Annotated in this window: 41 protein-coding genes; 20 read left to right on the top strand and 21 right to left on the bottom strand. The window is 69.4% G+C overall.

The window, feature by feature from the left end; translation table 11 throughout:
* Positions 1-296 precede the first annotated feature (296 nt).
* Positions 297-2,333, top strand: a complete 2,037-nt coding sequence (locus tag FJV41_RS16505) for an ATP-binding protein (protein WP_246137240.1) — start codon at positions 297-299, stop codon at positions 2,331-2,333.
* Positions 2,334-2,404: 71 nt separating this feature from the next.
* Here the strand turns inward: FJV41_RS16505 and FJV41_RS16500 are convergent, their stop codons facing one another.
* Both FJV41_RS16500 and FJV41_RS16495 read right to left on the bottom strand, forming a co-directional pair.
* The gene (locus tag FJV41_RS16500; RefSeq protein WP_141643449.1) at positions 2,405-3,559 is read right to left on the bottom strand and encodes a hypothetical protein; all 1,155 of its coding nucleotides are present in this window, start codon (positions 3,557-3,559) and stop codon (positions 2,405-2,407) included.
* A gap of 133 nt (positions 3,560-3,692) precedes the next feature.
* Entirely contained in the window at positions 3,693-5,669 is a 1,977-nt protein-coding gene (locus FJV41_RS16495) for a HEAT repeat domain-containing protein (protein ID WP_141643448.1), read from the bottom strand.
* 119 nt (positions 5,670-5,788) lie between these two features.
* Here FJV41_RS16495 and FJV41_RS16490 point away from each other — a divergent pair, with 119 nt between their 5' ends.
* From FJV41_RS16490 to FJV41_RS16475, 4 genes are all read left to right on the top strand, one after another.
* The gene (locus tag FJV41_RS16490; RefSeq protein ID WP_141643447.1) at positions 5,789-6,247 is read left to right on the top strand and encodes a hypothetical protein; all 459 of its coding nucleotides are present in this window, start codon (positions 5,789-5,791) and stop codon (positions 6,245-6,247) included.
* A gap of 8 nt (positions 6,248-6,255) precedes the next feature.
* Complete coding sequence (locus FJV41_RS16485) at positions 6,256-7,416, top strand: FG-GAP repeat domain-containing protein (protein WP_174476328.1); 1,161 nt, start codon at positions 6,256-6,258, stop codon at positions 7,414-7,416.
* A 69-nt stretch (positions 7,417-7,485) separates the two neighbouring features.
* Positions 7,486-7,917 (top strand): hypothetical protein, encoded by a 432-nt coding sequence (locus FJV41_RS16480; protein ID WP_141643445.1) that lies wholly within the window; start codon positions 7,486-7,488, stop codon positions 7,915-7,917.
* Positions 7,914-8,663 (top strand): hypothetical protein, encoded by a 750-nt coding sequence (locus tag FJV41_RS16475; RefSeq protein WP_141643444.1) that lies wholly within the window; start codon positions 7,914-7,916, stop codon positions 8,661-8,663. The genes FJV41_RS16480 and FJV41_RS16475 overlap by 4 nt, the downstream gene beginning before the upstream one ends.
* A 65-nt stretch (positions 8,664-8,728) precedes the next feature.
* Here FJV41_RS16475 and FJV41_RS16470 read toward each other — a convergent pair whose 3' ends face one another.
* From FJV41_RS16470 to FJV41_RS16450, 5 genes are all read right to left on the bottom strand, one after another.
* Complete coding sequence (locus FJV41_RS16470) at positions 8,729-9,565, bottom strand: Hint domain-containing protein (RefSeq protein WP_141643443.1); 837 nt, start codon at positions 9,563-9,565, stop codon at positions 8,729-8,731.
* A gap of 44 nt (positions 9,566-9,609) precedes the next feature.
* Complete coding sequence (locus tag FJV41_RS16465; protein WP_246137239.1) at positions 9,610-11,181, bottom strand: M4 family metallopeptidase; 1,572 nt, start codon at positions 11,179-11,181, stop codon at positions 9,610-9,612.
* Between the two features lie 165 nt (positions 11,182-11,346).
* Complete coding sequence (locus FJV41_RS16460) at positions 11,347-12,159, bottom strand: hypothetical protein (protein ID WP_141643442.1); 813 nt, start codon at positions 12,157-12,159, stop codon at positions 11,347-11,349.
* 46 nt (positions 12,160-12,205) lie between these two features.
* On the bottom strand, positions 12,206-13,951 hold the full coding sequence (locus FJV41_RS16455) for a M1 family aminopeptidase (protein ID WP_174487916.1): 1,746 nt from the start codon (positions 13,949-13,951) through the stop codon (positions 12,206-12,208).
* Between the two features lie 87 nt (positions 13,952-14,038).
* Entirely contained in the window at positions 14,039-14,875 is an 837-nt protein-coding gene (locus FJV41_RS16450; RefSeq protein ID WP_141643440.1) for a Hint domain-containing protein, read from the bottom strand.
* 476 nt (positions 14,876-15,351) lie between these two features.
* On the opposite strand from FJV41_RS16450, the gene FJV41_RS16445 reads away from it, so the two are divergent.
* The 3 genes from FJV41_RS16445 to FJV41_RS16435 all read left to right on the top strand — a co-directional run bounded on the left by FJV41_RS16445 (position 15,352) and on the right by FJV41_RS16435 (position 19,635).
* Positions 15,352-17,385 (top strand): neutral/alkaline ceramidase, encoded by a 2,034-nt coding sequence (locus FJV41_RS16445; RefSeq protein ID WP_141643439.1) that lies wholly within the window; start codon positions 15,352-15,354, stop codon positions 17,383-17,385.
* Between the two features lie 314 nt (positions 17,386-17,699).
* Positions 17,700-19,040, top strand: a complete 1,341-nt coding sequence (locus FJV41_RS16440) for an AHH domain-containing protein (RefSeq protein ID WP_141643438.1) — start codon at positions 17,700-17,702, stop codon at positions 19,038-19,040.
* A 19-nt stretch (positions 19,041-19,059) separates the two neighbouring features.
* Positions 19,060-19,635 (top strand): imm11 family protein, encoded by a 576-nt coding sequence (locus tag FJV41_RS16435; RefSeq protein WP_141643437.1) that lies wholly within the window; start codon positions 19,060-19,062, stop codon positions 19,633-19,635.
* On the opposite strand, the gene FJV41_RS16430 is transcribed toward FJV41_RS16435, so the two are convergent.
* Positions 19,632-20,060 (bottom strand): PilZ domain-containing protein, encoded by a 429-nt coding sequence (locus FJV41_RS16430; protein ID WP_141643436.1) that lies wholly within the window; start codon positions 20,058-20,060, stop codon positions 19,632-19,634. The two genes, FJV41_RS16435 and FJV41_RS16430, sit on opposite strands and share 4 nt — an antisense overlap.
* Positions 20,061-20,251: 191 nt before the next feature.
* Positions 20,252-21,322: a DNA ligase gene (locus tag FJV41_RS16425; RefSeq protein ID WP_174488635.1), complete on the bottom strand. Its 1,071-nt coding sequence runs from the start codon at positions 21,320-21,322 to the stop codon at positions 20,252-20,254.
* Between the two features lie 281 nt (positions 21,323-21,603).
* On the opposite strand from FJV41_RS16425, the gene FJV41_RS16420 reads away from it, so the two are divergent.
* The 3 genes from FJV41_RS16420 (at position 21,604) to FJV41_RS16410 (ending at position 26,051) form a co-directional block, all read left to right on the top strand.
* Positions 21,604-22,584 carry a hypothetical protein gene (locus tag FJV41_RS16420; protein WP_141643434.1) on the top strand — a complete coding sequence of 327 codons (981 nt, stop codon included), beginning with the start codon at positions 21,604-21,606 and terminating at the stop codon, positions 22,582-22,584.
* Between the two features lie 364 nt (positions 22,585-22,948).
* Positions 22,949-23,434, top strand: a complete 486-nt coding sequence (locus FJV41_RS16415; protein WP_141643433.1) for a gluconokinase — start codon at positions 22,949-22,951, stop codon at positions 23,432-23,434.
* Positions 23,435-23,708: 274 nt separating this feature from the next.
* On the top strand, positions 23,709-26,051 hold the full coding sequence (locus FJV41_RS16410; RefSeq protein ID WP_141643432.1) for a M12 family metallopeptidase: 2,343 nt from the start codon (positions 23,709-23,711) through the stop codon (positions 26,049-26,051).
* Here FJV41_RS16410 and FJV41_RS16405 read toward each other — a convergent pair.
* Complete coding sequence (locus FJV41_RS16405; RefSeq protein WP_141643431.1) at positions 26,048-27,004, bottom strand: LysR family transcriptional regulator; 957 nt, start codon at positions 27,002-27,004, stop codon at positions 26,048-26,050. The two genes, FJV41_RS16410 and FJV41_RS16405, sit on opposite strands and share 4 nt — an antisense overlap.
* Positions 27,005-27,136: 132 nt before the next feature.
* Here FJV41_RS16405 and FJV41_RS16400 point away from each other — a divergent pair, with 132 nt between their 5' ends.
* Positions 27,137-28,150, top strand: a complete 1,014-nt coding sequence (locus FJV41_RS16400) for a zinc-dependent alcohol dehydrogenase family protein (RefSeq protein ID WP_246137238.1) — start codon at positions 27,137-27,139, stop codon at positions 28,148-28,150.
* A gap of 27 nt (positions 28,151-28,177) precedes the next feature.
* On the opposite strand, the gene FJV41_RS16395 is transcribed toward FJV41_RS16400, so the two are convergent.
* Both FJV41_RS16395 and FJV41_RS16390 read right to left on the bottom strand, forming a co-directional pair.
* On the bottom strand, positions 28,178-29,212 hold the full coding sequence (locus FJV41_RS16395; RefSeq protein ID WP_181790690.1) for a phosphotransferase family protein: 1,035 nt from the start codon (positions 29,210-29,212) through the stop codon (positions 28,178-28,180).
* A gap of 68 nt (positions 29,213-29,280) precedes the next feature.
* Positions 29,281-29,907 (bottom strand): phenylalanine--tRNA ligase beta subunit-related protein, encoded by a 627-nt coding sequence (locus FJV41_RS16390; protein ID WP_141643428.1) that lies wholly within the window; start codon positions 29,905-29,907, stop codon positions 29,281-29,283.
* A gap of 352 nt (positions 29,908-30,259) precedes the next feature.
* On the opposite strand from FJV41_RS16390, the gene FJV41_RS16385 reads away from it, so the two are divergent.
* On the top strand, positions 30,260-31,315 hold the full coding sequence (locus FJV41_RS16385) for a zinc-binding dehydrogenase (RefSeq protein WP_141643427.1): 1,056 nt from the start codon (positions 30,260-30,262) through the stop codon (positions 31,313-31,315).
* Positions 31,316-31,576: 261 nt separating this feature from the next.
* Positions 31,577-33,199 (top strand): ABC-F family ATP-binding cassette domain-containing protein, encoded by a 1,623-nt coding sequence (locus FJV41_RS16380; protein WP_141643426.1) that lies wholly within the window; start codon positions 31,577-31,579, stop codon positions 33,197-33,199.
* A gap of 17 nt (positions 33,200-33,216) precedes the next feature.
* Here FJV41_RS16380 and FJV41_RS16375 read toward each other — a convergent pair whose 3' ends face one another.
* The 3 genes from FJV41_RS16375 to FJV41_RS16365 are packed head-to-tail and all read right to left on the bottom strand — an operon-like array spanning position 33,217 to position 36,846.
* A complete protein-coding gene (locus FJV41_RS16375) occupies positions 33,217-34,656 on the bottom strand; it encodes an aldehyde dehydrogenase family protein (protein WP_141643425.1) in 1,440 nt (479 codons plus the stop codon).
* A gap of 25 nt (positions 34,657-34,681) precedes the next feature.
* Positions 34,682-36,136 carry an aldehyde dehydrogenase family protein gene (locus FJV41_RS16370; RefSeq protein WP_141643424.1) on the bottom strand — a complete coding sequence of 485 codons (1,455 nt, stop codon included), beginning with the start codon at positions 36,134-36,136 and terminating at the stop codon, positions 34,682-34,684.
* Positions 36,137-36,165: 29 nt separating this feature from the next.
* Entirely contained in the window at positions 36,166-36,846 is a 681-nt protein-coding gene (locus tag FJV41_RS16365; protein WP_141643423.1) for a TetR/AcrR family transcriptional regulator, read from the bottom strand.
* A 114-nt stretch (positions 36,847-36,960) separates the two neighbouring features.
* Here FJV41_RS16365 and FJV41_RS16360 point away from each other — a divergent pair, with 114 nt between their 5' ends.
* Genes FJV41_RS16360 through FJV41_RS54595 form a run of 3 tightly spaced genes read left to right on the top strand, consistent with a single transcriptional unit; the run spans position 36,961 to position 39,554 of the window.
* Positions 36,961-37,593 (top strand): phospholipase D-like domain-containing protein, encoded by a 633-nt coding sequence (locus tag FJV41_RS16360; RefSeq protein WP_141643422.1) that lies wholly within the window; start codon positions 36,961-36,963, stop codon positions 37,591-37,593.
* Positions 37,590-38,195, top strand: a complete 606-nt coding sequence (locus FJV41_RS16355) for a glutathione S-transferase family protein (protein WP_141643421.1) — start codon at positions 37,590-37,592, stop codon at positions 38,193-38,195. Before FJV41_RS16360 ends, FJV41_RS16355 begins: the two co-directional genes overlap by 4 nt.
* Before the next feature lie 9 nt (positions 38,196-38,204).
* Positions 38,205-39,554, top strand: a complete 1,350-nt coding sequence (locus tag FJV41_RS54595) for a sensor histidine kinase (RefSeq protein WP_141643420.1) — start codon at positions 38,205-38,207, stop codon at positions 39,552-39,554.
* A 246-nt stretch (positions 39,555-39,800) separates the two neighbouring features.
* On the opposite strand, the gene FJV41_RS16345 is transcribed toward FJV41_RS54595, so the two are convergent.
* The 3 genes from FJV41_RS16345 to FJV41_RS16335 form a co-directional block, all read right to left on the bottom strand.
* Complete coding sequence (locus FJV41_RS16345; protein ID WP_141643451.1) at positions 39,801-40,553, bottom strand: helix-turn-helix transcriptional regulator; 753 nt, start codon at positions 40,551-40,553, stop codon at positions 39,801-39,803.
* 80 nt (positions 40,554-40,633) lie between these two features.
* Positions 40,634-41,530, bottom strand: coding sequence for a fatty acid desaturase family protein (locus tag FJV41_RS16340; RefSeq protein ID WP_141643419.1), 897 nt, complete (start codon positions 41,528-41,530; stop codon positions 40,634-40,636).
* 201 nt (positions 41,531-41,731) lie between these two features.
* The gene (locus FJV41_RS16335; RefSeq protein WP_141643418.1) at positions 41,732-42,091 is read right to left on the bottom strand and encodes a helix-turn-helix transcriptional regulator; all 360 of its coding nucleotides are present in this window, start codon (positions 42,089-42,091) and stop codon (positions 41,732-41,734) included.
* A gap of 697 nt (positions 42,092-42,788) precedes the next feature.
* Between FJV41_RS16335 and FJV41_RS16330 the strand changes: the two genes are divergently transcribed.
* The 3 genes from FJV41_RS16330 to FJV41_RS16320 are packed head-to-tail and all read left to right on the top strand — an operon-like array spanning position 42,789 to position 47,120.
* The gene (locus FJV41_RS16330) at positions 42,789-44,894 is read left to right on the top strand and encodes a HEAT repeat domain-containing protein (RefSeq protein ID WP_141643417.1); all 2,106 of its coding nucleotides are present in this window, start codon (positions 42,789-42,791) and stop codon (positions 44,892-44,894) included.
* A gap of 40 nt (positions 44,895-44,934) precedes the next feature.
* Positions 44,935-45,894 (top strand): ParA family protein, encoded by a 960-nt coding sequence (locus FJV41_RS16325; protein ID WP_141643416.1) that lies wholly within the window; start codon positions 44,935-44,937, stop codon positions 45,892-45,894.
* An 8-nt stretch (positions 45,895-45,902) separates the two neighbouring features.
* On the top strand, positions 45,903-47,120 hold the full coding sequence (locus FJV41_RS16320) for an extensin-like protein (RefSeq protein WP_141643415.1): 1,218 nt from the start codon (positions 45,903-45,905) through the stop codon (positions 47,118-47,120).
* A 47-nt stretch (positions 47,121-47,167) separates the two neighbouring features.
* On the opposite strand, the gene FJV41_RS16315 is transcribed toward FJV41_RS16320, so the two are convergent.
* From FJV41_RS16315 to FJV41_RS16305, 3 genes are all read right to left on the bottom strand, one after another.
* On the bottom strand, positions 47,168-48,163 hold the full coding sequence (locus FJV41_RS16315) for a M48 family metalloprotease (RefSeq protein ID WP_141643414.1): 996 nt from the start codon (positions 48,161-48,163) through the stop codon (positions 47,168-47,170).
* Entirely contained in the window at positions 48,163-48,753 is a 591-nt protein-coding gene (locus tag FJV41_RS16310; RefSeq protein WP_174459976.1) for an SH3 domain-containing protein, read from the bottom strand. Before FJV41_RS16310 ends, FJV41_RS16315 begins: the two co-directional genes overlap by 1 nt.
* A 20-nt stretch (positions 48,754-48,773) precedes the next feature.
* A partial coding sequence (locus tag FJV41_RS16305; protein ID WP_141643412.1) for an adenylate/guanylate cyclase domain-containing protein occupies positions 48,774-50,721 on the bottom strand: 1,948 nt, incomplete at its 5' end.

The following is a 50,721-nucleotide window of genomic DNA, read 5'->3' as shown; positions in this document are numbered from 1 at the left end:
GGTGGGAACCGGGCGACCAGGAGTGAACCTTCTCCGCCTTCATTGACTTCCCGACATTCGCCGGCTCTATGCTGGAGAAGACGTCGCCACCGGGAGGGGCACAGGGTGTTGGACAGGCTTCTGGCAGCCATGTGCGCTGCCTGGACGCTGGACCCCCGCCGAGGGCGCAGGAGGCCGAAGTGGCAGACGAGCGGCGGGACGTGGGGCGTGTCGAGGCCCCGGTACCGGTTCCCGAGGCGAGCGCGGGTGGCCATTCCTCCCGAGCACCCTCGTCATCCCCAGACAGCGGGGCCGCGATGGCGCGGCGTCTCCAGGTGCTGGAGGGGCTGCTCAGCGAGGTGGTGTTCCAGCTCGACGCCCACGGCCGCGTCGCCTACCTGGGCCCCGGCTGGGAGAAGCTGACCGGGACGCTCGGCGCGGTGTTCCAGGGACACCCGCTGCTGGAGGCCGTACACCCCCCGGACCGCGAGGCGGCGAGGACCCTGCTGGAGGCCGTGGCCACGCAGCGACTCCCGGACGCGCGCCAGGAGCTGCGCCTGTCCGTGGGCGATGAGGCGCGGTGGGTGGTGCTGGCCGCCCGGAGCGTGCCGGGCCTGCCTGGCGAGGTGGTGGGCACGCTGCTGGACATCGACTCCCGCCGTCGGGCCGAGGAGGCCGTCGCCACGCGCGAGCGCTACCTGGAGACGATGGTGGAGGTGCAGCGGCGGATGATGCCGCACCAGCTCCCCGTGGACCTGTACGCCTCCGTGGTGGAGCCGCTGGGCCGCGTGTCCGCCGCCAGCCGCGTCTACGTCTTCGAGATGCACCGCAGCGCGGAAGGCGCGCCGCTCGCCTCGCAGCGCGCGGAGTGGTGCGAGCCGGGGATTCCTCCCAACCTGGAGGACCCGAACATGCACGGCCTGCCGCTCCTGGAGGCGCTGCTGCCCGAGCAGGCCTCCGCGCTGATTCGCGGCGAGCCGGTGCAGGGCCTTCCCTGGAGCTTCACGCCCGTGCTGAAGCCGATGCTGGAGGCGCAGGGTGTGCGCTCGGTGCTGCTCCTGCCGCTGCACGTGCATGGGCAGCTCTTCGGCGTCATCGGCTTCGACAACTGTCGCGAGGCGCGGCCCTGGGGGCCCATCGAGGTCAACCTCCTGTCGGGCGCGGCGGGCACGCTGTCGCTCGCGCTGGAGCAGCGCACGGACAAGGCGCTGCGCGTGCGCACGGAGACGACGCTGCGGCGCACCGAGGCCGGCGTCCACCTGCTCATCGAGGCCTTCCCGGACCCCGTCATGGTGCACGTGGGGGACGGCGTGCTGCTGTCGGTGAACCCGGCGCTGGTGCAGTACCTGGGTTACCGGGACGCGTCGGAGCTGGTGGGCCGGCACGTATTGGAGCTGGTGCGCGAGGAGGACCGGAGCGCGGCGCAGCTCTACCTGGGCCAGGCGCTGGAGGGAAAACGGGCGGCGCGCGCGGTGGAGGTGCCGCTGGTGCGCCGCGACGGCGAGACGGTGGTGGCGGACCTGGTGACGCTGGCCGTCGTCTTCGACGGGGCTCCCGCGTGGGTGACGATGGCGCGCGACTTCACGGAGCGAAAGCGCTCCCAGGCGCAGCTCATCCTCGCCGACCGCATGGCCTCCATGGGCCTGCTCGCCGCCGGCATCGCGCACGAGCTGAACAACCCGCTGGCCTACGTGCTCTCCAACCTGGACTTCCTGCACGCCACGGTGGGCCCGCGCGCGCGTCCGCTGACGCCCGATGACCTGGTGGAGTGCCGCCAGGTGCTGGACGACGCACGCGAGGGCGCCGAGCGGATGCGGCAGATTGTCCGCCAGCTGCGCGTCTTCTCCCGCGTGGAGGACAACCGCGAGGAGCCGGTGGACGTGCACCGGGTGCTCGACTCGGTGGCGCAGATGGCGGCCAGCGAGGTGCGTCCCCGGGCGCGGCTGGTGAAGAGCTACGGCGTGGTGCCTCCGGTGCGTGGCAACGAGGGCAAGCTGTTCCAGGTGTTCCTCAACCTGGTCATCAACGCCGCGCACGCGATTGAAGAAGGCCAGTCGGAGACGAACGAGATTCGCATCACCACGCGGCCGGAAGACGGCGAGCGCGTCCTGGTGGAGGTGCGCGACACAGGGGGCGGCATCCCTCCGGAGCACCTGCGCCGCATCTTCGACCCGTTCTTCACCACCAAGTCCGCGGGCCTGGGCACGGGCCTGGGCCTGTCCATCTGCGACACCATCGTCACCGCGCTGGGCGGCCACATCTCCGTGGAGTCGTCCGTGGGCGTGGGCACCACCTTCCGCGTGGCCCTGCACGCCTCGTCCCCGCTGGACACCGTCGCCCGTCACGGCCTGTGAGCCCGGGCGGCGACTGACTCCACCTCGCGCGCGTGACTGGCCCGCGAGGTGGAGCGTCTTCTTTCAGCGCGTCAGCTACAGATGCCCAGGGGCTGTGAGCCCTCGATTCCCAGCAGCGTCCGTTTGTGGGTGATGCCGGCCCACTGGGCAATCGTCACCCACCAGGTCTTCTTGAAGAAGAGGATGCGGACGCGGGCGAAGGCCTTCAGGGTTCCCGAGAGCGTGTTCAGGTCCAGGTCCGTCTTCAGCTTCCAGTCGAGCGTGCAGACGGGCCAGAACACCTCGCCCGAGGCGGGCAGGGTGGCGTTGATGAGCGCCAGGCTGCCCTCCACGCCGAAGGCGACGATGATGACGTCCACCGACGCGGACGCGGCGACGTTGGACCAGCCGCCCGGTATCGCCGACAGCCGCGCCACCGTGGGACCGATGAGCCCCTGGACCGCCAGCTTCACGCCGCCGGAGAGCGACGCCTTCACGGTGATGGGCACCGGCCCCACCATGAACGTCTTGGAGGCGGAGAAGAACGTCCGGCTCCAGTTGATGGGAGGCGGGGAGTACGTGGCGTAGAGGCTGGTGGACCAGACCTCCTGGCCCAGCACGTAGAGCGCCGCCGTGCCGCTGTTGTCGCCGCCGTTCTGCCCCACTACCTGGGCGCGCCCGCGCACCACGTCGTGCTCCGAGGAGAACACGGCGGCGAAGAGCCTGCCGTCCGCCACCGCGACCACTTTCTTGTCCGCGTTGATGGTCGCCGTCTCGGCCGTGAGCAGCGCGTTGAGGTGGTAGCCCGCGCCGAAGAGGCTGTTGCCGAACTTCTCCGTGCGCACATAGGACTTGTTGAACGTCTGCGACGGGTTGGTCCACGGCATGATTTCCGTCGGCGGAGGGACCTGGTGCTGGAACGCCTCCGGGATGACCGCCTGCTGGACGTCGATGTTGTGCGTGAAATCCGACGCGTCGTACTGGAGCTGGCCTCCCGTCCGGTTCGTCTCGTCCTGGAGGATGGCGTACTCCTGGGTCGTCGTGTAGCTGGCACCCGGGACGAATGGCGCGACCTGCGACTCCCACGCCACCTTGTTGTTGAGCGTGTAGCCCGGGGCGTAGACGGCGAAGGGATACTTCGAGGGCTGGACGACGTAGGGGTTCGGGTCGACGTAGCTCTGCGCTGCGCCGAGTCCTGGAACCACGGCCAGCATCATCGCGACGAAGCGCGACAGTGCCCTGTTCATGTGGGCCTCCGGGGGGGATGGGTGGAAGGCCGATTATTTACTCCGAGTGAAGTCGTTGGATGTGATTGATTCGTGAAAACACGGTGCGAGCCGGGTCGGTATGTCTGACTTTCCACGGTCCGCCGCGTCAACTTCAGGGCGCTGACTGAGAGGGAACAGGCGTGGTGGGGGTTTCCACGTACGTGGTGGCCATGCGACGGATGTCGGGATTGCGCTCATGCTGGCTTGCCCAGCGCAGCAGGGCCAGGGCGCCAGGTGTGTTGCCCCGGTGCTGGCCCAGAAGCTGGATGATATCGGAGCGCACGCCGTCGGACACGTCCTCGCGCAGCGCCTGTCCCAGCACGGGCAGCAGCAGGGGCTCCAGGGGACGGAAGCCGCAGGCGAAGACCGCGCCCCGGCGCACCTCCGAGACAGGGTCGTTCACCAGACGCTCCAGCAGCAGGCGGTCCGCCTCCGGGCCGGGAATCCCGCGCAGAGCCACCATGGCCGCCTCGCGGACCTTCACGGAGTCGGAGCGCAGCGCGTCCGCGATGGACTCGAGCGCGCCCGGAGCCCGCGTGTTGCCCAGCGAGCGCAGCAGCAGGGCCCGCTGCTCCGCGTCCCTCGCGGCGCGGTAGTCGTTCTTCAACTCCTGCACCAGCGCCTCGGAGCCGCGCGCGTCGGTGTCGTTCAGCTGGAGCGCGGAGTTGCCCAGGGCCAGCGTCGCCGTGCCCCGCAGCCTCGGGTCCTCGCTCCGCGACAACTGGCGCAGTGTGTCCACGCCTTCGCGGATGGGGTTGTCCGCCATGCCCAGCGCGGAGACCGCGTCCATGCGCACGTCCGTCGTCAGCGCGCTGTCGACGGTGGCCGACGCCAGGGCGCGCAGGGACTCAGGCGTGCTCGCCGCGGAGAGCGCGCCCAGCATGGCGCTCGCGGCCAATGGGGACAGGTCCTTCGAGCGCAGCAGCGCGGGGATTCGCGCGGCCTCCTCGGGGTGGAGCAGCAGCAGGGCGCGCAGTTGCTCCAGGGCCCGCGTCCGCGCGTCGTCGCGGGCCTTCTCGTCGGTGGGCAGCGCGAGCAGGTCCGCGAGGATGTCCTCGAAGCGACGCGAGCCGAGCACCTGTCGATGATGGGCGAGCGGGTCAGTCGCCTGCCCCTGGAAGGTGGCCAGCGCGGCGGTGTTCAAGAAGCCCGCGCGCGCGGCGAAGGCGTCGCGCAGCGAGGGCTCCTGTCGACGCTCCAGCAGGCGCAACGTCAGCTCCGTCGCGTTCGTCACCGTGGGCAGGCCCTCGCCCGGCTCCACCGTGAGCTGCTCGCGCGTCTGGAGGCTCTGGAGCCACGCGCCCTCGCCCAGCTCGAACGTGGAGCCGCCGCTGACGCTCATGCGCAGCTCCGTGCCTGGCGGCTGGAGTCCTTGTGGCGTGGCCACGGAGATATAGGCCCGCTTGCGCTTGTCGAAGTGGGTCGTCCCCTGGCGCTGGTACTCCGCGACGTACTGGCCGGAGGTGTCCTGCTCTTCTGTTCGCCACGTCGTCCCGGGGACGCCGTTCACCACGAACTGGGAGGACGCCAACACCGAGCGCAGCAGCCCGCGCGCCAGCTCGTCCACGCCCTGCTCGAAATGCGTCAGCGACACCGCGCCCGTCCTGTCCAGCGTCGCGAAGAAGGGCAGCGACAGCGCCGCCACCATCGCCTGCCGCGTCTCGGGCGACAGCGCCCCTTGTCCCTCCACCTCCAGCCCGAAGCTCGCCGGTCGCAGGTGGAGGCGGACGAGGACGGTGTCTCCCTCGGCGGAGACGATGCCCACGTCCCACTCACCCTGGAGGGCGAAGCGCATGCCCTGCGCCGTGGCTGTGGCGGGGTCCTTCTGTTGGCCAAAGGACACTGTCAGCCCCAGGCTCAACGCGTGACGGTGGAGCGTGCCCGGCACCCAGGCGCGTCTTCCGGCCTCGTCGCGCGCGTCCGGGATGGCCTCGGCGGGTGGTGGGCTCGTGGAAGCCCGCACCATCGGCGCCGCGTTTCCCACCGGGGCGGAAGATGCTTCCCCCGCTTGCTTCCACCACACGGCGCCCAGCCCCAACAGGAGCAGGAACGCCGCCAACCCGACAACGTGCAGCCGCTTGCGGCGCATGGAGTCTCCCGAGGACGCTTCCTTGACAGGGGTGTGTGTCCCAAACCACGCTTGTCATTGAATGACTGGGAACGCCAGCGTTCCGAGAATATAGCGAAACCCCTTATCGTGGGGCTGACATGCTGAATCGACTCCGCTTTCGTCATCTCATACCCGGAGTGTGCGAGGCTCGACGTGCTTCGCATCCGGGGCCGTGGCGCTGGCTGGTGGGGTTCTCGCTGGCGTTGCTCGCGGCCTGTGGCGCTCGGGAAGACCTCCCACCGCCTGGCGCGCTCGGCACGCAAGGCCAGTCCGTCCGCACGTGCCCTGTCGCCCAGGTCTCCTCGCTGTCCGACTCCTGCATGGGCTCCTGCCATCTGGGGTGCGGGGACGGCTTCTGTCAGGCGGGCGCGGAGACGGAGGCCACCTGTCCGGGCGACTGCTGGTGCGGTGACGGAATCTGCACCGCGGAGACGGTGAACACCTGCCCCGTGGACTGTGGGTGTCCCGGTGGGCTCACCGCGGCCTGTCCATCGTCGGACCCCTCATGTTCCCGCGCCCTTGGGGACCCCTTCGCGGTTCCCATCCTCCAGCCCTAGGACGCACCATGTTCCGCTTCCACCACCTCCTGCTGGGCTGCTGCGCGGGGCTGGCGTGTACGTCCTCCACCATCTCCCCGCGAGTCCTCTCGGACGCCCAATGGCTCGGCTTCCCGGAGGCCCGCGTGACGCTGTCGGCGGGAGGCTCCAAGGCGAGAGGGCTGCACGTCGCGGACGTGGACGGCGACGGCGTGAAGGACCTGGTCCTCGTGGCCTCGCAGGAGGAGCAGGTCTGCATCCACCAGGGTGTAGGGAGGGGAGGCTTCGCGGCGCCCCGGTGCCTCGCGGCGGGGACCACGCCCATGGACGTGGCCGTCAGCGACGTGAATGGTGACGGCCGCCAGGACCTGCTCATCGTCGGCCACTTCTCCAACGCCCTCACGGTGCGCCTGGGTGCGGCGGATGGCGCGTTCCTGGCGGGAATCCCCTACTCGCTGGGCAATCACTCGCAGCAGGTGCGGGTGGCGGACCTGGATGGGGACGGGCACCTCGACGCGATAACGAAGAACGCGGGCTCGGCGGGCTTCTGGAACATCACCTCCCTCAAGGGCCGGGGAGACGGCTCCTTCGGTGAGGCCGTGCCGCATTCCGTCACCGGACTGCCTCGGGATTTGGTGGTCGCGGACGTGAACGACGACGCGCTGCCCGACGTCCTGGTGCTCAACACCAACAGCTTCACCGTGGACATCCTGCTCGCCAGGAAGGACGAGAAGCTGACCGCCGTCCCTCCGCTCAAGCTCAGCGGGTCCGCAGACGACGAGCCCTTCCGGCTCGCTCCCGTGGAGGTGAATGGCGACGGCAAGCTGGACCTCGTCATCACCCATGGCCTGTCGGACAGCGGCTACCTCTCCCTGCACCTGGGCGACGGCAAGGGCGGCTTCACCTCCACCCAATCCATCCTCGCCAACGAGCCAGGAGAGGTGGTGGTCGCGGACTTCAACCAGGACGGGCGCAGCGACATCGCCCACGCCGGGATGTCCGGAGGCGTCTACCTGCTGCTCGGAGCGGCGGACGGCCAACTGGGGGCTCCGATGCGCGTGGCGTCCAGTGTGACGCCCACGTCCCTGGTCGCCGAGGACCTGGACGCGGATGGCTTCCCCGACCTGGCGTGGACGACGCCGGATTCCGTGGAGGTCCTCCTGGGCTCCACGACTCGTGGTGAGCCCTAGCCGCGCTCGGCTCGGCAGCGACGTCGGTTTTTCGCGGCACCTTGAGATGCACCCCTCGTGGAGGTTGGCATGAAGCAGCTCTGGCTCGTCGTTGGTCTGGTCTTCGTCGGCTTCGCGAGCCCCTCCTGGGCGCAGCTCAGTGGCCGGTGCGGTGGGGATGACAACCTCACGCCGCAGCAAGTCCCGGGGCGCAACGCGTGGGCGCGCAAGTGCGGCTACATCTCCGCCGCGAAGGAGGCCATCCTCAACGCGGACAGCGAGTACCAGGTCTTCGCCAACGGCTGTTTCCAGTACCCGTGCTCCACGAACAGCTGTCAGTTCTTCGTGCCCGTCTCCGCCAGCGCGCCCTGTGTGGCGGGGCTCGTCATGCTCGGCTCGTGCGTGGCGGCGAGCACCGTGTCGCTCCCGAGGGGCTCCGTGCTGGCGTACCTGGACGACTCAGAGCCCGCGTGGCCCATGTGGCTCCAGCACGCCCCGCGTCACTCGGCGGGCCCTACATGAGCGCGGCGGCCCCTGGCCGCTTCGTCCAGCGTCTCGCGGTGGTCGTGGCCTGCCTGACGTGGGTGGCCTGCAATCCCGTGGACCCCACGGGTTCGAGTGAAGCGCTCGGTGAGTCCTCCCAGGCACTCCCCAACTGCCAGTGCCCGCTGCAGTACCTCCGGCCGGGCGAGGTGGTGGATCCGCTGCAGCCCCAGTGCCCCTATTACGAGTGCGAGAACTCCTGCGGCGACGGGTACTGCGGCCCGCTCGAGGACTCGTGGAGCTGCTCCTGGGACTGCGGCGCGCCCACCGTGTGCGGAAACGGAACGTGTGACTTCGGCGAGAGCGAGGGGACGTGTCCCTCCGATTGCTACTGCGGAGACGGCTGGTGCAATGGCGAGTCGGTGTACTCGTGCACCGTCGACTGCGGCTGCCCCAATCCCTGCGGCAACGGGACGTGCGGCGCGGGCGAGTCCACCGCCAACTGTCCCGGGGATTGCGGCTCGGCGTGTGGAGACGGCGCCTGCAATGGGACGGAGGACGTGTTCAGTTGCGCCGCGGACTGTGGCTACTGCGGGGACAATTTCTGCACGGGCTCGGAGACGTGGAGCAGCTGTCTGAATGACTGCGGCTTCTGTGGGGATGGCCTCTGCACCGGCATCGAGAACCGCTTCCTCTGCGCCCAGGACTGCGGCTTCTCGGCCCCGTGCTTCCTGCCTGTCGAGCAGTGCCCCCTTCAGCCGCTCACCCCCGACGCGCCCCGCTGAGGGGAGGCTGGGACTCCGGCGATTCACACAGCCGGAGTCCCCACCCGAGGGGTCAACGCGCGGGCCTACAGGCCGCTGACGTCCACGTCGTCACGCAGGGACAGGCGGTAGTCGTCCTGGGCCCACTCGTTCTGGAAGCGCACGGAGCCGGTGAGGAAGCCCTCCGCGTTCATCACGTTCTCGAGCTTCACCTGGCTCTCCGGCCGGACGTTCCAGACCTGGCCCTTGAAGTTGAAGACGGTGACGCGGCTCAGGTGCAGCTTCACGCCGTCGGCGCCCAGCAGCGTGTCGCCGGCCTGCAGCGTGCGGGCCTTCACCATCGTCCCGTCCTCCAGGACCATCGGGTGCTCCGCCGTCACTTCCAGGCGGCGACCCTCCTGGGTCTCCAGGGTGAAGATGTCCTCCTGCGTGTCGCCCGCGACGAAGCTGCGGATGGTCTGCTCGCCATAACGCAGGAAGCCCGCCTCCGAGTCAGGGCTCAGGGCCGTCACGGTGGTGAGCCCGGACGCGTACGCCTCCGGCACCGGCAGCATCCGCCCACCGAAGGCGACTTTCTGGCTGGGCGTGGTGCAGCCGGCGACGCAGGTGCCCAGCTTGTTCAGGCCGGTGATGCACTCCGCGGACTCGACGGCGGGGACGAAGAACGTACAGGACGAGCCCGCGGGCACGGCCGGGTACGCGAAGCAACCGTTGGTGAAGACCTGGTACTCGTTCTCCGTGTTCAGGTACGCCTCGCGCGTGGCGGTGATGAGGCCGCACCTGCGGGCCCAGGCGTTGCGGCCCCGCGCGAGGTCAATCGTGGTGAGCTGGTCATCCTGGAAGCAGCGCGTGGACAGCTGCGCCAGGGCGGTGCTCGAAAGACAGACAGAGAAGACTGCGACGGCGATGAAGACATTCTTCATGGGTTCTCCTTGAGGTGATGGGAATGGACTGCGCTTGGAGTCGCCTACGGCACGCCCGCCGCGCCCCAGGCGTCGCGCACCGCGTTCACGACGGAGGCGTCGTAGCGGTCCTGGGCGGCCTGGACGGTGTAGGCCTTGGCCTGGGACATCGTCGTGGTGGACGTGTAGTAGTTCGTCGCGGCGAAGTAGAAGGTCTGCGCCGCGCGGTTCATGCCCACGCCCGCCACGTTGATGGGGGTCTTGCCGCGCGGGTGCGTGCCGCCCGTCACGAGCAGCTTGAAGACCAGGTTCTGGATGCCCGAGTTCCAGTGCACACCGCCGTTGTCCGCGGTGCCCGTGTAGCGCTCGGGGTAGTAGTCCTTGGACGAGCCGTCCCGCGTGGGGTTGTCCATGTAGCGGAGCGCATCCCCGCCGATGTTCGGCGTCCAGATGTCCTCGCCAATCTTCCAGACGTCCGCGTCGATGGCGCCGCCGCGAGCCCAGCTCTCGCAGATGGCGGCGGCGATGTCCGACAGGCTCTCGTTGAGCGCGCCGGACTCGTTGCGGTACACGAGCCCCGACTCGTACTGCGTCACGGCGTGGGTGATTTCGTGGGACACCACGTCCAAATCCAGGCCGAGCTGACCGGAGTTCACCCCGTCGCCATCGCCGAACACGATTTGAATGCCGTCCCAGTACGCATTCACGTACGAGGCGCCGTAGTGCACGGTGCTGGTGATGGTGGCGCCCCGGTCATCGAACGAGTCGCGACCGAAAATCGTCTCGTAGCAGGCGTACGTCGTGCCGACGTGGTCGTAGTTCACGTCGACATGGTTGTCGCCCGTGGCCGCGCCGAGCTCGATGCGGCGCAGGGTGCCGGGCGTGGTCCACTGGTTGTTGGCCGAGTGGATTCGACGATTCTGGGCGGAGTGGATGAGCGGCTGCACGTCGAGCACCCGGCCCGACGCCGCGTCCACGTAGACGCGGTCCCTGGCGGGCGCATCCTCGCGAGTGCCCGCGCGCGTCACCTCCCAGGCGGAGGCCAGCGAGCCCTCGGCGCTCAGGAAGTAGACGAAGCGGGGCTCGCCCTCGACGACGAGCGTGTCGAGCCCCTCCAGCGCCGCGCGCTTCACGTCGTCGATGGGGAACCGCGCGAGCGTCGCGGGCTCACCAGCGCCTCGGGCCGAGCCATTGGCCGCGTACACCAGGCCCGCCGTGTTGACGTGCAGCACCAGCTCGCCCCCCACGACGCGGATGCCCTGGCGCGTCTGGTCATAGCGGATGTGCGTGAAGCCCAGGTCATCCACGCGGCTGGAGCGCACCGTCAGCTCCTCCGCGCGCAGCCCGAACACCGGGGCGATGGCGCGCAGCGCGGGCGCGAGCGCGTCACCGGCCTTGAGCGCCGCGAGCGCGGTGTCCGCCGTGCCCAACCGTCCCCGGATGAAGCTGGGGGTGCCGTCCTTCCCCACGTCGACCACTTCCACGCGGCCCAGCGCGGCGAGGGCGTCCTGCCGAGTCTGCCGAGCTTGCCGGGTGCTGTCCCGCGCCTCGGCCGGGTCCGCCGGGACGTCGCCGCACGCGACGCCCACGACGGCACAGCACGCTCCAATCAATCCCTGTTTCCAAGTCCGAGTCACGACGCGCTCCTGTCTTCTGGTGGGTGTTGCTTCACGGCTCCAGCGCGGGCGCGACCACCCGGCTCCGGATGGGTGGGCGAGCCCTCCTCGCTGGCACTTCGGGACACACGAGGCCCCCTCCGCCCTCGGCGGACAGGGTGCTCCTGGGCCCATCACGGCCGCGGATTAGAGGTGTGCTGTCATCCGCTGGACTTCGTCGGGGCTGGCCCCCGACTCCGCCAGTCCGGCGACGAGCGCCTCGCGCAGCAGGTTCTTGAGCCGGGGGTTCTCCAGCTTCGAGTACGTGTCGACGGCCAGCTGCCGGTCCACCTGCGCGAGCCGGAACAGCAGGTCGTACTTCTCTCCGACGAGCCCCTTCTTCACCGAGTCCGGCAGCGCGCTGTCGATGGGCGTCAGCGCCAGCGACGTCATCGCCTCGCGGGCGGTGGGCTCCTGCGGCGCCAGCTCGAAGAGCAGGTCAATCATCGCCATGCGCTCCAGCACCGGCTCGGGCTTGGTCTCCAGGAACTGGGCGCCGGCCGGCAGCTGCTGGAGCGCCGTGGGGTCCGCCAGCTCGTTCCTCAAGCCGATGATGCGCGCGCCGCCTTCCCGCGTGAGCTCCTCGACGAAGACCTCCTTGCGGAAGAACGCGTTGAAGCGTCCGGCCCGGTACTCCCTCGCGGACACCCGCGCGGCCTCTCGCTGCTCCTTCGCCACCCGGGCCTCGTCGGTGGCTGGCGCGGCCTCGGATGGCGTGGGAGCGGGAGCGCCCGGGCGTCGCGGGAGCGCCGCGGTGGGCTGTGGAGAACTCGTGGGCTTGTGCGCCTGGGACGCCGTGTCGGCGGGAGGCGGCGGGGTGGAGGGCGTGTCGGCGCCCTTCAGGGTGACGAGTCCGTAGAGCCCCGTGCCTCCGAGGACGAGCAACGCGAGCCCGGGTCCCATCATCCGCCAGCGTCTGGGAGGCTTTGGCTTGGCGCTCTCGGGGGGATGTCCGTTCATGGGGCCTGCGCTCCTTGTCGATGACGACGCGATTCGATGAGAGGGGTTAGAACAGCCAGCGCGGCGGAGGCGGCTCGTCGGAGACTCCGAGGAACCTGCGGTTGACCACCCGGTTCTCCGGGTCCACCGTCACCTGCAGCACGGGCTCGGGGAAGGGCACCGTCACGTGGAGGGTGTCCGACTCGGGCTCCAGGCCGTAGTCGAGCGTGACGAGCTTGGATTGCGTGGCGCCTTCGAGCAGCACGTCCACCGCGACGGGGTAGTGCGTTCCGGAGACCGAGCGTTGGAGGGCGGTGAGGGTGACGTCGCCGTCGTCCTCCTCGGTGCTCACCTCGAAGTAGGGCCAGTCCGGGTCACCCGCGCCGTGGACCCAGGCGTCGAAGTACGGGCCCAGGTTCTTGCCTGATGCCTGCTCCAGCGCGGCGCGCAGGTCGTCGACGCTCCGGTCCCCGGGCTGGGACAGGAAGCCCTTGATGCCCCGGAGGACGGCGTCCTGGCCGAGCAGCGGCTCCAGTTGGAGGAAGAGAATCATGGGCCCGGTGCCGTAGACGTCCGACGCGAGCGAGAGGAAGACGGGCGGCGGGTCATCCTGCGGCTGCGGGTAGTACGCCGCGGTGCGCGCCAGCCGGTCCCAGTACGCGCGCGTCTGCTCCGCCTCGCCCGAGGGGCGCGCGCGCAGCTCGTACAGGTACGTGAGGTATTCGGCGATGGCTTCCTTCCACACGAAGTCGAAGGGCCGCGACAGCGTGGTGCGATTGCCCGCCCACTGGTGCACGACCTCGTGCATCAGCGTGTGCATCGTCATGTTCGCGTAGTCGCGCCGCAGGTCCGGCAGGTCCTCGCGGAGGATGAGGTTGGCGGGGTGCTCCACGCCCAGCCACTCCGTGGGCGCGCCCGCGACGCGCAACTCCGTGCCGTAGGGCAGCGGCCCCAGCTCACCGATAATCCAGTGCAGGTACGCCTTCACGTCGTTGGCGTTGAGCGAGGCCGCCAGCTTCCCGCCGGGCACCTCGTAGAACACCAGCTTGAACTTGTTGGACACCTCCGTGAACGTGCTGGGGACCCAGGCGGGGTTGGAGGCCACGGCGAAGGACGAGTACGTGGGCGCCTTGGTGAGCCCGGTCAGCGTGCACTTCGTCGTGGTGTTGTCCGGACGGGTGCGCTGGCCCGGGCACACCACGCGCTCGTTCTGCGCGTGCTTGATGGTGAAGACATACTGCGCGAGCTGGTCCGTGCGGTCGTCACAGGGGCCGAACCTGTCGCAGCCCTCCACCCAGTTGAGCAGGTAGGAGAACGTGTTGCCCGCCTTGTCCGTGCGGCGGGAGAAGCCGACCTGCGTGAAGTCATACGTCTGGAGGGGCACGGTGAAGCGCGCCTCCAGCTTCACCTGGCCCGCGAAGAGTCCCGGCCCACACACGCGGATGCCGTCCTCGACGGACTCGGACCGCAGCGGGGGGTTCCCATTCCAGTGGACCTCGGTGAGGCCCTGGGGGGCCTTCACCACGAAGCAGTCGCCGCCCGGGGGGTAGACGTCCATCAACAGCGTGGACTTCGCCGCGCCCGTCTGCGTCGCGAATTCGTATTCGTAGCGCGTCACCTGGGCGGTGAAGTCGCCCGAGGGCGCCATCGGCGTGAAGGAGTGCGCCCGGGTGTCGAGCGGCGCCTCCTGCTCGGAGGCGTCCTCCGTCGGGCCGCACCCGGTCCCCGTGAGCACCAGGGGACTCCAGGTCAGCGCCACCACCGCGAGACCGCGTGCCACCTTCTTCGCAAACCATCCTGGGATGCTTCGCATGGCGTCCTTGTCGTGAAGTGACGAGCGCGGTGGGACGCGAGAGCCCATGCCCCCTGCGGGCTCTCGCGTCGGTTCAAGCAGGCTGCTTTAGAGGCCGTCGACGCTGGCCTCGTCACGCAGCGACAGGCGGTAGTGGTCGTCCGCCCACTCGTTCTGGAAGCGCACCGAGCCCGTCAACAGGCCCTCCACGTCGAGCACGTTCTCAATCTTCTCGTGGCTGACCGGCTGCACGTTCCAGGTCTTCCCCTCGTACCGGAACACGGTGACGTCGCGCAGCTCCACCTTCTCGCCCGTGGTGCCGAGCAGCAGGTCGCCCTTCTGCAGCGTCTTGGCCTTCACCATCTCACCGGAGGCGGTGACCATGGGGTGCTCGGAGGTGACTTCGACGCGGCGGCCGTCCACCGTCTCGAGCGCGAACACGTCCTCCACGGTGTCTCCGGCCACGAAGGCGCGGATGGTCTGCTCTCCCGTCGTCGGAGCGACGAGCGACGCGTCCTGGGTGAGCGCCGTCACCGTGCGCACGCCCGCGGCGTAGGCGTCCGAGATGGGCCAGTACTCACCGCCGAAGGAGACCTTCTCCTTCGCCGTGTAGCAGCCCGTCACGCAGGTGCCGAGCTTGACCAGGTTGGGGATGCAGGGCGCGGCGGTGTCGGCGGGAATGTAGAAGGTGCAGGTGGCGGTGGGCCCCGTCGCGGTGAAGGAGAAACAGCCGCCGGAGAACACCTGGTACTCGCCTTCGGAGTTCAGGAAGTCGCGCTTCGCCGCGGTGATGTAGCCGCAGTTGTAGGCCCAGTTGTTGCGCCCCTGCGACAGCGTGTAGGTGGTGAGTTGATCATCCGTGAAGCAACGCGTGGACAACTGCGCCGACGCCGTCGTGGAAAGCACCGCGCACGCAAGGACAACCAGATACGACAGTCGCTTCATGGCTTGCTCCGGAAGGCTGATGGGAGTGCTTTGTTTTGCGAGGAAACTGGATATACCCGGGTTCACTCTGGGTAAAGCGTAAATCGACATCTAGTGGGAATCCCTGACTGAAATGTTGGGTGCAATTGATTTGCTGTGAACACGGGTAATCCAGACCGTGACGAAGGTGGCACTGGAGGCCCGTTCTGGTTCAAAAATCACAGCGAACTCCATGGGTTGGGTGGAGGACCTACCTTGGGTTCGCGGCCCGCGAGGACAGCTCACCGCGTCAGTCATTGGCGGTTTTGAGTGCGTCTGGTGGGGCCTTGTGATGTTCCAGGGAGGACGCACTCCTGGTGTGATTCGTGCGTGCCTGGGGCCTGGTGGGAGTGTGGGCCGGCTGACGAGCGATGACGGGACGGGTGCGGGGGCCCAGCAGAGTCTTTATGAGGGGCTCCACCCTGGAGCGGCGCGTCCCATGCGCCTTGGAGGAAGGCATGCGCGCACATCTGTTCCGGCTCGTCCTGGCGCTGAGCTTCGTCCTGGGGACGGTGGCCCAGGGGGCTGTCGCTCCGCTGCGCGGTGCGTCCGGCGACACCTGTGCGGGCAACACGCGCTTCCTCATCGGTGCGGGCATGGGGGACATCACCGGCCCCGCCGCCGAGGTGGGGATGATGGGTTACGGACAGCTCTCGCAGCAGACAGCGGGCATCCACCAGCGCCTGCGCTCGCGGGCCTTCGTCGTCGTCTCGCCGTGCAACGGGCGGCGTGTGGCCTTCGTGAGCGCGGACCTGGGCATGGTCTTCCAGGCGGTGAAGACGCAGGTGGTGGAGAAGCTGCGCGCCCGCTTCGGCGACGTCTACTCCGATGAGAACGTCCTCATCAGCGCCACGCACACGCACTCGGGGCCGGGCGGCTTCTCGCACCACACCTTCTACAACCTGAGCACCTTCGGCTTCGTGCCGCAGAGCTTCGACGCCATCGTCTCCGGCATCGTCACCTCCATTGCCCGCGCGCACTCCCGGCTGGGAGCGGGCACGCTGCGCCTGGCCACGGGAGAGTTGCTGGGCGCCAGTCGCAATCGCTCGCCGGAGGCCTACCGGTTCAACCCCTCCGCCGAGCGTGCCCGCTACGCCCACGACGTGGACACGCGGATGACGCTGGTGCGCCTGACGCGGACGGATGGACGCGACGTGGGGCTCATCAACTGGTTCGCCGTCCATGCCACGTCCATGGGCAACGACAACCACCTCATCAGCGGCGACAACAAGGGCCTTGCCTCCTATCTCTTCGAGAAGGCGCACGACGCGGGTGACACCTTCGTCGCCGCGTTCGCCCAGTCCAACGAAGGGGACGTCACGCCCAACGTGCTCGGCGGGACGAATGGCGGCGGCGCCAACGACTTCGAGGACACGGAGCTGTCCGCGCGGCGCCAGCACGACTTCGCCGCGCACCTGTGGACGCTCGCCACGACGCCGCTCACCGGGGGCGTGGACTCCCGACGCACCTTCGTGAAGATGGACGCGGTGGACGTGGCGCCCGCGTACACGGATGGACAGCCGCGCCGCACGTGTCCCGCCGCCATCGGTGTGTCGATGCTGGCGGGCGCGGAGGACGGGCCCGGGTACGGGGTGGAGGGGGCGTCGTGCTCCACCCTCCATGACCTCTGGAGCCAGTTCACCTGCGCGCTCACCACCACGCCCTGCCAGGGTGAGAAGCCCATCGTCCTGGAGATGGGAAGCATGCTGCCGCACCCGTGGACGCCCAACGTGCTGCCCCTCCAGCTCGTCACCGTGGGCTCGCTTGCGCTGGTGGCCGTGCCCTTCGAGGTGACGACGATGGCCGGGCGCCGCCTGCGTCAGACGGTGCTGGAGCGGCTGGGGCCCGTCGGCGTCACCGAGGTCGTCATCGCGGGGCTCGCCAACGACTACGCGGGCTATGTGGCCACGCGCGAGGAGTATGCCCGCCAGTCCTATGAAGGCGCGTCCACACACTTTGGGCCCTGGACGCTCGCCGCGCTCCAGCAGGGCTTCGACGGGCTCGCCGTGGCGCTGCGCGACGGGCAGCCCGTGTCACCCGGCCCCACGCCTCCGGACCTGCGCTACATCCAGGCCAGCCTCCAGCCCGGCGTGGTGTTCGACGACAAGCTGCTCTGGGTAGAGTTCGGTGAGGTGCTCACCGACGCTCGTCCGGCCTACGCGCGCGGCGACACGGTGCGCGTCACGTTCTGGGGCGCGCATCCGAAGAACGACCTGCGCCTGGAGGACTCGTACCTGCGCGTGCAGCGCAAGGGCTCCATTGGCGCCTGGGTGGACGTGGCGGATGACAGTGACTGGGAGACGCGTTACCGGTGGGAGCGGGAGAACTGTCTGCCCACGCTGGGGTGCTCGCACGTCCTCGTGGAGTGGCGCATTCCTCGCGATGCCTCGCCAGGCACCTATCGCATCCTGCATGAGGGCGAATGGAAGTCGGGCTGGGATGGGCGCGTGCGCCCTTACTACGGCGCGTCGCGCGCCTTCACCGTGCGGTGAGTGGCTCGGGGCCGTGCTCGTGACGCGAGGCGCGTGCGCGCGAGAGGCCATTCCCGTTGGCTGGTATTCGGAGGACCTTCATTGACAGGTTTTGGGTGGCCCCTGGGGCCTGGTTTCCAGCGGTGAGCGTAAGCCTTGCCGTGGATGTGGATATGGTGAGCAAGCCCCAACTCATGGACCCGAGTGCGACCGCAGCAGCATGAGGTAGGTCCGGCCCCAGATGGTGTGGGTTCGTCTCGGAGGGATGTCAGATTTTTCTGATATTGCGCGGGTGCGCCCGCTCTGTGGCGGGCCACTCGCTGGGGGGGCATTCCATGTTGCATCGTTGGGCGGCGCCGCTGCTTTTGCTCGTGGCCATCACCGGATGCACGACGAGTCGAGTCGTTTGGCTGGATACCGGAACGGACTCCTACGTTGTCACTCCTCGCGAGGAGCCGGGCGCGGAAGTGGGGGCGGCCGAACTTGGCGACGACGAATACCAGGAGGCCATCGCGGAACTGGCCCGGGACGTGCGCCCGTTTCGCAGCCCCATGCAGGAGGCCCGAGAACTCTTCGGCGTGCCGTCCCGCAGCGGGGTGTACCGATACGAGAGTCGCCCCCCGCGCCTCACCCCCCAGCGTCGAGAAGACGCGGACGGACCCCACTTGCTGGAGTCCTACGCGGATGACGAGCTGACGCGCGCCTATGGGCAGTGGTGCTCGCGGAAGGACCAACCCGGAGACTGCTTGCGGCTGTTGGAGGAAGGCCCCCTGCTCGCCAGCGACGGCAAGTACACGTGGGCCTTGGCCATCGCGATGGACTCCGTGTGGGAGGAGACAGCCGAGGCATTGGAGGGCATGACGGACCCCGGCGCGGTCATGGCCACAATCACCGCCGCGGCGACGATGTACCTGCTGCTCTGGTCGCTCCCCGAGCCCGTGAGCAAGGGCGTGGCCGCTACCCTGACAGCCATCGCGATCGCCTACCTGGGCGTGGACACGATGTGGCGTCTGCTGGACGGGTGGTTGACCCTGGTACGCGAGGTCGACCAGGCCACGACTTTCGCGCAGCTCAGTGCGTCGGGTGAGGCGTACGGCGAAATCCTCGGAGAGAATGCGGCACGCGTCTTCGTGATGCTCGCCACGGCCGCTATTGGCAGCACGGCGGGGTTGGTCGCGAAGGCCGTGAGACTGCCGGGCTCCGCTCAGGCTGCGCTCGCCGTGGAGTCTCAGGCAGGCTTCCAGTACGCCGCGGTGGGGAGTGTGCAGTCGGTCGCGGTGGCGGCGGAAGGCTTCACCGTCGCGCTCGCCCCCAACGCCCTGGCCATGGCGAGTCGGGGGATGCGCAGCCAAGGCGAGCGCCACCACATCGCCACGAACAAGAACGAAGTCTCAGCGGCGCGCGGCGGGCCCTGGACGCCGAGATTCCGGGACCTCTTCACGAGGGCTGGGATGGAGCTGAAGGACCCCGAGAACGTCGTGGAAGTCGTCGGTCACAAGGGGCCACATCCGCAGCGGTATCATGAACGCGTCCAGGAGCGACTACTCGAGGCTTTGGGGAGCTGTCGGAAGGTGGCAGATTGCCGCGAGGCCCTCACGGTTGAGCTTCGCAGGCTCGCCAAGGAGGCCGTGACCAAAGGAACGGAAATCCACAGGCTTTTGACTCAGGGCAAGTGACGCAGTGAGGGCGTCCACCATGTCGAATCACTCTCGATACTTCAGGCTCAAAGAGGACGTACAGGCCGGCAACTGGTACCTGGGAGAACCGTTGAACGGACAGGGCCGGGAGCCGGAAGACATCAGGGAGTTTAGTTCTGGGCGGCCCGTCCGAAGTGATGGTCGCCTGACGCTCTCTGTTCGTGAGCCTGGGCGTCAGCGCGATTTCAGCATGGCAGGCGTTGGCATGACTCCCGTTGTCCACATCCGGGTGGCCGCCATCTTCGCGGAGCTGGCACCCAATGATGTGCAACTCATCCCTTTGAAGCTCAAAGGCCACCCAGACGAATATCAAATCCTCGTTGCTACGAAGGTTGTCCGGTGCATCGATGACAATGCCTCAAATGAAGTGGAGTTCTGGCTGCCAGAGGACGCGCGACCGGACAAGCTCGGCCAATACCGGAACGTGGTTGATATGCGGATTGACCGCACGAAGGTGGGCAACACGAAGGTCTTCCGCACCTGGGGGTGGACAGTTGCCCTCATCGTCTCGGAGGACATCAAGGTAGCCCTGGAGCACGCGAAGGTCACAGGCGCAAAATTCGAGGAGGTCTAGCCTGTGCTTTGGAACTGCCTCGTCTGCGAGAGGAAGTCCCGCAGCCGGGGTGAGGGGGGCAGCAACTGCACGCCGATGCCCGCTGAGACGCCCCAGGTGCGGGCATGCGCGGAGTCGACGTGCCGCACCACTTCGCCCTCACAGGCGAACTCCTCGCCGGCCAGCCGCAGCGTCAGCTCCAGCCGGGTGAAGAGAGGAGGGAAGGGCTCCGAGCAGCTCAGGAAGAGGCCGCCCTTGCCCAGCTCCAGGCCGTGGACGTCCACGCCCTCGGGATGGCGAATCCACACGTCCCAGGACCAGGGCTCGGCGGCCTTGTCTCCATGGGGCAGGGATTCACCGAGCAGCGAGGCGCCGTGTCGTGCCCGGGGCTGGGGCGTGCACAGGGAGTCCGCGGAGTGTTCCGACAGGCAGAGCGCGCAGTGCATGGTCGCCTCGAGCAGACACCAGGAGGTACTGACTCCGCGGGGGCGGAGGGCTCTCCCGTTGCTCTATAAACCGTGCGGACGTCCACGTGCCGACGGCCCCCAGCGCGCCACGCGGGTCCAGGTGCTTGCGATGATGGCTGGCGCACAGACCCGGCGGGACGGCTGCCCCGCACGGGTGGGTGTGCCCGTCTTCAGCCCTTCGCCTTCCCCTTGAACGGCGCCGCGTCGATGCGCACGCCGATGTACGACGGGAAGCGCGGCACGCCGTCGTTGGACAGCTCCTGGTAGCGGAAGGTGATGAGCGTGCCGATGGCCGGAGGTGCTTCGCGCTCGGCGTCCGACAGGCCGGTGCCCACACTGAAGCGCTTGCCGTTGCGCAGCTCCACCTCCAGCGCGCCCAGCCGGCCCTTGTGGCGGCCCGCGCCCGCGACGTGGCCAATGACGACGGCCTCGTCGTCCTTGAAGCTCTTCACCTTCAGCAGCGTGTGCGAGCGACCGACTTCATAGCGGGAGCCCGGCTTGCGCAGCATCAGCCCCTCGCCGCCCAGGCCCTCCACGCGCTCCAGCTCCGAGCGCAGATGCGGAGTCCCCTGACAGCGCTCGTGCGAATGCCACTGCGCATACGCGGGCTTCGCGTCATCCAGCCACTTGCGACAGTGCTCCAGCCGCTGCTCGAACGCGGCGTCGAAGCTCGGCGCGTCGAACACGACGAAGAGCAGCTCCTTCCAGTCCTTGCTCTTGTCCTGCCGGCGCACCACGCTCACCGTGCGCTGGAAGCGCTTGCGCCCACCGAACAGCTCTCCGTCCAGCGGGAAGTCCGGCAGCCCCGCGGTGAACCAGTCCGGCGCGAAGAACTCGTTGCCCAGGCGCGACCAGAAGCGCTTGCCGTCCCAGTACGCGCGCACGCCGTCGAGCTTCTCGCTCATCCACCAGTCCGTGAGGTCCACGTCGTTCTCCCACGGGTGGGCGAGCAACAGCGGCGGGGCCTTCTCGTCGTCCGCCTCGCCCTCGGCATCGCCGGCGGGGGCCTTCGCGCGCGTGGCCTTGACGGGAGGCGTGGAGGTGCCACCGGTGCGGGCGTCCTCGGCGGCGTCACCGCGCACGCGGCGCAGGTGCTTGCAGGTGCGTCGCTCGATGGCGATGGACTGGTTGCGCCACGCGGGGCAGGAGCACGAGTAGACGCCTCCCGTGTTCTTGAGGATGTAGGGCTTGGAACCCGAGCCCTGGACTTCCACCTGCTCGCCGTCCGCGATTTCCGCCAAGTGCCGACCCCTCCGTGCCGCGTCCTTCGCGGCGATGAAGGGAAGAGTACCCCCAAGGTCTGACATCCCCAAGGCGTGCGGAGCCTCGGGGGGCGTGCTCGGACAACCTGTCTCGGCCCACGTCGTGTTCCTCCCAGACGCGCCCGCGTCCTCATGGGACGCGGAGTGGCGCGAACAGGGGGCATTCCCAGACAGTCGCCACTCCGCACCGAGCAATCCCAGTCATTGGTATGTGGTTTGCTGGTGGTTCCTCCAATCGCGCGTCATGGAGGACTGCCCGCATGTACAAACCCTCGCCGCCCACGGTGGTTAACTGCGGCTCGTCCAAATGCCCGTACATGGCACCGGTGAATCCGTCGGCCCAGTGTGTCTTCTGCACGCGCTACTACTGCATGACGCACAAGCCGAAGACGTGCCCCTCCTGCCATGTCTTCATCTGTACCGGTTGCTATAGCCGTTCTCCGCCCCCGTGTTGTGTCTGGGCGAAGAGCCAGTCCTCTCCCTTCTCCTTCCCGTCGTTCTCCGGAGGCTCCTCGTCGTTCTCCGGGGGCTACCCGTCGTTCTCCGGGGGCTACCCGTCGTTCTCCGGGGGCTACCCGTCGTTCTCCGGAGGCCCTCCGTCGTTCTCTGGAGGTCCCCCGTCGTTCTCTGGAGGTCCCCCGTCGTTCTCCGGAGGCTACCCGTCGTTCTCTGGAGGCCCCCCGTCGTTCTCCGGCTACTCCAGCCCGCCGAGCATCACCACCGACTCCATCGAGAATGACATCACGGGGCAGGACCAGTGGCCGACGTTCAGGGACTACAACGAAGGAGACCCCTTCGCCTTCTGGAGCAGCACCGGGTTCCCGGGGCTGAACGTGAAGTTCCTCATTGAAGTGTCGGGGATGCTCTTCGAGGCCCATGTGAAGTGGGAAAACCGTCCGTGGTATTCGGACGAGCCCAAGAGCATGAGCTTGAAGGTGGCGGTCCGGGGCTCGAGGTCGGACATGTGCCGGGAGTCGCTCGCCAACGTCACGAGCGGCTCGCACCGCTATCTCTGGGGTCATCTGCTCGCACGGGCCCGGAAGATGCTCGCCAATCATCGTGCAGGGGAGTTGATGACGGAGTTCGGCCTCACGAACAGAGTGACCACCGCCTTGGTCCGGACGCTCTTGCGCGCCGGGAGGATGAGCGACCTCTTCGCTCTGTACCTCTGCACCTCGCTGCCGTTGACGGCATGGGAGCAGGGGGCCTGGTCCCTGATGCTTGACGTGCTCACGCGCTGACGCTCTTCGCCAACGGTCCGCCAGCATCCCCTTTCGCGTCGCCACGAGAGCGTACGCCATCCGCGAGCGTCGCTCCGAGGCCTCACTTCGGGGCGCCTGTGTCGTGGGGCCTCCACCGGTGTCCCGTCCATGCTCGACGCCAGGACCGCGGCGGCTCGCCCAGCAAGCGGAGGACCGAGTCCCGGCGCATCACTCCCGGGGCTGTGCGTCCACGTCCTCAAGCGCGAGCACCAAGGCGGCTCATACGGTTGCGACTCTTCAAGCCATCGTGGTGCGGTGGGCACTTGCCGAGGATGGGAGTGGCGCTCTGTCGGGAGGCGTCGCAACCTGTCTGGAGGTCCACGATTCGAGGAGGCCGCACCGGATGGTCGTCATCATCATGGGAGTGTCGGGCGCGGGGAAGACGACGGTGGGGCAGGCCCTGGCGCGGAGCCTGGGCTGGCGCTTCCTGGACGCGGATGACCTGCACCCCCGGTCCAACGTGGCGAAGATGGCGGCCGGAGTCCCCCTGACGGACGAGGACCGCACGCCCTGGCTCGCCGTGGTGCGCGGCCAGCTCCAGGCGGCCATGGAGCGTGACGAGGACCTGGTGCTCGCCTCGTCCGCCCTCAAGCGCGCCTACCGGGACCAACTGGAAGTGGACCCCGCGCGTACGCGGTGGGTGTACCTGAATGCTCCGCGCGAGGTGCTGGCGGGCCGGCTCGCGAAGCGGCATGGGCACTTCATGCCGCCGTCGTTGCTGGACAGCCAGCTCGCCACGCTGGAGGTGCCCACGCAGGCGCTGGAGGTGGATGTCTCGCCGCCCCCTCCGGAGGTGGTGGCTCGCATCCGCGAGGCCCTGAAGCTCTGAGCTTGGAAGGGCCCCGTGCGGGCCGCGACTCGGGGTCCGTCTGTCTTTGCCATGTGACATCGGTCCAATAGATAAGTTCCCGGCTTCGCCCGTGCTCGGCCCGGGCTCTTGCGCCCGGAACCGAAGTCGGCGTGGAACGCGGCATGTCAGACCGCTCCTCTAAATAATCATCCGGATGCAGATGCATATCGGGTTGCAAGAGCGCCGTCCCGCATCTCGCGGGGCGCCGTGCCCGACTTCTGGGGGATACATTCCGATGTCGAGACTTCCGGGGATGAAACATGTTTCACGTGGCTGGGCGGGGGTGGTGCTGGGCGTGCTCGTCGGGAGCGCGAGTGGTTGTGGCGGCGAGGTCGACGCCGATGCTTCAAGCGAGGTCATCCGGCAGGAGCGAGCCTTCCCGGGTCGCACGGGTGAAGTGCGCCGAGCGAACTTCCAGGTCGCCGGAGGACCGCGAGCGCTCGCCTACGAGCGCATCGACGGCGAGCGTGTCTTCCAGGGGGACATCCTCCTGCCGCCCGAGGTCCCGGCCAGAGAGCTCTCCGCGCTATCGGTGGAGGCGCAGGGCGCGGTGTCCACGCGCGCGATGACGCGCTGGCCGGGCGGCGTGGTGCCCTACACGGTGGACGCGGCCTTGCCGAACATCGGGCGCGTCACGGCGGCCCTGGCGCAGTGGGAGGCCCTCACTCCCATCCGGTTCGTGCCACGCACGACCCAGTCGGACTACGTCACCTTCCGGCCGGGCACGGGCTGCTCGTCACACGTCGGCAGAATCGGTGGTCAGCAGTTCGTGACACTCGCGCCGGGCTGCACCACGGGGAGCACGCTCCACGAGGTGGGGCACACGCTGGGGCTGTGGCACGAACAGGCGCGCACGGACCGGGACAGGAACGTCGTCATCCACTTCGAGAACATCGAGGCAGGGTATGCCCACGCCTTCGAGACCTTCGCGCAGGAGGGCGCGGCCGGCCGCAACCTGGGGCCCTATGGGTTGGACTCCCTGATGCACTACGCGCCGGAGGCCTTCTCCGCGAATGACTCGCCGACCATCACCCGGTTGGACGGCTCGTTCTTCACCGCGAACCGCACCGCGCCGACTCTGGCCGACGCCTGCGCCGTGAAGCGCCTGCATGGCTACGGGCGCCACTCGGACGTGAATGGAGATGGCTACGCGGACCTCGTCATCGGCGCGCCGGACGAGGACGTGGGCATGGGGTTGGACCAGGGGGCGGTGAGCGTCGTGCTGGGCTCGGCGACGGGGCTGGGGACCGCGGGCCTGTGGCTGCATCGCGACGTGTCGGGTGTGGAGGACACGGCGGGTTTCGCCGACCACTTCGGCGCCGCGGTGGCGGTGGGTGATTTCAATGGCGACTGCTTCGCGGACGTGGCCGTCGGCGTGCCCGAGGACGACGTGAATGGGATTGTCGACGCGGGCTCGGTCCACGTCTTCCTGGGGTCGGCGCAGGGCGTGGACTTGTCCACGGACAAGGTGCTGCACCAGAACAGCGCGAGCGTGCCCGACAGCGCCGAGGCGTTCGACGGCTTCGGCGCCGTGCTGGCGGTGGGGGACTTCAATGGCGACGGGTATGACGACCTGGCCGTGGGTGTTCCCGCCGAGGACTATGGCTCATCGGCGCTCGACTCCGGACTGGTGACGGTGTTGTTCGGCTCCGTCTCCGGGCTCACCGGAACGGGCGCGCAGAGCTGGAGTCAGGCGGCGGCGCACGTGCTCGAAGTCACGGAGACGGGAGACCGCTTCGGCTCCGCGCTGGCCGCGGGTGACTTCAACGGAGACGGCTTCGACGAGCTGGCCGTGGGTGTGCCCTCCGAGGACGTGGGCACCGTCGCGAACGTGGGCGCGGTGAACGTGCTGTCCGGCTCCATCGATGGCCTGACGAGCACGGGCAACCAATTGTGGACTCCGGGAAGCGACGGGGTGCCCGGTGTCGCGAGCGAGGAGGTGCTCTTCGGTGCCGCGCTGGCGGCGGGGGACTTCAATGGCGATGGTCGGAGTGAGCTGGCCATCGCGGCTCCGGGTCAGACGGTGGGCTTCATGGCGGGGGCGGGCGCGGTGACGGTGCTGCGCGGCGGAAGCGCGGGGCTCCAGTCCACGGGGGCCCTCGCCTGGAGTCAGGATTCCGCCGGTATCTCGGACGTGGCCGAGCAAGGCGATGCCCTGGGCTCCGCGCTGGTGGCCGAGGACTTCGATGGAGATGGCCATGTGGACCTCGCCATCGGCGTGGCGTCCGAGAGCGTGGGGGCTGTCGTCGGCGCGGGCATCGTGCACGTGTTGCACGGCGCGCCGGGTGGGCTGTCCACTGCGCGTGAGCAGCGCTGGTCTCAAGTGGGCTCCACCGTGGAGGAGGGCGCGGAGCTCCAGGATGCGTTCGGCTCCCGGCTGTCCTCGGGGGACTACGACGGGGATGGCTTCGTGGACCTGGCGGTGGGCGTGCCGTACGAGGACGTGGGGAGCGCGACCGACTCGGGCGCGGTGCAGGTGCTGTACAGCGCGGGTGTCACGGGCCTGTCGCGCGCGGGCGAGCAGCTCTGGTCCCAGGCGCCGTCGGAGCAGACGGACTCGGTGGAGACGGGAGACCGCTTCGGCGAGGGACTCTAGGCCTTCCGGCGCACGGGCTTTCTCCGTGCCCCCTTGGACTGGTTCTCCCCGGAGGAAAGCCGCTCGGGGATGCGCGCGACCAGGATGTCGATGGCCGCGCGCACCTTCGACGGCAGGTGCTTGTTCTGGGGCCACACGGCGAAGATTTCATTGCCGTGGCGGCCCTCCGTCTCCAGCAGCGTCACGAGCTCGCCCTTGTGCACCCGCTCGGCGACGAGCCAGCACGGAAGCCACGCGAGCCCGGCGCCCTGGACGGCGGCATCGGCGATGGCCTCCAGGTCATCGAAGCGCAGGCTGCCCTGGACGGGGATGACCCGCTCTCCGCCCTGGCCGTCCGGAAAACGCCAGGGCTTGCTGATGCCCTGTCGCCCGTAATTGATGGCCTCGTGGTTCGCGAGGTCCGCGAGCGTCTTCGGTCGGCCATGCCGGGCGACGTAGCGAGGCGAGGCGCAGACCACCATCATCTGCGCGCCGAGTCTGCGCGCGGTGAGGCCCGCGTGGTCCGCGAGGGGCGCGACGCGGATGGCCAGGTCGAAGCCCTCCTCGATGAGGTCCACCACGCGGTCGCTGAAGCACAGCTCCAGCTCGAGGCCCGGATGCTGGCGCGTCAGCTCCCAGAGCAGGGGTGCGGCGCAGTGCCGACCGAACAGCACGGACGCGGCCACGCGCAGGCGGCCCGTGGGTGCGCGGCGGCCGGAGTCCAGCGCGGCCTCCGCCGCTTCCAGCTCCGCCAGCGCGCGGACACAGCGCTCGTAGAAGACCTGTCCGTCCTCGGTGAGGCTCTGCCTGCGCGTGGTGCGCTGGAACAGGCGGGTGCCCAGTCGCTCCTCCAGCCGGGCGATGCTCTTTCCGACGGCGGAGCGGGACAGGCCCAGCCGCTCGGCCGCGAGCGCGAAGCCACCAGCCTCGGCGGCCTGGACGAAGGTGAGCACTCCACTGAGTCGGTCCGTCACGGTGTGGTTCCCATTGGTGAATTCCTGTCCCCAGTGAGGCGCCGAAGTCTCGTCACTGGCGACGCCTTCGCGTCCGTATATCCCCCACGCCTCTCGATGGCACGGCAACGGAGCGAAACGATGGATGGCGTGATGAAGCGGTGGGAGCTGCGGCGGCCTGGCCGAGCGAACCTGGAGCTGGCGAGCGTGGCGATTCCCACGCCGGCCGCGGGCGAGGCCCTGGTCCGAGTCTCCGCGGTGTCGCTGAACTACCGCGAGAAGTTGTTCCTCGACGGGGCTGGCTATTCGGATGTGCCGTGGCCCTTCGTGCCCACCTCCGACATGGTCGGCGAGGTGGTGGCCACGGGTGGCGGTGTCACCCGGTTCAAGGTGGGGGAGCGGGTGCTCGCCGCGTTCAACGCGGACTGGGTGGATGGACCCGTGCCGCGCGTGAATGGCTCGGTGCGCAGCCTGGGAGGGAGTCTGCCGGGGGTGTTGTCCGAGTATGTGGCGATGCCGGAGAGCTGGCTTGTCGCCGCGCCCCGGACACTGGATGACGTGCGCGCCAGCACGCTGCCGTGCGCGGGGCTCACCGCGTGGACGGCGCTCGTGGAGCTGGGCGGGGTGCGGCCCGGGCAGACGGTGGTGACCCAGGGCACGGGCGGCGTGTCGCTGTTCGCCGTGCAGTTCGCCTCGGCGCTGGGAGCGCGGGTCATCGTCACGTCGGGGGATGAGGAGAAGCTTGCGCGCGCGAAGAAGCTGGGCGCGGCCCACGGCATCCACCGGCGCCAGACGCCGGACTGGGAGAAGGCGGTGGTGGAGCTGACGGGCGGGCGCGGCGCGGACCACATCCTGGAGATGGTGGGCGGCGACAACCTGGCGCGCTCGGTCAGCGCGCTGGCGCCCGGTGGACGCGTCACGCTCATCGGCGTGCTGGACGGCTTCGACATGCGCTTTCCGGTGGTGCCGTTGTTCCAGACCCAGGGCGTCATCCAGGGCGTGCTGGTGGGGAACCGCCGCGGCCTGGAGAACTTCGTGCGCGCGGTGGACGCGCTGCGCCTGGAGCCGGTCGTCGACGCGACGTATGCGCTGCGCGAGTTCCCGAAGGCGCTCGAGCACCTGGACCGGGGGCCCTTCGGCAAGGTGGTGGTTCGCGTCCGCGAGTGAGCGCGAAGGCGAGCGTCCTCCGGCGCGCTACCGGAACGCGGGCCAGGTGAAGGAAGGGGTTCCCGCCCAGCGCTCCGCGAGTCGTTCCTCCAGGGCGGCGAGGGTGCGTGAGAGGGCGGGGACCAGGCTCGTGGGCTCGCGCAGGACGCGGGAGCGCGCGAGGTGGCGCAGCAGGGCGGCGCGCTCGGAGTAGCCCGGTGCCCAATCCCTGTCTCGCTCCAGCGCCTTGGGCGACAGCCACTGGAACATGTTCACCGTGCGCGCCGTGGCGACCAGGGCACGCGCGTGGGTGTACGTGGCGTCCGTCTGGGCCGCCTCGCAGACGGGGGCCAGGGTGATGCGATAGGTGAGGTCCGCGCGGGTGACGAGCTCGTCGGGCAGGGGCACCACGATGAGCCACATGAGCGCGTCGTAGAGCGCGTGGCGCATGCCGCAGTATTCGAAGTCGAGCAGGCGCGGGCCGCTGGTGGTGAAGAGCGTGTTGCCCGGGGCCATGTCCCCGTGGGTGAGCGCGAGGAAGGGGCCGGGCTCGGCCAGCTCACGCGCCAGTTGCTCCACGTCCTCCTGGGTGCCGGCGGCCACGGTGGTGCCGACGGCGTTCGTCCAGCGATGCAGCCGGTCCGCGTGCTCCACCAGATAGCGCGCGTTGTCGATGCGCACGCGCAAGGGGCGTGGGTGCAGCGAGTGGCGGAGCAGGTCGAAGTCACCTTGCAGGCCCCGGGTGCGCGCGTGGAGCTGGCCCGTGAGCCGGGCCACGGCGAGCAGTCCTCCGGTGGCGGCGCTCGCGTCCACCGAATTGAAGAGGTCTTCCAGGCTGGGGCCGGTGCCCAGGTCCTGGAGGACGAGGAGGCGGGAGTGGATGTCGCCGGCGATGAGTCCCGGGGCGGTGGTGAGGTTGTGGCGGCCGAGCAGCTCCAGCCCGGCCCACTCGTCCAGGCCGAGCACGGGGTCCGCGTGGAAGTGCTTGAGGATGACGGTGGGCACATCGCCGCCGCGGACGCGGGCGCGCACGACATGGCAGCGGGACTCGGTGCGGAGGACCTGGGGCTCGGCCAGGAGCACGGGTCGTCCCCAGGCGGCGGAGAGGGAGCGTGCGCCGTCGGCGAGCAGTTGCTCCAGGTCCAGGGCGCTCAGGGGAGCCGCTCCACGGTGGCGCCCGCGCGTTCCAACAGCTCGCGGTACCACGTGAAGGCGCGCGCGGTGCGGTCACCCAGGCCCCTGGCGCCCCAGAGGACGGTGAGGGTGCGGCGGGTGTCGGCGTTCGTCTTGGTGCGCTGGGCGTCCTTCACGGCATTGGCGCAGGGTCCCTCGGCGTCGAAGAGGCACAGCAGGCCCGCCAGGTCGATGCTCTGACCGGAGGCATTGAAGACGTACTGGGAGCCCTCGGGGGCGATGCCCACGCGGAAGGGCGCGGTGGCCCGGTCCAGGTCGACGACGCTGATGGGCAGGCCGCTGTGCAGGGACACGGCGTTGCAGAGGTCCACGGCGGTGTTGATGGAGCCGAGCGTGCCTTCCGTCGCGGCGCGCACCAGGTACTCGGAGGCGGGCTTGCCGCGGCCTGTGGGCTTGTAGCCGCCGTGGCGGAGCATGTCGCGCACGGCGCCTCGCACGGCGTCGTCGCTGGAGAGTGGCGCGGCCGCATCCGATTTCAGCAACGCCACCAGCCACTCCGGCGAGGGCAGCGAGCCCAGCGGTGCGGGGAACGTGGTGGTGAAGGCCAGGGTGTCCAGGGACGGATGCGGTTCGACGGTCAGCACGGCCGGGCACTCTACGCCACACGGCGCGCCCGTGCTGGCGGTGGTGCGCGCAAACGGCCGTGATGCCGCCTACGCCACAGGGCGAGGCGTTGCACGGGAACGGGTGCGAGTGCGCGAGCCTCCCGTGTCGCGATGCGCATGGGGAGGCGGACTGGCGCGGTGCCAGTTTCGCGGTGCGAGTCGTTCCAGACCGCTCGGAGCCGAATGGGTGCGGTGGAAGTGTCGTCCTCGCGCCAGAGTGAAAGGCTCGCTTCGAGTCAGCGAGCAGCCCCGAGGGTGCGTGCTACGGTCGCGCCTTCCGAGCTTGGGTGCCCGCTCGTGTTCCACGATGCGCGGCCAGGAGGAGCAATCGATGGCAGACGCGAACCAGCGGACGATGCGGGCGGCGCGCTTCGATACGGCCACGCGGACGTTGACGGTGACGGAGGTCCCCGTGCCCCAACCGCGTCCGGGCGAGGTGCGGGTGCGAGTGAAGGCGTGCGGCATCTGCTTGTCGGATGCGCATCTGCTCGACGGTTCGCTCCGCTCTCCGTTGCCCGTGGTGACGCCGGGCCATGAGTCCTCGGGTGTCATCGACGAGGTGGGCGTGGGCGTGCCGCGCTGGAAGGAGGGGCAGCGTGTCGCGATGGCGGGTGGCAAGCCCTGCGGTCGCTGCCCGAAGTGCTCCAATGGCCAGCCGCAGGAGTGCCTCGACTTTCAAATCATGGGCTTCCACTACGACGGCGCGTGGGCCGAGTACGTCGTGGTGCCGTACTTCGTGCTGTCCTCGATTCCGGACCACCTGCCCTTCGAACAGGCGGCCATCCTCGCGGACGCGGTGGCCACGCCGTACGCGGGACTGGTGGAGAGCGCGAAGTTGCGGCCCGCGCAGTCGGTGGGCCTGTGGGGCATCGGTGGGCTTGGGGTCCACGCGGTGCAGATTGCCCGGATGATGGGGGCGACGCCCATCATCGCGTTCGACACGAACGAGGCCGCGCGAAACCGCGCGCTGGAGTTTGGCGCGGACGTGGCGTTGGACCCGCGCTCTCCGGACGTGCGCGCGCAGATTCTCCAGCACACGAATGGGCTGGGGTTGGATGTGGCGGTGGACCTGGTGGGCGCGAACTCGGTGCTGGCGCAGGCGGCGTTGAGCCTCGGGCGCTACGGGCGCGCGGTGATGGTGGGCCTGTCGCCCGAGCCCATCCAACTGGGCGCCGGGGTCAACTTCGGCCTGCGCTCCCAGGCGCTGGTCGGACACCTGGGCTACGAGAAGAAGCACCTGGACCAGCTCGTGACGCTGGTGAGCACCAAGCGTCTGGACGTCTCGCGCTCCGTGACGGCGACGATGCCGCTGGAGGACGTGGCGAAGGGCGTGGAGCGGCTGGTGAAGAAGGAAGGCAATCCCATCCGCCTCGTCATCACGCCCTGAGGCACGGCAGGGGACCAGGCGGCCGGGCACCCAGGGCGGGGTGTCCGGCTCCCGGTGCCCGAGCGGATCCGCTCACGGCGGAATGGCGCCTGGGAGGCGACGGGGCCATGTAGGTCTCCCTCCCGGCTCCAGGGCGAACGCCCCCCTGGTGGGCCGCCCCCGGGCATGGGAAGCGGAGGTCGAGGGTTCGGAACAATCCTCCTTCGGCGTCCCCCATGGCATAAGGGCGCCGCGCCCGCCTTCCGGGCACCCCCTACGCACATGATTCGTCTCGACAACATCAGCAAGCAGCACGGCCAGCAGATTCTCTTCATCGAGGCTTCGGCCGCTCTCCACAAGGGGGAGAAGGTCGGCCTCGTCGGGCCCAACGGGGCCGGCAAGACGACGCTGTTCCGGATGATTACCGACCAGGAACACCCCGACGAAGGCCAGGTGGCCGTCGACCGTGGCGTCACCATCGGCTACTTCAACCAGGACGTCGGCGAGATGTCCGGCCGCAGCGCCGTGTCCGAGGTCATGGATGGCGCGGGCCCGGTGAGCACGGTCGCCGCGGAGATGAAGGCGCTCGAAGCCGACATGGCCGACCCGGACAAGGCCGACGACATGGAGAAGCTCGTCGAGCGCTACGGCCTGGTGCAGGCGCGCTTCGAGGAGCTGGGTGGCTACGCGCTGGAGGGCCGCGCGCGGGAGATTCTCGCGGGCCTGGGCTTCAGCGAGGAGATGATGGACGGCGACGTCGGCGCGCTGTCCGGCGGTTGGAAGATGCGCGTGGCGCTGGCGCGCATCCTGCTCATGCGTCCGGACGCGATGCTGCTCGACGAGCCGAGCAACCATCTGGACCTGGAGAGCCTCATCTGGCTGGAGGGATTCCTCAAGGGGTACGAGGGCGCGCTCCTGATGACGTCGCACGACCGCGAGTTCCTCAACCGCATCGTCACCAAGATGGTGGAAATCGACGGCGGCTCGCTGACGACGTACTCGGGCAACTACGACTTCTACGAGCAGCAGCGCGCGCAGAACGAGAAGCAGCAGCAGGCGCAGTACGAGCGCCAGCAGGCCATGCTCGCCAAGGAGCTGAAGTTCATCGAGCGCTTCAAGGCCCGCGCCTCGCACGCCGCGCAGGTGCAGAGCCGCGTGAAGAAGCTGGAGAAGATTGAGAAGGTGGAGCCGCCCAAGCGCCGCACGACGGTGCTGTTCGAGTTCCAGCCGGCGCCGCGTTCGGGCGACGACGTGGTGAACCTGAAGGCGGTGCACAAGGCCTACGGTTCCCGGCGCATCTATGACGGCATGGACTTCCTCGTGCGCCGCGGCGAGCGCTGGTGCGTCATGGGCGTCAACGGCGCGGGCAAGTCCACGCTGTTGAAGCTGGTGGTGGGCTCGACGACGCCGGACACGGGCGCGGTGACGGTGGGTGGCAGCGTGAAGCTGGGGTACTTCGCCCAGCACGCCATGGACCTCCTGAACGGTGAGCGCACGGTGTTCGAGTCACTGGAGGACGCGTTCCCCCGCGCGGGACAGGGCTCGCTGCGCGCGCTGGCCGGGTGCTTCGGCTTCTCCGGTGACGAGGTGGAGAAGAAGTGCCGCGTGCTGTCGGGTGGTGAGAAGGCGCGTCTGGTGATGGCGAAGATGCTCTTCGACCCGCCCAACTTCCTGGTGCTGGACGAGCCCACCAACCATCTGGACATGGCGACGAAGGAGATGCTGATTACAGCGCTGGCCCGCTACGAGGGGACCATGCTCTTCGTCTCGCACGACCGTCACTTCCTGGGCGCGCTGTCCAACCGCGTGCTGGAGCTGACGCCGGACGGCATCCACCAGTATGGCGGTGGCTACACCGAGTACGTGGCTCGCACCGGCCACGAAGCTCCGGGTCTTCGCAGCTGAGTTGACGGCGGGGCCGCCTACTCGAACAGGCGGCTCGCCAGTCGCGCGAGCTTCCGGGCCTTGCCGGTGTACGGCGGGAAGAACAGGTTCGCCAGGGACGTGCGTCCCTGGCGCAGCACCGCGCGCTCGTGGCTGAAGGTCTTGAAGCCCGTCTCGCCGTGGTACGCGCCCAGGCCGCTCGTGCCCACGCCTCCGAACGGCAGGTTCGGGTTCACGTTGTGCAACACCACGGCGTTGATGCACGTCCCGCCCGCGCTCGTCTCCTGGAGCAGCCGCTCCACCACCGCCTCGTCATGGCTGAAGACGTAGAGCGCCAGCGGCTTGCCGCCCGCGCGCACGTGCGTCACCACCTCGTCGAGCGACTCGAAGCGCAGCACCGGCAACACCGGCCCGAAGATTTCCTCCTCCATCAACGGCGCATCCGGTGTCACGTCCGCGACCACCGTCGGCGCGATGAAGCGCGTCTCCGCGTCCACGCCGCCGCCGACAACCACTCGCGCTCCCGCCGCCACCGTGCGGTCCAGCAACCCGCGCACCCGCGCGAAGGCGCCGTCATCCACCATCCGGCAGAGGTCGGAGCTCGCGCGCCGCGCTTCCTCGGAGCGCCCGTAGAAGCGCTCCAGCGCCGCCTTCAGGGCCGCGAGAAAAGCCTCTTCCTTCGATGCATGAACCCAGACGTGGTCCGGCGCGATGCACGTCTGCCCGCCGTTGAGGAACTTGCCCCAGGCCACCCGCTCCGCCGCGGCTTCGATATCCGCTGATGCATCCACGATGGCCGGCGACTTGCCGCCCAGCTCCAGCGTCACGCTGGCCAGGTGCTTCGCCGCGGCCTCCATCACCCGCCGCCCCACGCGCGGCCCTCCGGTGAAGAAGAAGTGGTCGAACGGCAGCCGCAAGAGCGCCTCGCCCACCTCCGCGCCACCTTCGAACAGCGCCACCTCGTCCTCGGGGAACGTGTCGCGCACCAGCTCCGCCAGGAAGCGCGACGTGTTCGGCGTCTTGTCGCTGGGCTTGCACATGACGGTGTTGCCCGCCGCCACCGCGCCCACCAGCGGCATCAACAGCAGGTTGAACGGGTAGTTCCACGGCGCCATCACCAGCACGACGCCGCGCGCCTCGTGACGCACGTGGCTGGTCGTCCCCGTGAGCACCAGCGGCGTCGTCACCTTGCGCGGCTTCATCCACGCCTTGAGGTGCTTGCGCACGTGCTCCAGCTCCATCAGCACCGGGAGGATTTCCGTCGCCTCCACCTCCGCGGGCGGCTTGCGGAAGTCCGCGTGGATGGCGTCGGCGAGCGCCTGCCTCCGCTCGACGATGAGCGCCTTGAGCTTCTCCAGCTTCGCCAGCCGCTCACCGGGGCCACGCCGCGCCACGTCCCAGCGCCGGGCCCGCAGGCGGTCGAACGCCTCCTGCATGCCCCGGGGAATCAGCTCCTCCTCCTGCTTCACCACGCGCATCCCGGCTCCTCTGGCTGTGTGGGGCCTACTCCAACAGCCGGCTGGCGCGGGAGGCCCACTCCTGCGCCTTTCCGCGGTACGGCGGGAAGAACACCGCCGCCAGCGACTTCATCCATTGAACCGACACGGCGCGCTCGTGACTGAAGGTCCGGAAGCCGTAGACGCCGTGGTAGTGCCCCAGGCCGCTCATTCCCACCCCGCCGAAGGGCAGGTTCGGGTTCGCCACGTGGATGAGGACGTTGTTCACCACCGCCCCTCCGGAGGTCGTGTTGCGGAACACGTCCTCGATGGCCCGCTTGTCCTGGCTGAAGACGTAGAGCGCCAGCGGCTTCTCCCCACCCTGGATGTGCGCGTACACCTCGTCGCGCGAGCGGTACGTCATCACCGGCAACACCGGCCCGAAGATTTCCCCCTCCATGATGGCCATGTCCGCCGTCACGCCCGTCAGCACGGTGGGCGCCAGGTAGCGCGAGGGCCCGTCCGCCACCCCGCCCACCTCGACCTTGGCGCCCGCCGCCACCGTCCGGTCGACCAGGTCCTTCACCCGCCGCCACGCCGTCGCGTCCACCAGGCGCGAGAAGTCCGCGCTTGCCTGCCGCTCCGGCTCGGTGGCGCCGTAGAAGCGGGCGATGACCGCCTTGAGCGCGTCAATGAAGGCCTGCTGTCGGGACTCGTGAACGAAGACGTAGTCCGGGGCGACACAGGTCTGTCCGCCGTTGATGAACTTGCCCCACGCGAGCCGCTCGGCCGCGGCCTGCACGTCCGCCGTCTCGTCGACGATGGCCGGTGACTTGCCACCCAGTTCCAGCGTCACGCTGGCCAGGTGCTTCGCCGCGGCCTCCATCACCTTGCGGCCGATGCGCGGGTTGCCCGTGAAGAAGAAGTGGTCGAACGGCAGCTCCAGGAGCGCCTCCGCCGTCTCCGCGCCGCCCTCGAACAGCGCGACCTCGTTCTCCGGGAAGACGTCGCGCACCAGCCGCGAGAGGAAGCGCGCGGTGTGCGGCGTCTTCTCGCTGGGCTTGCAGATGACGGTGTTGCCCGCGGCGATGGCGGCGATGAGCGGCGCCATCAGGAGCTGGAAGGGATAGTTCCAGGGGGCCAGCACCAGCACCACGCCGCGCGCCTCGTAGCGCACGTGCGCGGAGGAGCCCGCGAGCAGCATCGGCGTGCCCACCCGCGTGGGCTTCATCCACGACGACAGGTGCTTCACCGTGTGGTTCAGCTCCTCCAGCGTCGGGTGGATTTCCGTCAGCTCCACCTCCAGCGCGGGTTTGCGGAAGTCCTGGTGGATGGCCTCCGCCAGCTCATCGCGGCGGGCGATGATGGCCTCGCGCAGGCGCTTGAGCCGGGCGACGCGCTCGGCCGTGGTGGTGCGGGACATCACCCAGCGATTCGCGCGCTGGGCCTGGAAGGCGGCCTGGATGCGCGCGAGGTCCGCGGAGGGCTTCGACTCGGTGGCGACGGGGACGAGCTCCAGCATGGTTGGCTCCTGGGGTGTGGTGACGTGTTTCAGCGGGACTCGAGCCCGCGCAAGAGGGTGGTGAGGGCCGCCGTCAGCTCGGCGGTGAAGTCGATTCGCAAGGGGGCCATGTGCGGCGACGCCAGGACTTCGCGCGCCACGGGCGCCACGTCCGCCATCTGCCGCAGGCCCGTCACCAGCGCGTGCAGATGCACGAGCACCCGGGGGCCTTCACCCGGCTTTAGGAAGTCCAGCCGCGCCTCCAGCAGCGCGCCGATGTGCAGCATGGCCTGCAGCAGCCGCTCCTTGAACCGGCGCGCCTGCTCCACGGACACGTTCTGCTCCAGCACCGTCTGCAGCATCGCCAGCAGCCGCGTGAGCGAGGTCTCCGCCTCCAACGACTGGGCCACCGAGCGGGCCAACCAGGGGCCCGTCCACGGCGCGTCCGACTGACACAGCCGCGCATCCAGTCGGGCGAACCAGGAGAAGAGCAGGTCCTCCAGCAGCGCCAGGAACAGCGCCTCCTTGGTCGGGAAGTAGAGGAACACCGTCCCCTTGGCGAGGCCGGCCCGCTCCGCCACGTCCGCCATCTTCACCTCCGCGTAGGAGGTGGCCGCGTAGAGCGCCAGCGCTTCATCCAGGAGCAGCCGACGTCGCGCTTCCTTGTCCTCGTCCTTGCGCGCCCGCTGAGGCGCCGCCCTCTCCCCCTTCACCCCCGGATTGCTGACCATGGGTCATTGCTAGGTGACCCCAGGTCAGTCGTCAAGTGACTGGAGGTCAGTTTCCAGCGGCGGACAATGGGCTCCGACTGGAGGGTGGTAGGTATGTGTGTGAGGATGGCCTTCATGCGTCCCATCCAGGCGGAACTGCTGTCCGGCAGTGAGCTGTATCGGGAGGTGGTGCTGGAGAAGCTGCTTCACGCGCGCGAGTCGGTGTGGATTGCGACGGCGAACGTGAAGGCGATGTACGTGGAGTCGAAGGGGCGCTTCGTTCCGTTGGTGGAGGTGTTGGATGGGCTGTCGGCGCGAGGGCTGTCGCTGCGGCTCTTGCACGCGGAGCTGCCGAGCCGTCCGTTCCGCGCGGCCTTCGACGAGCGGGCCCGGCTGGTGGCGGGGGGACTGGAGCTGAAGGTCTGCCCGCGCGTGCACTTCAAGGCGGTCGTCGTGGACGGGGCGTGGGCGTACCTGGGGAGCGCCAACCTCACGGGCGCGGGCCTGGGCGCGAAGGGCGACGCGGTGCGCAATTTCGAACTGGGGTTCGTGACGGAGGACTTCGACGTCATCGACCGGGTGACGGCGCTCTACGAGGCGGTGTGGAGCGGGGCCGAATGCAGGGGGTGCAAGCTGCGCGCGGTGTGCCCGGATCCAATAATCCCCGCACCCGTGGGGAGGGGGGAGATGCGAAGCTCGCGCGGCGCCGTGCAGCTCGGAAAGGCTCGCCGGCTCAAGCGACACACCTCGGAGTCCCGACGACGATGATGAAGCTCTATTTCGCTCAGCACACGCGCGCCACCCGCCCCCGCTGGTTGCTCGAGGAGCTGGGCGTGCCCTACGAGCTGGTGCCGGTGGACCTGCTCCAGCGAGAGCACAAGAGCCCCGAGTACCTGCGCGTCCATCCCATGGGCTCCATGCCCGCGCTGGAGGATGACGGACACGCGGTCTTCGAGTCGGCCGCGATTCTCCTGCACGTCGCCGACAAGTTCCCGGACAAGGGCTTCGCTCCGGCGCTCGGTACCGTGGAGCGCGCCGAGTACTACCAGTGGATGATGTTCTGCATGGCCACCATGGAGCCGCCCCTGTCCGCGTACTCCGCGCACAGCCGCTTCCTGCCGGAGCACGAGCGCGTGCCCGCCGAGGCCGACCGGGGCAAGAAGCGCTTCACGGACATCGCCCGCATGTTGGAGGAGAAGCTCAAGGGGCGACCGTTCCTGGTGGGCGAGCGCTTCACCGCGGCGGACGTGGTGATGGCATCCATCCTCAACTGGGGTGGGGGCATGGGGCTCCTGGAGGACTTCCCCGCCCTGCGCGCCTATGTGGAGCGGCAGATGGCCCGTCCCGCCGCGCAGCGCGCCCAGCAGTAGGACGGCTCCGTGCATCTACCCGTCGTACCCAGTCCCTCGGCCTCCGAGCTCGAAACCCATCTGCGGCTCAAGCGCAGGGGCTTCATCGTCTCCGCGGGCGTCCTGCTGCTCTCGCTGACCACGCATCCGCTGCTGTTCGGGGGCTTCGTCCCCGAGGTGGCGTTGATCCACGTGGGCTGGGCCGCCCTCCTCGTCGCGTGTGCCCTGGCGGCGGGCTCGCGCTGGCTGCCGTCCCAGCGGGCCAGCACCGTGGGCGGCGTCTTCAGCCTGGCCGCGCTCGCGCTGGACATCCACTTCACCGGAGGCCTGGCGAGTCCGCTGTTCCCGCTGCTGTTCGCGATGCCGCTCATCATCGCCGTCTTCACGCCGGGCGATTTGGTGACGGTGTGGGCGTCCATCGTCCTGACGCTGGTGGGCGTGGTGCTGGCGTCGTGGCTGTCGGGCGGCTCGGAGCGACAGCTCATTGGCCAGGTGACGGTCTTCCTCTTCATGGCCTGGATTTCGGTCTTCAGCGGGAAGCTGTTTCAACGCATGCGCGACGCGGAGCGCGAGGCCGTGCTGGAGCGGCTGGCGGTGCTGGAGCGGCTGGCGCGCAGTGAGCGGTTGAGGGCGGAAGCGGAGGTCAGTCGCGCGGAGACGGAGCGGCTGGCGCTGGTGGGGCGACTGGCGGCGGGTGTGGCGCACGAGGTGAACAACCCGCTGGCCTACGTGAAGTCCAACCTGGGCTACCTGGGTGACGTCGTCGAGGAGCCGATGCCGGACCTGGAGGAGATGCGGCGCGTGCTGGAGGAGACGCAGCAGGGGGTGCTGCGCATCCAGCAGATTGTCACCGACCTGCGCCGCTTCTCCCGGGACTCGGTGGACACGGAGGAGGCGTGCGGCGTGGTCGATGCGCTGGACGAGGCGGAGCGGCTCGCGTCGGTGCGGCTGCGGAGCCTGGGGCAGGTGGTGCGGGAGCTGTCGCCGGAGCTGAGCCGCGTGAGGCTGGGGCAGCGACACCTGGTGCAGGTGGTGTTGAACCTGCTGCTCAACGCGGCGGACGCGGTGGACTCCGCACAGCCTCCGCGCGTCGCGCGCATCGTCCTGCGAGCCCGCGCTGAAGCTGGAGGCGTGCGACTGGAGGTGGAGGACAACGGGCCGGGCATTCCGGAGGCCGCGTTGTCGCGCCTCTTCGAGCCCTTCTTCACCACCAAGGCCCCCGGCAAGGGCACCGGCCTGGGGCTGGCCCTGTGTCGCGAGTACCTGGCCCGCGTCGGTGGCACGCTGTCGGTGGCGAACCGTCCGGAGGGCGGCGCGTGCTTCACGCTGCACTTGCCGTCGGCGCCCCCGACTCCGGAGCACCGTCCAAGTCCGAGCTGAGCGGGCTCTTCAACGCGGCGACTTGCCCGAGGGTGTGGTCCCACGCGGAGGGGATGTTCGACCGAGACCGAGCTGAGCGCGCTCCTCGGCGCGGCGACTCGCCCGAGGGTGTGGTCCCACGCGGAGGGGATGTTCGACCGGACCCGAGCTGAGCGGGCTCCTCGGCGCGGCGATGTGTCCGAGGGTGTGGTCCCGCGCGGAGGGGATGTTCGACCGAGACCGAGCTGAGCGCGCTCCTCGGCGCGGCTACTCGCCCGAGGAGCCGTCGCGGCGGGGCTCCGGTGCGGCGACGGAGGCATCGAGCGCGGGGCTCGCCTCGGCGGACGTCTTGCCTTGCTGCCGCTCGCGCCACGAGCTGGGGGAGTCTCCCACCAGCTTGCGGAACAGGCTGCTGAAGTGCTGCAGCGACGCGCAGCCCACCTCCACCGCGACAGCGGTGAGCTTCATGTCCGTCTCCAGCAGGAGCGCCTGCGCCATGCGCACCTGCACGGCGTTGAGCTCCGCCTGGAAGGACGTCCCGGCCTCCTTCAGCCGGCGCTGGAGCGTGCGCTCGGACATGCCCATCTCCCGGGCCACGTCCGACAGGTTGATGTCCGGCAGCTTGCCGCGCATCGCCTGGTGCAGCTCGCGCAAGAGCGGCGACTGGCCGGTGGCCTCCGCCACCAGATCATTCAGCTTGGACAACAGCGGCGCCGCCCGGCCCTCCGGCTGGCCCAACCACGCGAGCGCGTTCGCCGGGTCGGTGAACACCTTGCTGGGATAGGCGCCTGTCAGCAGCGTGTAGAAGCCGCCCACCACCGCGCCCGCCACGCCCTCCGGACGCACCAGGGCCTGCCGCTGCACGGACGTGCTGAAGGACTTCTCACGCGCTTGCATGTACTTCACCAGCACCGCGAAGGCCGCCGGGTCCGCCGCCTCCAGCCGGCGCGCGTCCACCAGCGACGCATGCGGCGCCGCGGGGGCCAGCTCCACGTCGAGCACATGCACCAGCCGGCGCACATGGCTCTCCGAGGGGCGCCCCCAGAGAATGAAGCCGCACAGGTCCGCCGAGGCGTACCAGTGCAGGAAGCCTTCCCCGACTAGGTAACGGCCGTGGGGGTCCCTGAAGTAATCGTCGACGCCGTCTGCCGATCGCACGGCTCGGCAGAATAGCGCTTCGCCACCTTGGCCACCCAGAAGGGATTGATGGGGGACAGGGAAGTCACCAGCTCCGGCCTGACCAGCGAGGCACCCGCCAGCTCCTGGGTCGTCCCCGGCAGCTCCCGCCAGGGCACCTGGGGCTTCACATGGTGGGCCTGGTGATAACCCGCATTGAAAAAGAACAGGTTGTACAGACGGGAGGTGGACGTGGTGCCCAGGGCCCCCCGCTGGGTGGAGTCCGTCTCGAAGTGGGCCGCCAGGTTGAGCCAGTGGATGCAGACCTGCCCCACCAGCAGCACCCCCCACCACGCCAGCCCCAGGGCCGGCCGCCAGAGGATGACCGCCAGGATGCCCCCGTCCACGACGAGGAAGTCGAGGACGAGCTCCGTGCGCTGGTTGCGCTTCTTGGCCCACCGCCAGACGTTGGCCACCGCCTCGAACGGCCAGAACCACGGCGTCAGCGCCGAGCGCAGGCAATAACGCAGGGCGCCTTCACCCGGCCGCCGCTGGCCCCAGTCCCCCGGGCCATCGTTGTACCGGTGATGGTTGAAGTGGTGGATGTAGTAGCCCCGGTAGGGGAACCCGCACGCCAGGCCCAGCGTCCGGGACACGACCCAGTTCACCAGCCGGGGGCGCGCCATGGACACGTGCATGTGGTTGTGCAGGACGGCGTAGTTCCAGAACAGCACCGCCCAGCCGACGGCGCACATGCCCACGCGACCCCAGAGGCCCAGGTGGTCCCAGCTCAACAGGAAGGAAGGGAACCACACCCACCACAGCGCGTGTACCGCGAGCTGCGGCAAGTCGAGAGCGGGGGCGGGGGAGGGGCGAGTCATGAAGCCCGAAGGTAGGCTCGCGCCTGCCTCGCCGCTTCATTCCATGCGCCAAGCGCTTGCGAAAACGCGCAACCTTCAGCGTCGTCCCCCTCAATCCGTTTCAACCCGGGTCCACCCCGCCCCGGTGCTGATTCCGCCCGCGTTCGCTGTCTTCCACGGATGCGGAATGGAAGCAGCGTATCGCGGGCGTGCTGCGGGTGCTCACGTCTCAAGTGCGTTGGCGACCTGTCCCAACAGCCGCAGCCGGGGCGCATCCAGCTTGCGCACGGTGCGCAAGAGGCGGCGCACCTCGGGACGCTCGCGGTACTCCGGAGGATCCTCGGCGAGCGTGGGCGCGCCTTCCACGCCAGACATGCCGAGCAGCACGTCCGACGAGCAGTTGAGAACCAGACACAGCTTCCTCAGCGTGCGGACGCTGGGGAGCATGTGACCGCGCTCCAGCCGCCCGTACACCTCGGTGGCGATTCCCACGCGCTCGGCCACGTCGGCCTGGGTGAGCTCCAGCCGCTGCCGCGCCGCGCGAACTGCATTTCCAATGATGGTGGCCAATCGTTGTTCCATGGCGTGCGGAAACCTGTCGAAAAGAGGGCTTCTCCCCCCGCGCCTTGGCGGAGAGGTACCGGAGAGAAGTGACTGCGAGTTCCTTGCCTCGTGGAACACAGACTACGGGTGGGGTCTGACATTCAGGTGCATCCGGAAGGGCGTGCGAAAGCGCTTGAAACCGGAGGCGTTTCGGAGCCTGTCGGGACACGTGTCCGAGGCCGCTCGCGGAGGGCTCTGGAAGTGGGGTGCGACGCGCTCGGAAGTCACCCCGCGGGCGGTGGACGCGGAAGTCGTCGGATGCCGCGGGAGGCCGAAAAATCGGCCCGCGGGAGATCAGCGCGCGATGCATGTGGATCAGCGCGGCGCGCGTGCGGGCGGCGCTTCACGCGGAGCGCTTTCCGGATGCGTCCGGCTCACCGTGGGCGTCGCTCCGGAGCGACGTCCAGTGCTCAACGTCACCCGACCCACGGCCGCACTCACGGTGCAGGTGTTCAGCGGGCCTGGCGCGTCCGTCGGCGAGCGATGAAAAGACGGTGTTCACCTCCGAGGCCGAAAAATCGGCCTGCGCGGCGTTGTCAATGGAGAGGCCGGGAGTTCACGGAAAAGCCCTGGTGTTTCCGTGGTTTACGAAGGTGGGACGTCTGACGTAGGGTGGGTGCCCCCCCGGTGGGTCGGGGGTGCACCGCGCTGCCTCGCGGGGAGGGCCGTTGAGGTCGTGAGCGACGAGCGTCCGGACGCGCTGCTCAAGAGCGCACTCGAGAAAATTGTCTACTTCGAGGCGCGCGCGGAGCAGTTGCTCAGCGAGCTGGGCTCGACGCGCGAGGAGATGGAGCACCTCAAGCGTGAGCTGACGGAGACGCATCAGCGGGAGCTGGAGCTGCGCCGTGAGGTGGCGGAGCTGGAGGTCCGCGCCGGGCGGTTCCAGGCGGAGCGCGAGGAGTCCGTGCGGCTCACGCAGGCGCTGCGGGGCGAGCGCGACCAGCTCATGGACCGGTTGCTGAACGCCAGTCGGTTGCGCACGTCGACGAAGGACGGCGACGACGAGGACGACGACCTGGGGTTCGACCTGGCGTCGTTCATCTCCCAGCTTCGCAGCGAGGCGCTGCTGCGCGGGGAGTCGGACCGCGTGGCCGCGACGCTCGTCAAGGTGCCCATGCGCGGGCCCGCCGTGCCGCTCTCCGAGGCCTCCGCCAAGGCACAGGCTGTCGCTGCCGCCGCTCCGAGCGCGCCGGCGCGGCCCGCGTTGCTGGAGCCCTTGCTGGAGGGGCTGTCTCCGGTGGCTCGCGAGGCCCAGCGTTTCCTCCATGCGGGGCGGCTCGGCGTCAGCCCGGCGCAGTTGGCGGAGCTGTCCGGACAGCGCGTGGGAGCCCCGACGGACGAGTCGCTGTTCGGGTTCTCCGTGCGCGAGCTGTCGGCGCCGGACGCCGCCGCGCGGATTCGTGCCGCCGAGCGACTGAAGGCGCTGTCCCAGCCGGCCGCTGCTCCGGCGCTGGCCAGTGCGCTGCACGCGGAGACGGACTCGGCGGCGCAGGTGGCGTTGCTCCAGGCGTTCGCGGCGCTGTGCCGGGAAGAGGGCGCGCAGGTGGTGTCGCCGCTGTTGTCCTCGCCAGTGCCGGAGGTGCGCATCGCGGCGCTCAAGGCGCTGTTGACGCTGGCGCCTCGGGACGCGGCGCCGCATCTGGCGCAGGCGATGAAGGACCCGGACCGCTCCGTGCGTCGCAGGGCCTCGTTGCTGGCGTTGGGGTTGGAGGGTGAGACGGCGCGGCGGCTGGGCGAGGAAGCCATCCACGACGCGGACTCGGAGGTGCGCTCGCTGGCGGCGCTCGCGCTGGGCGCTGGGAGCGGGGAGAACGCTCGCACGCTGTTGCTGGAGGCGCTGGGTGACCGCGAGCCGCGCGTGCGCAAGGCGGCGGCGCAGAGCCTGTCGCGCATCCTGGGCCACGACGTGTCCGCGGTGGTGTCGCTCGATGATACGCACCGGCGCCGCGAGATTCGCCGGCTGGCGACGCTGCCCGTCAAGCCCGTGCGCGCCCGGCTGGAGGATGCGGCTCGACCGATGGTCGCGCGGACCCTGGTTGTTCCGGCGCAGGTGGCGGCTTCCGCGCAGGTGACCTCCGCGGGCGTGGCTCCCGCTGGCGCCGCACACGGGATGGCCTTCGTGGGCGCGGTGCAGGGCGCGGGTGCCTCCGCCGCTTCGCCGCAGGCGGTGGGCGCCCGGCAGGTCGCGGGTTCCTCCGCTTCGCCGCAGGCCGTGGTCGCGGTGGGCGCCCGGCAGGCCGCGGGTTCCGCCGCTTCGCCGCAGGCCGTGGTCTCGGCGGGCGCGCGACAGGTCTCCGCACCGGCCTTCGTGGGGCAGGGGGGCGCTCCGATGCATGCCGGTGGGCCTCCGCCTTCCGCGCCGCTGTCCCCCACCGCGCAGTCGGGTCAGCGCGCTCCGGGACAGTCGGCGGCGGGTACGCCCATGCAGCCGATGGCCCCGCCTGTCGCCGCGCCTCAGGCCGCCCGGCCCGTGGGTTCACCTCGACTTTCCCCCGTGCAGGCGGCATTGGTGGCCATGGGGGCTCCCGCGCCCGTGCCCGCCGCCGCTCCCGCGCCGCGCGCCGCGGAAGCGCGTCCCCCCTCGGGCTGCTCGGGTGCTTCTCCCGTCGAGGCCCTGTGTGCGCAGATGCTGATGGAGGTCCGCGTGGCGGTGCGCGGACGCTCGCTCGCCGAGCTGACGACCGCCCTGGGGGCCCCCGTGGAACTCGCCCAGGAAGCACTCACCCTGCTATCAGCCCGAGGCTCCGTGGTCCGAAGGGGACACAAATACTTCGCCGCTTGAGGCAAGGTATCCGTCCCGTACGTCTTTCGAAGGGTCGTTCATGGAAGCGCCGACATACAGCTCGAAGCAGGTGGCCGAGATGCTCGGCGTGTCTCCGAAGGCCATTCCGGAGGACGCGAGGAAGGACGTGTACACCCCGGACGACGTCTGGGACCTGCGCACCACCCTCAACCGCTTCCCGGACAAGATTGGCCACCGCCGGCAGCTCTTCCTGAACTTCAAGGGCGGCACCGGCAAGACGTCCCTGTCCACCTCGTACGCGTGGCGCATCGCCGAGCTGGGCTACTCGGTCCTCCTCATCGACCTGGACAGCCAGGGCCACGCCACCAAGTGCCTGGGCTACGAGGGCGAGGAGTTCGAGAAGACGCTGCTCGACGTGCTGGTGCGCAAGACGCCCCTGGTCCAGGTCATCCAGAAGTCCTCCCTGCCCAACCTGGACTTCGTCCCGTCCAACCTCAGCATGTCCACCATGGACCTCTCGCTGATGCCCATGGCCGGCCGCGAGTTCAAGCTGCGCAACGCCCTCAAGGACGTGGAGGCCCAGTACGACGTCGTCGTCTTCGACGCGCCCCCGTCCTTCGGCCTGCTCAACCTCAACGCGCTGATGGCGGCGAACGACTTGTTCGTCCCGGTGCTCGCGGACTTCCTCTCCTTCCACGGCCTCAAGCTGCTGTTCGAAACGGTGCAGAGCCTGGAGGAGGATTTGAACCACGTGCTCGACCACGTCTTCATCGTGGTCAACTCCTTCAACGCCACCTTCAAGCTGGCGAAGGAAGCGCTGGAAGCGCTCCAGACGCACTACCCGGAGTTCCTGCTGCCGACCATCATCCGGCAATGCACCAAGTTCGCGCAGGCCTCCAGCGAGGGGCGCCCCGTCTTCGTCGCGGACCCCACGTCGAAGGGCGCCAACGACATCCAGGCCATGATTGACAACGTCCTGCCGCGACTGGTCGCCGCGGCCGCCGCCGCCCCGAAGAAGGGCACCCAGCAGGCCGGCTGAGATTCGCCATGAAGAAAGCCTTCGAACAGAACGTGTCTCGCGCCAAGCCGCGCCTCCGCTTGGGCGCGTTCACCGGCGTCGCCGACCCGGGCGAGTCCGCTCCCTCCGAGCAGGAGCCCGCCGCCTCGGCCCCGCCCGAGCCTCCTTCCGCGGACCTGTCCGCCGAGGTCCGCGCCCGCATCGAGCGGGCCCGCGCCCCACGCCCCACCGCCGCCGAGGCGATGGAGGTGGCGCTGGGCTCGCAGGAGGCGCCGCGCGCCCGGGAGCCGGTGTTCACCTCGCAGGCCTCCGAGCCCGTCACCTATGCGTCTCCGGAGCCGGAGTCGGCGCGCTTCGAGGACGAATCAGGCGAGGTGCCTGTCACCTTCGCGGCTCCTCCCGCCGTTGCGTTCCACCTGGACGGCTTCGCGGCCGGGCACTCTCAGGAGGCCCACTCCATGACGCAGGGCTCGTCACACGCTTCGCTCCCCCATGTCACCGCGATGGTCGCCGAGCCGGTGGCCCGCGTCGAAGCCCCGCCCCAGGAGATAGAGGTGCAGACGCCCGCGCCTCCGCGTGAGGAGCCGGTGGATGACTCCGAAGCGCGTCGCGAGCGACTGAAGGCACGCCTCAAGGCGGTGCGCGAGAATCCGCGTCCGGAGCCGCTCCCCGCCACGGTGGCCGAGGCGGGTCAGCGCGCGGTGGAGCGCATCACCCACCTCCAGGCGGAGCTGGTGAAGGTGAAGGCCGCCAACCTCTCGCTCACGCAGGAGCTGGAAGTGGCGCGCCGTCAGGCGGAGAAGGCCACCGAGGAAGCCCGGCTGCGCATGGACGAGGCGCGCCGGCTGTCTTCCGAGATGGAAGGCCGCGTGAAGCTGCTGGCGGACCTGGAGCGGGAGCTGGCCGCGCTGGAAGGTGAGCGCGACGAGGCGCTCTTGTCCCTCCAGGAGAACCGTCAGGCGCTCCAGGCCTCCGCGAAGGAGCACGAGGCGCTCGAGGAGGCGGTGTCTCGCGGCAAGCAGGCCCTGGTGGACAGCCTCGCCGAGGAGGAGCGGCTCGCTGGTGAGCTGGAGTCCGCCAAGGACGAGTCGACCTCGCTGCGCCGGGCGGTGGAAGCGCTCCAGGGCGAGCGGGACGTGCTGGCCCAGCAGGTGGCCTCGCTCACCGCCGAGCGGGCCGAGCTGCTCGAGGCGCGCAAGGCCCTGGAGTCCGTGCACCGCGCGCTGAGCCAGGCCGTCGCGCGCTGAAGTCGCTCCACCCGGGGCGCCCCCTTTCGGGCGCCCCAAGCGGGTCCCTACTTCCCGTCCTTCGCCACTCCGCGCGAAGGGCTCTTCAGGGCGGCGACCAGCTCCGGCTTGAGCGGCGGGCTGCGCAGTCCCTGCAACGACAGCTCCGCGAACTCCCCCTGCGAGGGCTTGAGCCCGTTGAGGAACGCGACCAGTCGCTTCTCGCGGTCCGCCTTGTTCGGGTGCCGTGAGCCCAGGCGCGAGCCATCCGTCGTCTTGCGCAGCAGCACGATGTACTCGTCCGGGTCATAGCCGGCGGAGAGCATCATCTTCGCGGCGAGCAGGTCCGCCTCGTACTCCTGCTCCTTGTCGTTCCCGCTCTCCGCGAACTCGATGACCTTCTCCGTCAGGCTGCCCAGCAGCGCCGAGTCGCCGTCCAGGTCCAGGTTGCCGCCGCTGTCCGTCGAGGCGATGAGCCCCCCGGAGCCTGGGATGCCGGCCTCCATCGTGACGGCCGTCTTGCACAGGCTCACCTTGGCGGCGTTGTACTGCTTGATGGAGTGCTTGAGCACGACGTGGGCAATCTCGTGCGCGAGCACGCCCGCCAGCTGGCTCTCGTTGCCCAGCTCCGACAGCAGCTTCCGGGTGACGAAGACGTAGGCACCGGGCGTGGACACGGCGTTGAAGTTCTTGTCGTCGTTGAGCACGCCGAACGTCCACTCCAACGTGGGCCTCGCGGACTGCGCACCCAGGTTCTTCCCCACGACGTTGAGGTACTCGTGGAGGTCGTGCACCCCGGTGCCCTTGGCGCCGTCCGTCGGGGCCATCAACCCGCCACCCCCCTGCACCCAGTGGATGGCCATGGCACTGCCGATGGCGTACTCCTCCGTCACGGTGGGCTCCACGTCCAGCTTCTCGCAGGAGGCGCGTTCCTTCTTCGCCGCCGCCGAGTCGTTCACCACCGTCCCCGCCTTCTGGGCGACCTGCGCCCACGTCACCCCCTTGCACGACGAGGCCAGGAGGCCCAGGCCCGCCAGCGCCACCGTCCGCCAATGCGCGCGCATCACGTGCCCCCCTTCGACTTGCTCTTCGCAGCGCCCGACTTCGCCGTGGCCTCGGCGCCCACGACGGGGAACAGCCCCGCGTCCTTCACGTGCTTCGCGATGTCCGCGGTGGAGACGTCCTTGGCCTTCTTCTCCAGGCTCTGCAGTTGCGCCACCGCCTGCTTGTGGTCGCCGCCCTTCTTGTTGCCGTACTCGACGGCGCCGGGGCTGAGTGCCTTCACCGCGGCGCCGCTGGCGACGAAGCCCGCGGGGTTCACCTGGCGCTTGCCCTTGTCCTCCACGACGAGCTCCATGTTGGGCGCGGTGGTGGACAGGTTCGACTGGAAGACGAAGCCCTTCTTCCCCGCCGCCGTCTTCACCTTGTGCCACTGCTTGTTCTTCGGGTCCGCGCCCTCCCACTTCACCTGCTCACCCGGCTGGAGGATGACCACCGCGTTCGCCGTGGGCGAAGGGCTCTCCATCACCCGTGTGTTCTTCGCCTTCACGTACAGCGAGCCCCCCACCGCCACCGCCGACGCGAGGCTCGGAAGGCCCAGGGCCAGCAGTGCCAGCATCAGGGCCACCCCGGCCGCGCTCGTTCTCATCGTCATCGCTCCGACTCCTTTCCCGCTCACTTGTCCAGGCTCGCCACGCCGTCGAAATCCGGCGGCGGCGCCTTCGCATACTTGTGACAACGCTCAAGCAACGCCTTCGTCGGTCCGTCGTCTGGGTCCTCTGTCCCCAGCTCCTCCAGCATCGACACGGCCTCGTCGAAGCGAGCCTCGCGATACACGGCCAGCGCCGCGTGGTAGCGCTCCACCGTCGCCCGCTTGCGCGCATCCAGGCCGCCCTTGAGCGAGAGCAGCTCGTACACGGTGACGGCCTCCGTCTTCCCGGCCACCCGCACGCGGTCCAGCTCGCGCACCTCGATGTGCTCGCGCGCCAGCTCGTACGTGCGCGGGCCAATCATGATGACGGAGCCATACGCCTTGTTGGCGCCCTCCAGCCGCGCGGCCAGGTTCATCCCGTCGCCGATGGCCGTGTAGCTGAAGAGCTGCTCGCTGCCGAAGTTGCCCACGAAGTTCACCGCCGAGTTGACGCCGATGCGCGTGTAGACATCCGGCAGGCCCTTGGCGCTGAACTCCTCGCGCATCCAGTCCACCTCCGCCTTGGCCGCGAGCGCTCCCCGGCACGCGCGCACCGCATGGTCGTCCTGGCGCATGGGCGCGCCGAACAGACACACCACGGCGTCACCGATGTACTTGTCCAGGCACCCGCCCTCCTTCAACAGCACGCCACTCACCCGCGTCAGGTACGTGTTGAGGATGCGCACCAGGCTGCGCGGGTCCTCCTTGAAGCGTTCGCTGAAGGTGGAGAAGCCTCGGATGTCGCTGAAGAAGGCGCTGATTTCGACGTTCTCTCCGTCGAGCCTCGGCAGCTTGCGCTCCGAAATCATCTGCTCCACGAGCTTGGGCTCCATGAAGCGGCTGAACGCGGCGCGAACGAACTCCGTCTCCCGGTTGGCCACCAGGTGGTTGAACGCCACCGCCGTGACACTGGCCAAAAGGCCCGCCATGGAAGGCAGCGCCGTCAGCACGTGCGTGCCCGAGGACAGGAAGCGCCCCGTCACCAGGGACATGCCCAGCAGCAGCGCCACCGGCCACAGGATTTCCAGCGGCGTCCAGCGCGTCGTCATCAGCAACACGACGGAGACCAGCGCCACCAGCAGCGTGAGTGACAGGTCCACCGCCAACGGCGTCCGGGTGATGAAGCGGCCGTTGCCGAGCAGCGTCTCCAACACCGCCGCCTGCTTCATGACGCCGGGCACCTCCGCCTGGAAGGACGTGGCCTTGATGTCGCTGAGTCCCAGCGCCGTGCCGCCGATGACCACCACCTTGCCCCGGAACGCCTCCGACGGAAGCTTCGAGGGCTGGCCCTTGTCCCGGTGTACCCAGCCGTCGAGCACGTCCAGCAGGGGCACCGTGTGGAAGCGCTCGTGCAGCTCGCCGCCGCCGTAATCAATCGCCGCGCCCCCGTCCGTGTCCACGGCGTAGGTCCGACTGCCCAGTCGCAGCTTGCGCCCGGACAGCGTCACCTCGCTGACGCCCAGCAGGCCCGCGGCCACTCGCACCGGCAGCGTCGGGTACGCGTTGACGCCGTCCGTGTACGCGAAGCGCGTGCGGCGCATGAAACCGTCGGGGTCCGTCTCCGTGTCCACCAACCCGAAGCCATCCACCGCGCCCACGAGCACGGGGATGGGAGGCACGGGATTGCGCAGGGCGTGTGCGTGATTCCCGGCGGTCGACTCGGCCGTCTCACCATCGACGTCCCGACCATCCAGGGTCGCCAGGGTGAAGCCCCGCGTGCGCACGGGGAAGGCGAGGGCGCGCGCCATCTGCTCGGGCGTGACGGAGGCGACGGCGCTGTCCTTCGGCGCGTCCGCGAACCCGGCGCCCCCCTCTTCGGGGAAGGCTTCTTCGCCGCCCTCGTCCGGGAACGTCTCCTCGGCGCCCTCGGGCGGCAGCGCCTCCCGGGGAAGCGCCTCATCGGTGGAAGCCACGGGGGCGCCACGCAGCCTT

This window comes from Myxococcus llanfairpwllgwyngyllgogerychwyrndrobwllllantysiliogogogochensis (assembly GCF_006636215.1).
Lineage (GTDB): Bacteria > Myxococcota > Myxococcia > Myxococcales > Myxococcaceae > Myxococcus > Myxococcus llanfairpwllgwyngyllgogerychwyrndrobwllllantysiliogogogochensis.
The sequence above is the reverse complement of the archived record's forward strand: the minus strand, read 5'-3'. Positions and strand labels throughout refer to the sequence as shown.

What these genes read in the sequence shown, in the direction of transcription:
- FJV41_RS16420 (WP_141643434.1), top strand. Translation starts at nt 21,604, where the DNA reads ATGTACAAACCCTCGCCGCCCACGGTGGTTAACTGCGGCTCGTCCAAA.
- FJV41_RS16400 (WP_246137238.1), top strand. Translation starts at nt 27,137, where the DNA reads ATGAAGCGGTGGGAGCTGCGGCGGCCTGGCCGAGCGAACCTGGAGCTG.
- FJV41_RS16380 (WP_141643426.1), top strand. Translation starts at nt 31,577, where the DNA reads ATGATTCGTCTCGACAACATCAGCAAGCAGCACGGCCAGCAGATTCTC.
- FJV41_RS16310 (WP_174459976.1), bottom strand. Translation starts at nt 48,753, where the DNA reads ATGACGATGAGAACGAGCGCGGCCGGGGTGGCCCTGATGCTGGCACTG.
- FJV41_RS16315 (WP_141643414.1), bottom strand. Translation starts at nt 48,163, where the DNA reads ATGCGCGCGCATTGGCGGACGGTGGCGCTGGCGGGCCTGGGCCTCCTG.
- FJV41_RS16450 (WP_141643440.1), bottom strand. Translation starts at nt 14,875, where the DNA reads ATGAAGCGACTGTCGTATCTGGTTGTCCTTGCGTGCGCGGTGCTTTCC.
- FJV41_RS16440 (WP_141643438.1), top strand. Translation starts at nt 17,700, where the DNA reads ATGTTGCATCGTTGGGCGGCGCCGCTGCTTTTGCTCGTGGCCATCACC.
- FJV41_RS16435 (WP_141643437.1), top strand. Translation starts at nt 19,060, where the DNA reads ATGTCGAATCACTCTCGATACTTCAGGCTCAAAGAGGACGTACAGGCC.
- FJV41_RS16430 (WP_141643436.1), bottom strand. Translation starts at nt 20,060, where the DNA reads ATGCACTGCGCGCTCTGCCTGTCGGAACACTCCGCGGACTCCCTGTGC.
- FJV41_RS16490 (WP_141643447.1), top strand. Translation starts at nt 5,789, where the DNA reads ATGCTGAATCGACTCCGCTTTCGTCATCTCATACCCGGAGTGTGCGAG.
- FJV41_RS16340 (WP_141643419.1), bottom strand. Translation starts at nt 41,530, where the DNA reads ATGACTCGCCCCTCCCCCGCCCCCGCTCTCGACTTGCCGCAGCTCGCG.
- FJV41_RS16385 (WP_141643427.1), top strand. Translation starts at nt 30,260, where the DNA reads ATGGCAGACGCGAACCAGCGGACGATGCGGGCGGCGCGCTTCGATACG.
- FJV41_RS16325 (WP_141643416.1), top strand. Translation starts at nt 44,935, where the DNA reads ATGGAAGCGCCGACATACAGCTCGAAGCAGGTGGCCGAGATGCTCGGC.
- FJV41_RS16455 (WP_174487916.1), bottom strand. Translation starts at nt 13,951, where the DNA reads ATGCGAAGCATCCCAGGATGGTTTGCGAAGAAGGTGGCACGCGGTCTC.
- FJV41_RS16480 (WP_141643445.1), top strand. Translation starts at nt 7,486, where the DNA reads ATGAAGCAGCTCTGGCTCGTCGTTGGTCTGGTCTTCGTCGGCTTCGCG.
- FJV41_RS16410 (WP_141643432.1), top strand. Translation starts at nt 23,709, where the DNA reads ATGAAACATGTTTCACGTGGCTGGGCGGGGGTGGTGCTGGGCGTGCTC.
- FJV41_RS16445 (WP_141643439.1), top strand. Translation starts at nt 15,352, where the DNA reads ATGCGCGCACATCTGTTCCGGCTCGTCCTGGCGCTGAGCTTCGTCCTG.
- FJV41_RS16475 (WP_141643444.1), top strand. Translation starts at nt 7,914, where the DNA reads ATGAGCGCGGCGGCCCCTGGCCGCTTCGTCCAGCGTCTCGCGGTGGTC.
- FJV41_RS16500 (WP_141643449.1), bottom strand. Translation starts at nt 3,559, where the DNA reads ATGAACAGGGCACTGTCGCGCTTCGTCGCGATGATGCTGGCCGTGGTT.
- FJV41_RS16365 (WP_141643423.1), bottom strand. Translation starts at nt 36,846, where the DNA reads ATGGTCAGCAATCCGGGGGTGAAGGGGGAGAGGGCGGCGCCTCAGCGG.
- FJV41_RS16355 (WP_141643421.1), top strand. Translation starts at nt 37,590, where the DNA reads ATGATGAAGCTCTATTTCGCTCAGCACACGCGCGCCACCCGCCCCCGC.
- FJV41_RS16415 (WP_141643433.1), top strand. Translation starts at nt 22,949, where the DNA reads ATGGTCGTCATCATCATGGGAGTGTCGGGCGCGGGGAAGACGACGGTG.
- FJV41_RS16460 (WP_141643442.1), bottom strand. Translation starts at nt 12,159, where the DNA reads ATGAACGGACATCCCCCCGAGAGCGCCAAGCCAAAGCCTCCCAGACGC.
- FJV41_RS16485 (WP_174476328.1), top strand. Translation starts at nt 6,256, where the DNA reads ATGTTCCGCTTCCACCACCTCCTGCTGGGCTGCTGCGCGGGGCTGGCG.
- FJV41_RS16375 (WP_141643425.1), bottom strand. Translation starts at nt 34,656, where the DNA reads ATGCGCGTGGTGAAGCAGGAGGAGGAGCTGATTCCCCGGGGCATGCAG.
- FJV41_RS16335 (WP_141643418.1), bottom strand. Translation starts at nt 42,091, where the DNA reads ATGGAACAACGATTGGCCACCATCATTGGAAATGCAGTTCGCGCGGCG.
- FJV41_RS16370 (WP_141643424.1), bottom strand. Translation starts at nt 36,136, where the DNA reads ATGCTGGAGCTCGTCCCCGTCGCCACCGAGTCGAAGCCCTCCGCGGAC.
- FJV41_RS16470 (WP_141643443.1), bottom strand. Translation starts at nt 9,565, where the DNA reads ATGAAGAATGTCTTCATCGCCGTCGCAGTCTTCTCTGTCTGTCTTTCG.
- FJV41_RS16320 (WP_141643415.1), top strand. Translation starts at nt 45,903, where the DNA reads ATGAAGAAAGCCTTCGAACAGAACGTGTCTCGCGCCAAGCCGCGCCTC.
- FJV41_RS16360 (WP_141643422.1), top strand. Translation starts at nt 36,961, where the DNA reads ATGCGTCCCATCCAGGCGGAACTGCTGTCCGGCAGTGAGCTGTATCGG.
- FJV41_RS16505 (WP_246137240.1), top strand. Translation starts at nt 297, where the DNA reads ATGGCGCGGCGTCTCCAGGTGCTGGAGGGGCTGCTCAGCGAGGTGGTG.
- FJV41_RS16495 (WP_141643448.1), bottom strand. Translation starts at nt 5,669, where the DNA reads ATGCGCCGCAAGCGGCTGCACGTTGTCGGGTTGGCGGCGTTCCTGCTC.